General features: G+C 33.6%; 49 protein-coding genes and 1 tRNA gene (2 of these 50 running past the window's edge). 27 read left to right on the top strand and 23 right to left on the bottom strand.

Annotated elements, in window-relative coordinates:
- The 7 genes from K1X16_RS13385 to K1X16_RS13355 all read right to left on the bottom strand — a co-directional run.
- Positions 1-290: the 5' portion of a hypothetical protein gene (locus tag K1X16_RS13385; RefSeq protein ID WP_195871157.1), read on the bottom strand. It extends 148 nt beyond the left edge of the window; the window shows 290 of its 438 coding nt (coding positions 1-290); its start codon is at positions 288-290; its stop codon lies off the left edge, out of view.
- 9 nt (positions 291-299) lie between these two features.
- Positions 300-1,064, bottom strand: a complete 765-nt coding sequence (locus K1X16_RS13380) for a MotA/TolQ/ExbB proton channel family protein (RefSeq protein ID WP_225036762.1) — start codon at positions 1,062-1,064, stop codon at positions 300-302.
- 77 nt (positions 1,065-1,141) lie between these two features.
- A tRNA-Ser gene (locus tag K1X16_RS13375) sits at positions 1,142-1,229 on the bottom strand.
- A gap of 83 nt (positions 1,230-1,312) precedes the next feature.
- The gene (locus K1X16_RS13370; RefSeq protein ID WP_225036761.1) at positions 1,313-2,341 is read right to left on the bottom strand and encodes an asparaginase; all 1,029 of its coding nucleotides are present in this window, start codon (positions 2,339-2,341) and stop codon (positions 1,313-1,315) included.
- Positions 2,342-3,109: a TatD family hydrolase gene (locus K1X16_RS13365; protein ID WP_225036760.1), complete on the bottom strand. Its 768-nt coding sequence runs from the start codon at positions 3,107-3,109 to the stop codon at positions 2,342-2,344.
- Positions 3,110-3,208: 99 nt separating this feature from the next.
- Positions 3,209-3,955, bottom strand: coding sequence for a hypothetical protein (locus tag K1X16_RS13360; protein WP_225036759.1), 747 nt, complete (start codon positions 3,953-3,955; stop codon positions 3,209-3,211).
- 4 nt (positions 3,956-3,959) lie between these two features.
- A complete protein-coding gene (locus K1X16_RS13355; RefSeq protein ID WP_195871152.1) occupies positions 3,960-4,541 on the bottom strand; it encodes an RNA polymerase sigma factor in 582 nt (193 codons plus the stop codon).
- A gap of 123 nt (positions 4,542-4,664) precedes the next feature.
- Here K1X16_RS13355 and K1X16_RS13350 point away from each other — a divergent pair, with 123 nt between their 5' ends.
- From K1X16_RS13350 to K1X16_RS13315, 8 genes are all read left to right on the top strand, one after another.
- Positions 4,665-6,548, top strand: coding sequence for a T9SS type A sorting domain-containing protein (locus K1X16_RS13350; RefSeq protein ID WP_225036758.1), 1,884 nt, complete (start codon positions 4,665-4,667; stop codon positions 6,546-6,548).
- Positions 6,549-6,708: 160 nt separating this feature from the next.
- A complete protein-coding gene (locus tag K1X16_RS13345; protein WP_225036757.1) occupies positions 6,709-7,146 on the top strand; it encodes a hypothetical protein in 438 nt (145 codons plus the stop codon).
- Positions 7,147-7,222: 76 nt separating this feature from the next.
- A complete protein-coding gene (locus tag K1X16_RS13340) occupies positions 7,223-8,254 on the top strand; it encodes a hypothetical protein (RefSeq protein ID WP_225036756.1) in 1,032 nt (343 codons plus the stop codon).
- Between the two features lie 187 nt (positions 8,255-8,441).
- On the top strand, positions 8,442-10,391 hold the full coding sequence (locus K1X16_RS13335) for a PKD domain-containing protein (protein WP_225036755.1): 1,950 nt from the start codon (positions 8,442-8,444) through the stop codon (positions 10,389-10,391).
- Positions 10,392-10,407: 16 nt separating this feature from the next.
- A complete protein-coding gene (locus K1X16_RS13330; protein WP_225036754.1) occupies positions 10,408-10,935 on the top strand; it encodes a DMP19 family protein in 528 nt (175 codons plus the stop codon).
- Positions 10,936-10,950: 15 nt separating this feature from the next.
- Positions 10,951-13,536: a CHAT domain-containing protein gene (locus K1X16_RS13325; protein ID WP_225036753.1), complete on the top strand. Its 2,586-nt coding sequence runs from the start codon at positions 10,951-10,953 to the stop codon at positions 13,534-13,536.
- Positions 13,524-13,964: a retropepsin-like aspartic protease gene (locus K1X16_RS13320; RefSeq protein WP_195871145.1), complete on the top strand. Its 441-nt coding sequence runs from the start codon at positions 13,524-13,526 to the stop codon at positions 13,962-13,964. Before K1X16_RS13325 ends, K1X16_RS13320 begins: the two co-directional genes overlap by 13 nt.
- 81 nt (positions 13,965-14,045) lie before the next feature.
- Complete coding sequence (locus tag K1X16_RS13315) at positions 14,046-14,675, top strand: response regulator (protein WP_225036752.1); 630 nt, start codon at positions 14,046-14,048, stop codon at positions 14,673-14,675.
- A 535-nt stretch (positions 14,676-15,210) separates the two neighbouring features.
- Here the strand turns inward: K1X16_RS13315 and odhB are convergent.
- Both odhB and K1X16_RS13305 read right to left on the bottom strand, forming a co-directional pair.
- Positions 15,211-16,470, bottom strand: coding sequence for a 2-oxoglutarate dehydrogenase complex dihydrolipoyllysine-residue succinyltransferase (gene odhB / locus K1X16_RS13310; protein ID WP_225036751.1), 1,260 nt, complete (start codon positions 16,468-16,470; stop codon positions 15,211-15,213).
- A gap of 70 nt (positions 16,471-16,540) precedes the next feature.
- Positions 16,541-19,318, bottom strand: a complete 2,778-nt coding sequence (locus tag K1X16_RS13305; RefSeq protein WP_225036750.1) for a 2-oxoglutarate dehydrogenase E1 component — start codon at positions 19,316-19,318, stop codon at positions 16,541-16,543.
- Positions 19,319-19,432: 114 nt separating this feature from the next.
- On the opposite strand from K1X16_RS13305, the gene K1X16_RS13300 reads away from it, so the two are divergent.
- From K1X16_RS13300 to K1X16_RS13280, 5 genes are all read left to right on the top strand, one after another.
- Positions 19,433-19,978 (top strand): alpha-ketoglutarate decarboxylase, encoded by a 546-nt coding sequence (locus K1X16_RS13300; RefSeq protein WP_225036749.1) that lies wholly within the window; start codon positions 19,433-19,435, stop codon positions 19,976-19,978.
- Between the two features lie 132 nt (positions 19,979-20,110).
- Positions 20,111-21,550, top strand: coding sequence for a copper-containing nitrite reductase (nirK, locus tag K1X16_RS13295; RefSeq protein WP_225036748.1), 1,440 nt, complete (start codon positions 20,111-20,113; stop codon positions 21,548-21,550).
- A gap of 10 nt (positions 21,551-21,560) precedes the next feature.
- Positions 21,561-22,343 (top strand): formylglycine-generating enzyme family protein, encoded by a 783-nt coding sequence (locus K1X16_RS13290; RefSeq protein ID WP_225036747.1) that lies wholly within the window; start codon positions 21,561-21,563, stop codon positions 22,341-22,343.
- A 140-nt stretch (positions 22,344-22,483) separates the two neighbouring features.
- Complete coding sequence (locus tag K1X16_RS13285) at positions 22,484-23,107, top strand: SCO family protein (protein ID WP_262902580.1); 624 nt, start codon at positions 22,484-22,486, stop codon at positions 23,105-23,107.
- A gap of 74 nt (positions 23,108-23,181) precedes the next feature.
- Positions 23,182-24,441: an alginate export family protein gene (locus tag K1X16_RS13280; protein ID WP_225036746.1), complete on the top strand. Its 1,260-nt coding sequence runs from the start codon at positions 23,182-23,184 to the stop codon at positions 24,439-24,441.
- Between the two features lie 39 nt (positions 24,442-24,480).
- Here the strand turns inward: K1X16_RS13280 and K1X16_RS13275 are convergent, their stop codons facing one another.
- The 8 genes from K1X16_RS13275 to K1X16_RS13240 all read right to left on the bottom strand — a co-directional run bounded on the left by K1X16_RS13275 (position 24,481) and on the right by K1X16_RS13240 (position 30,470).
- Positions 24,481-24,936 (bottom strand): pyridoxamine 5'-phosphate oxidase family protein, encoded by a 456-nt coding sequence (locus tag K1X16_RS13275; protein ID WP_195871127.1) that lies wholly within the window; start codon positions 24,934-24,936, stop codon positions 24,481-24,483.
- Between the two features lie 38 nt (positions 24,937-24,974).
- A complete protein-coding gene (locus K1X16_RS13270; protein ID WP_225036745.1) occupies positions 24,975-25,799 on the bottom strand; it encodes a universal stress protein in 825 nt (274 codons plus the stop codon).
- Between the two features lie 74 nt (positions 25,800-25,873).
- Entirely contained in the window at positions 25,874-26,338 is a 465-nt protein-coding gene (locus K1X16_RS13265) for a hemerythrin domain-containing protein (protein ID WP_225036744.1), read from the bottom strand.
- A complete protein-coding gene (locus tag K1X16_RS13260; RefSeq protein WP_225036743.1) occupies positions 26,310-27,521 on the bottom strand; it encodes a hypothetical protein in 1,212 nt (403 codons plus the stop codon). Before K1X16_RS13260 ends, K1X16_RS13265 begins: the two co-directional genes overlap by 29 nt.
- Positions 27,522-27,847: 326 nt before the next feature.
- Positions 27,848-28,579: an iron-sulfur cluster repair di-iron protein gene (ric, locus tag K1X16_RS13255; protein WP_225036742.1), complete on the bottom strand. Its 732-nt coding sequence runs from the start codon at positions 28,577-28,579 to the stop codon at positions 27,848-27,850.
- Positions 28,580-28,629: 50 nt separating this feature from the next.
- Positions 28,630-29,064: an RrF2 family transcriptional regulator gene (locus tag K1X16_RS13250; RefSeq protein WP_225036741.1), complete on the bottom strand. Its 435-nt coding sequence runs from the start codon at positions 29,062-29,064 to the stop codon at positions 28,630-28,632.
- Positions 29,065-29,138: 74 nt separating this feature from the next.
- The gene (locus tag K1X16_RS13245; RefSeq protein WP_195871121.1) at positions 29,139-29,489 is read right to left on the bottom strand and encodes a hypothetical protein; all 351 of its coding nucleotides are present in this window, start codon (positions 29,487-29,489) and stop codon (positions 29,139-29,141) included.
- 6 nt (positions 29,490-29,495) lie between these two features.
- Positions 29,496-30,470 carry a polyprenyl synthetase family protein gene (locus K1X16_RS13240; RefSeq protein ID WP_225036740.1) on the bottom strand — a complete coding sequence of 325 codons (975 nt, stop codon included), beginning with the start codon at positions 30,468-30,470 and terminating at the stop codon, positions 29,496-29,498.
- 152 nt (positions 30,471-30,622) lie between these two features.
- Here K1X16_RS13240 and K1X16_RS13235 point away from each other — a divergent pair, with 152 nt between their 5' ends.
- The 9 genes from K1X16_RS13235 (at position 30,623) to K1X16_RS13195 (ending at position 43,514) form a co-directional block, all read left to right on the top strand.
- The gene (locus K1X16_RS13235; protein WP_225036739.1) at positions 30,623-31,225 is read left to right on the top strand and encodes a TetR/AcrR family transcriptional regulator; all 603 of its coding nucleotides are present in this window, start codon (positions 30,623-30,625) and stop codon (positions 31,223-31,225) included.
- Between the two features lie 3 nt (positions 31,226-31,228).
- On the top strand, positions 31,229-32,575 hold the full coding sequence (locus tag K1X16_RS13230; RefSeq protein ID WP_225036738.1) for a TolC family protein: 1,347 nt from the start codon (positions 31,229-31,231) through the stop codon (positions 32,573-32,575).
- A 16-nt stretch (positions 32,576-32,591) separates the two neighbouring features.
- A complete protein-coding gene (locus K1X16_RS13225) occupies positions 32,592-33,767 on the top strand; it encodes an efflux RND transporter periplasmic adaptor subunit (protein WP_225036737.1) in 1,176 nt (391 codons plus the stop codon).
- A gap of 85 nt (positions 33,768-33,852) precedes the next feature.
- Entirely contained in the window at positions 33,853-37,395 is a 3,543-nt protein-coding gene (locus tag K1X16_RS13220) for an efflux RND transporter permease subunit (RefSeq protein WP_225036736.1), read from the top strand.
- A 77-nt stretch (positions 37,396-37,472) separates the two neighbouring features.
- The gene (gene aspS / locus K1X16_RS13215) at positions 37,473-39,227 is read left to right on the top strand and encodes an aspartate--tRNA ligase (RefSeq protein ID WP_225036735.1); all 1,755 of its coding nucleotides are present in this window, start codon (positions 37,473-37,475) and stop codon (positions 39,225-39,227) included.
- Between the two features lie 45 nt (positions 39,228-39,272).
- Entirely contained in the window at positions 39,273-41,063 is a 1,791-nt protein-coding gene (locus K1X16_RS13210; RefSeq protein ID WP_225036734.1) for a chloride channel protein, read from the top strand.
- A 68-nt stretch (positions 41,064-41,131) separates the two neighbouring features.
- On the top strand, positions 41,132-42,934 hold the full coding sequence (locus tag K1X16_RS13205) for a chloride channel protein (RefSeq protein ID WP_225036733.1): 1,803 nt from the start codon (positions 41,132-41,134) through the stop codon (positions 42,932-42,934).
- A 31-nt stretch (positions 42,935-42,965) separates the two neighbouring features.
- On the top strand, positions 42,966-43,211 hold the full coding sequence (locus tag K1X16_RS13200) for a hypothetical protein (protein ID WP_225036732.1): 246 nt from the start codon (positions 42,966-42,968) through the stop codon (positions 43,209-43,211).
- A 111-nt stretch (positions 43,212-43,322) separates the two neighbouring features.
- A complete protein-coding gene (locus K1X16_RS13195; RefSeq protein ID WP_092446448.1) occupies positions 43,323-43,514 on the top strand; it encodes a cold-shock protein in 192 nt (63 codons plus the stop codon).
- A gap of 72 nt (positions 43,515-43,586) precedes the next feature.
- Here the strand turns inward: K1X16_RS13195 and K1X16_RS13190 are convergent, their stop codons facing one another.
- Genes K1X16_RS13190 through K1X16_RS13180 form a run of 3 tightly spaced genes read right to left on the bottom strand, consistent with a single transcriptional unit; the run spans position 43,587 to position 47,173 of the window.
- Complete coding sequence (locus K1X16_RS13190) at positions 43,587-44,051, bottom strand: protease complex subunit PrcB family protein (RefSeq protein ID WP_195871111.1); 465 nt, start codon at positions 44,049-44,051, stop codon at positions 43,587-43,589.
- 27 nt (positions 44,052-44,078) lie between these two features.
- Positions 44,079-44,528, bottom strand: coding sequence for a nucleoside deaminase (locus K1X16_RS13185; protein WP_195871110.1), 450 nt, complete (start codon positions 44,526-44,528; stop codon positions 44,079-44,081).
- Positions 44,529-44,545: 17 nt separating this feature from the next.
- Positions 44,546-47,173, bottom strand: coding sequence for a T9SS-dependent M36 family metallopeptidase (locus K1X16_RS13180; protein ID WP_225036731.1), 2,628 nt, complete (start codon positions 47,171-47,173; stop codon positions 44,546-44,548).
- A 161-nt stretch (positions 47,174-47,334) separates the two neighbouring features.
- Between K1X16_RS13180 and K1X16_RS13175 the strand changes: the two genes are divergently transcribed.
- Together K1X16_RS13175 and K1X16_RS13170 are read left to right on the top strand one after the other, a co-directional pair.
- The gene (locus tag K1X16_RS13175; RefSeq protein ID WP_225036730.1) at positions 47,335-48,270 is read left to right on the top strand and encodes an energy transducer TonB; all 936 of its coding nucleotides are present in this window, start codon (positions 47,335-47,337) and stop codon (positions 48,268-48,270) included.
- Positions 48,271-48,292: 22 nt separating this feature from the next.
- Entirely contained in the window at positions 48,293-50,077 is a 1,785-nt protein-coding gene (locus K1X16_RS13170) for a 1-deoxy-D-xylulose-5-phosphate synthase (protein ID WP_225036815.1), read from the top strand.
- On the opposite strand, the gene K1X16_RS13165 is transcribed toward K1X16_RS13170, so the two are convergent.
- Together K1X16_RS13165 and K1X16_RS13160 are read right to left on the bottom strand one after the other, a co-directional pair.
- Positions 50,051-50,221 carry a hypothetical protein gene (locus K1X16_RS13165; protein WP_195871107.1) on the bottom strand — a complete coding sequence of 57 codons (171 nt, stop codon included), beginning with the start codon at positions 50,219-50,221 and terminating at the stop codon, positions 50,051-50,053. The genes K1X16_RS13170 and K1X16_RS13165 overlap by 27 nt on opposite strands.
- Positions 50,222-50,308: 87 nt before the next feature.
- The gene (locus K1X16_RS13160; RefSeq protein WP_195871106.1) at positions 50,309-51,649 is read right to left on the bottom strand and encodes a deoxyguanosinetriphosphate triphosphohydrolase; all 1,341 of its coding nucleotides are present in this window, start codon (positions 51,647-51,649) and stop codon (positions 50,309-50,311) included.
- A 234-nt stretch (positions 51,650-51,883) separates the two neighbouring features.
- Between K1X16_RS13160 and K1X16_RS13155 the strand changes: the two genes are divergently transcribed.
- Positions 51,884-53,107: a hypothetical protein gene (locus tag K1X16_RS13155; protein WP_225036729.1), complete on the top strand. Its 1,224-nt coding sequence runs from the start codon at positions 51,884-51,886 to the stop codon at positions 53,105-53,107.
- Between the two features lie 81 nt (positions 53,108-53,188).
- A complete protein-coding gene (locus K1X16_RS13150) occupies positions 53,189-56,014 on the top strand; it encodes a TonB-dependent receptor (RefSeq protein ID WP_225036728.1) in 2,826 nt (941 codons plus the stop codon).
- Between the two features lie 74 nt (positions 56,015-56,088).
- Here K1X16_RS13150 and K1X16_RS13145 read toward each other — a convergent pair whose 3' ends face one another.
- Positions 56,089-56,445 (bottom strand): toxin-antitoxin system YwqK family antitoxin, encoded by a 357-nt coding sequence (locus K1X16_RS13145; RefSeq protein WP_225036727.1) that lies wholly within the window; start codon positions 56,443-56,445, stop codon positions 56,089-56,091.
- A gap of 391 nt (positions 56,446-56,836) precedes the next feature.
- On the opposite strand from K1X16_RS13145, the gene K1X16_RS13140 reads away from it, so the two are divergent.
- Positions 56,837-57,671: the start of an inorganic phosphate transporter gene (locus K1X16_RS13140; RefSeq protein ID WP_195871102.1), read on the top strand. The gene runs 1,469 nt beyond the window's last position; 835 of the gene's 2,304 nt are visible here — the first part of the coding sequence; its start codon is at positions 56,837-56,839; its stop codon lies off the right edge, out of view.

Genomic DNA, 57,671 nt, shown 5'->3' with positions numbered 1-57,671 from the left:
TCTCCTCCAGAAATTACGTACGCAATAATTAATACTGCTGCAAATGCACCAACACCAATTAAGGTACTTTTTAAGGACGCTGTATTTGTAAAGAGATTCTTTAAAACAAAAACCACTACAAACAGCACAACCAATCCTAATATAATGTAAGCTGTCCAAGCCATAGGCTCAAATAGACCTGCTTTTTCACCCGTTTCCATGGCTTCGTTTCCGGCAGCTAAAATTCTCACAAGAGAAATGATACCAAATAAAGCAAGGAGTGCGGCTACTATTTTAAATATTTTGTGCATAATTAATTTTTATTTTTTGTGTCTTACTAATAAGTCCATCAATGTGATTGATGCATCTTCCATATCATTTACAATACTATCAATTTTAGCAATGATGTAATTATAAAAGATTTGAAGTATAATCGCTACGATAAGTCCAAATACCGTTGTTAAAAGTGCTACTTTAATACCACCTGCTACTAAAGAAGGTTGCATATCACCAGCGGCTTCAATTTTATCAAAGGCTTGAATCATACCAATTACTGTACCCATGAAACCAAGCATTGGTGCCAGTGCGATAAATAATGAAATCCAAGATACATTCTTCTCTAATTGTCCCATTTGAACACCACCATAAGCTACTACAGCTTTTTCAGCAGCATCGATATCTTCATCGGCTCTGTCTAAACCTTGATAGAATATAGAAGCAACAGGTCCTTTTGTATTTCTACAAACTTCCTTTGCAGCTTCAACACCACCTGAGTTAAGTGCATCTTCTACATTTTGAGTTAATTTTTTAGTGTTTGTAGTCGATAGGTTTAAAAAGATAATTCTTTCAATAGCAATCGCTAATCCAAGAATTAAACATAATAGTACAATGCCCATAAAACCTGGACCACCTTCGATAAAACGTTTCTTTAATTCTTGATGGAAACTCAAATCTTCAGACGCAGCGTCATCTTGAGTTACAGTTGTTACAGTTGCTGTTGTGGTTGCGAATGTTGTTGCATTGGCGCTAACAGTTCCGATAGCCATTAAACATGTTATGGCAAGGATAGAAAATAGTCTTTTCATTTGTTCTAATTCTTAATTTTATTAGTTAAAGTGTTAAAGGTAAAAAAAAAATATGTAACTCTTGCGATAAATATCAGCAGAGAGGAAGGGATTCGAACCCTCGATACCCTTTTGAGGTATACACACTTTCCAGGCGTGCGCCTTCGACCACTCGGCCACCTCTCTCTAAATTTATTTCAAATTACATTGTGCCAAATAACAAAAAAATCTTCAAACACTAAAATTAAAAGTGTTATTTTCTTTTATTTTTAGGACATTTCCCCTCTTAGGGACGTTTCAAAAATAGTCTTGAATTTATTTTTTGCAACATTTTCTCCTAAAAGATACATTAATTTGGCAACTGCAGCTTCGGTAGTAATGTCTTTTCCAGAAATCACACCTATTAATTTTAATTGCGAACTCGTTTCGTATTGCCCCATGTTTACGCTGCCTCCAGCACATTGGGTAACATTAATCACATGCAATCCATTAGCTATAGCAGCTTTCAATAAGCTTATAAACCAAGGTTCGCTTGTGGCATTACCAGCACCATAAGTTTCTATAATAAGTCCTTTTATTAATTTACTCGTTAATATGGCTTCACAAATGGGTCTAGAAATTCCTGGAAATAATTTTAGCACTCCTATATTAGTATCCATTGCAGTGCGTAAAATCAATTCACTATTTGGAGTCGGTTCCCACAATTGCTTATAATTTACCTTTAAATGGACTCCAGATTCTGCCAAATGCGGATAATTGAGTGACTCAAAGGCTTCAAAATGTTCGGCATTTAGTTTTGTGGTTCTATTCCCTCTATATAATTTGTATTCAAAATAAAGACCTACTTCTCTTATTACTGGTACACCTTCAATTTGCAAGGATGCCATTTGTATAGACGTAATTAGATTTTCTTTCGCGTCTGTACGCAAATCTCCAATAGGTAATTGCGAGCCTGTGAAAATTACAGGTTTTGCCAAGTTTTCTAACATAAAACTAAGCGCAGATGCGGAATAACTCATAGTATCGCTACCGTGTAAAACCACAAAACCATCAAATTTAGAATAGTTATCACCTATAATAGTTGCAATATCACCCCAATATTTAGGATTCATGTTGGATGAATCTATAGGTTCTTCAAATGAAATGGTATCAATAGTACAGTCTAATAAACGTAATTCTGGAATTTTAACAAGTAAACTATTAAAATCGAATGCTTTTAACGCTCCACTATCCGCATCTTTTACCATACCAATAGTACCTCCTGTATAAATGAGTAAAATATGTGGTTGTTTTGTCATTTAAATTCCGAATATAGTTTTTGAATTTTCAGTAGTAATAGCTGCAATTTCTGCTTCACTCTTTCCGTAAAGTTGCGACATTTTTTCTAACACCTTATATATATAGGAACTTTCATTTCGTTTTCCTCTATATGGTTTTGGTGCTAAATAGGGCGAATCGGTTTCTAGAACAATGTGTTTCAGGTCTATTTGATTAATAAATTGATCTATTTTACCATTCTTAAAAGTAACCACTCCACCTATGCCTAATTTCATATTATAAGAAATGGCTTTATGGGCTTGTTCTAAAGTGCCTGTGAAACAATGAAAAACCCCAAATAAATCATCGGATTTTTCCGCTTCTAAAACCTCAAAAACTTCATCGAAAGCCTCTCTACAATGAATAACGATAGGCAACTGATATTGTTTTGCTAAATTTATTTGATGCCTGAAAGCTTCAATCTGAATTTCTAGTGTTGATGTGTCCCAGTATAAATCGATTCCTATTTCTCCAATGGCACAAAATTCTCGTTTTGCTAGTAAATCATCTACAAGACGTAACTCTTCTTTGTAATTATCTTTTACAGAGGTTGGATGCAAACCCATCATTAAAAAAACATGCTCTGGGAAATCTTTCTCGAGTTGAAGCATAGATTCAGTATGCGTAGAATCTATTGCAGGAATAAAAAATCGCGTCACATTAGCATCAATGGCACGTTGTATCATTTCTGCTCTGTCAACATCAAAAGCATCGCTATATAAATGGGTATGTGTATCTGTAATAATCATGTTGCAAAAGTAAAAAAGTCATCTTGGATTTGATGACTTTCAATTTAGTATTTATGTTAAAGTGAATAAGACTTTGGTATCGTTTTACATTTAAAAATTTTAATCCAACTTATCCAATAAGTCTTGAGCAGATGTATAATCTTCAGCATCCTCAGGAATCGTTTGAAGAACTTTTATACTCGCTGCTGTTTTATCTTGTTTTAAATAACTTAAAGCTAATATCCATTTGGCTTTATTTCTATACGCTGTATTGCCATTGGTTAGTTTGTTTAGTAACATATCTGCTTCTTGAAACTGATCTGTTTCCACCAAAGCCATACTTTTATAGAGTTGTATTTCTAAATTAGAAAAATCGTTTTCTAAAATGGTGTTGAATGCTTTGATGGCGTCTTCATAATTTTGAGCATTAAAACTTTGCTCTGCTGTACTAAAATTAGCATTTTCTGAGCTTCTCACCGTTAAACTTATAGGATCAAACGTATTGTAATCTTCATATTTAGGCTTGCCAAACTGGTTGAAAATAAAGAAGCCTAATAAAATAACCACAGATGCAGCCATAGCATATTTGTAAAAACTCGACTTTTGTGAGGTCTCAATCGTGTTGTCACTGTTTTCTGTTGTGTTGAAATGCTTGTTAGATATAACATCTAAATTAGCTTTAAAGTCAGATATTTCTTGTTCATTCATAATTTCATGCTCTAAATGAGCAGACATATCTTTATAAACCTCAAAGGCTTTTTTAAATTGAGAATCGGATTGCAATCGCTCGTTAAAAACAAGCAGATCGTCCTGAGATAAATCTCCTGTGAGATAAGCTTCAAACTGTAAATAATCTTGTTCTTCCATAACTTTAATAATTAAGTTGGTTAAATTTTGGCGAGGCTTGTACTAATTTGGTCAACTGTCCTATGCATAAGGATTTTTTCTTTCGTGCATAAGCATAGGAAATGTTTAGACTTTTAGCGACTTCTTCCATCGATTTAATTTTAAAGGTCGCTTTTAACAAATCTTTACAAGCATCTCCTAAGTGTTGAAACATCTCATTAAATAGGGCTTGTTTGTGTTCAAAAATTGAGGTTTCAAAAGATAATACTTGCGCATCGTCATCTTTAGATAACACCTCTTCATTAATTGTTACCTCTTTTCGACTACTTTTCTTTAGTTGATTAAACCATTTTCGTTTACAGAGCAAGAAAAAATAGGCCTCAAACGGACAGGTTAATTGCAGCTTTTTTTGTTTAGCTTGGTTATATATGGTAATAATAGTTTCTTGAATAACATCTTGCGCATCATAAGCATCTCCACTATTCTGTTTTATATAATTAATCACCTTAGGTGCAAACTTATCATAGATAGCCTGAATAATAAAGGTATTGTTTTCGGCTAAGCCATCAATGTACTTCTGATCTTCGTGTAATTTTTTTTCGCTCATGAACCCTTTATTTTCAACGAATTTAAAAAAAACTTTGCAACAATAAGGTAACAAATTTCAAAAGCTTTTGATGTATTAATAGATGGGTAAGGTATCCATTTATTAACAACTAAATCTTTTATTATGAAAAATTCTATTCAAAGAATCATCGTGCTAATGCTCATATCCTTTTTTGGGTTTGCAAATGCACAAGGAGAGCTAACTCCAGGAGTACAAACTAGTTCTGTGGCTGCTTCAATAAGCAATTGGGTAAGTTCTACCTCTGACAAAAACAAAGCCTTTTATGCTTCTGCCTATTGGTTAAGTGGTGAAGATTGCGCCAATTATTTAAAAATTTATAACGGCAATACCTTTGCATCCACATCTCCACAAGTACTTATTTCAACTTATCATGGATTCACAAGGGTAAGGTTAGATCACAACAACAATGTTTACGTTTTATATGTAGACCGAACATCTCCAGGAAGCACCACCTTTAGAACTTATCTAAAAAAATACAACACAGCAGGTGCCTTAATAGGATCGCGAATTGAAGTTGCTAATAATACTAACGTAACAGATATTGAAGTTGCACCAAATGGAGATGTCCTAATTGGATGTGTTGAAGGTACACTTGCAAAAGTTAAGATTTTTAGAAATATGATTTATAAAGGGTATTTGCCAATAAGCAATGTTCCAAAAATTTCTAATTCAAGTCCATTTAGTATACAAATGGATATGAAAGATTCAAAATTTGTAGTAGGATATTCATTAGGTAGTATTACCTCATCAGAATTACATATTAAACGCTATACTTACAATCCTACTTTTAGCCCGTTTAGTAGTTTTAATTTATCTTCTCAATATTCTCATTATACAGAATATGGAAGTCGATTTGAAAGAGACAATAATCAAATTGCCTTACGATCTAATTGGGAGGTGTTTTACAATGCTAACACGTCTACCTCTTATCCATTCGTAGACTTTAGAGTTAAATATTTAAACTCTGGAGGAAGTAGTATTTTTCAATATTCAAAAGGCTTTGTAGATATAGATATTAATAATAGATTACTAATTAGTAAAAACCATGGAAGTATTAATTATCCAGATTATAAGATAAATCTATATAACTCGAGTAATAGTTTAATACATGAGTTTAGTGTTAGTAATAAAATTAAGAATCATTTAGAAAGTCTAGCTATATATGATTGTGAATTCGTAATTACTGGAATTGACAGAAAACTTGGAGCAAATCCGTTATCGCACACCTACCAAAGTTACCATCAATTATTTAATTGTCAAGATTGTAGACCAAACATGGGAGCTACTGCAGTTGCAAAATTTAGATATCCAAATGCTGTAAACCAATACCCTTCGAAATATGGTCCATTAGATGTAACGGAATTATGCTTGGTAGATAATTTATTAGTAGATGGATCGCTAAGTAGCTGTGAAGATCGTTATTATGTAGAATTAACTGAATTCAACCCTGTATCTTGGACTGATACCTTAGTATTACATTCTGCATGGGTAACGCCAATAACCCAAGCACCAAACAATATAAATATTGTCGACTTTTTACCACCTGGATATCATTTAAGACCTGGAAAAATCTATAAATTTAAATTAGCTGTAGGTTCACCATGGGACTCAACAGAAATCTTTTTTGAGGTCACTTGCTGTAAACGCGATATCGTTGTTATAGGCAATCCTCAAGAGGTCGATGAAGTTTACAAATACAGTTTAACGTTTGGAGATGATCAGATGGACATCAGAGAGGAAGCACCAGTTAACTTTTCAACGTTTCCGAATCCTGCAAAAGAAGAATTAACTCTAGATTTTAGTAATTTTAGTTCAACGGCAACAAAAGCAGTTAGCATAAAAAATGTTAAAGGCATTGAGGTTTATTCTAATAAAATATCATCAGAAAAAGAAACTGTTACTGTAAAAAAATGGCCTACTGGCATATATATTACCACGGTTATAATTGATGGAAAAACCTATCAAAAGAAAATAATTAAACAATAATTACACAATATAAACCCTTATAAATAGGCTACTTCCTAATCGAAGTAGCTTTTTTTTATAAAAAATATAAAAATAAGGGTAACAATTTAAAAGGTCTTTTGATATAAGGGTGTAACAGTGCAACAAAACTGAACAAAACAGTAATTAAAATCCCTCAATTATGAAACGTACAATTTTAATTTTCGCAACCGTAGTATTAGGATTTACAACTTTAAACGCTACAACAAAAAACACAATCCCAACTAATGACACATCATTAGAAATTACAACAGACAACATCATAGAAGTTTATGATTGGAAAGTTATTACTAAAAACGGAACAAGTAAAGGTACATCATTAAACGTAGAAGCTGCAAAACGCATGATTAGTTTATTCAGCGCTGGCGATATTATTGTAGAAAAGCAAATTAAAAGCTATAAGGTTTTACGATCTGAAGCAAAAGACACATCAAAACGACTTTACTTCTGGAAAGTTCAAAGCAATTTTGGTAAATCAGAAGGCTTTGCATCATCTCAATCTGCTGCTAAAAGAATGATTTCTTTAGCTGCCAAAGGAGACATTATAACTTATAAAGTTATTGCAAGCAAAAATTTATAAAAGAAAAATTTAAAAACAGGGTAACACTTTTATACCCCTGTTTATATAACGATAGATAACCATAAATTTTAAAATTATGAAAACAAGTAAAACCATTTACATTAAAACAAGTACGAAACGTATTTTAAGTAAAAACGTATTCAGCCTTTTTGCCCTATTATTAATGACCTCAATACTCACCACTAGTTGCAACCCTGATGATGCAGATGATGGATTTCAAAATGATGTGCCACCTACAGCCCAAGAATTTGCCGACATCAGAGACATTGCCATGGGTAACCATACTCAAATGTTTAATTTTGATGCAGACAATGGTTATATTTCTTTAACCTCAGAAAATGGTGTTGAAATTAACATTAATACCAACTGCCTAACAGCCAATGGCAACCCAGTTACTGGAGACGTCACATTAGAATATGTTGAAATTTTTGAAAAAGGCAGCATGTTAACCACCAACAAACCTACTATGGGAAAATTACCAAATGGTGATAAGACCTTAATAATTACAGGTGGAGAATTCTTTGTAGAAGCAACACAAAATGGAACAATTTTAGACACCAATTGTGGTTTCCAATTAATGATTCCTACGGATTTAACAGGTGGACCAGATCCAGATATGACGCTTTGGACAGGTGAAATAGATGCTGACGGTAACTTAGCTTGGGATGAAAATGAAGAAAACGCGAATGGAGATGGAGGCTTATTTTTAGAAGGCGAAAACTATTATGGAATTATTGACGGTTTTGGTTGGACAAATGTAGATAAGTTCTATAACGATCCACGACCAAAAACAACAATCCAAGTGCAACCACCTGCAGGTTACGACAATCAAAACAGTGCTATTTATTTGTCTTACGATGGTGAATTACCAGCCTTAGCACAATTAGATACTTACGATGCCTCTTTAAATATTTTCAGTGAACATTACGGACAAATCCCTATTGGTTTAGAGTGTCATGTCATATTTGTATCTGAATCTGAAGGCGAATGGGTATACGCTATAAAACCAGTAACTATAGAAGAAAACGATATTATAACTTTTTATTTAGGGGAGACTACAGTAGGCTCGGAAGCTTCGTTGACAGCATTGATGAATGGTTTACCATAAGTCAAATTGACCTACTTAGTTAAAAAAAGTCAGAAATTAATTTTTCTGACTTTTTGTGCTATCTGTAAATGAGCTTAATTTTTAATGCTTAAATTTAATGCTATCAAACAGGCCTGTTTTAAAATTATATCATCCAAAAAAATGATTGAACGTTAACCTCGCCACCTTTGAAAAATTTATACACTACATGAAACCTACAATCCTATTTTATATCACTTTTAGCGTTTCCGTTTTTGGTTTTGCCCAAAACAACGTTGCGACGGATACCATACGGAGAACTGCTAACATTGAGCACAAAAGTCTTGGAAATGAAATTGAATTTAAGGCAGACGCCCCAGAACTCAATCAAATTGCTGGCGCACCAAAAGCGTTTTACACCAATTTTTGGGAATTTGGAGATGGCACGTTTAGCAAAGAGGCAGCACCTAAAAAAACGTATAAAAACAACGGAGATTATACCGTAAGATTATGGGCTACCAATAATTACGATACCGGAAAACCACCAACAACACGACCTAAAAAAATAAAGGTTAATAATGCCAACGAAGATTATAAAGATGAAGCTTCAATGGATAGCGCCTTAAACCTTCAGCGAAATAGAGAACCTATACCAAATGAAGATATTGTAGTGGTTTTCAGTTATAAAAACACTAAATCTTATACAACCAACGGAAAATTCTTCCTGTTTTATAACGAAGCGAAATTCAAAGCAGATAACTTCAACCTTATAGAAACGCGAGCCTATCACAATGAGCGCGAAATAAATGAGGATCTTGTATTTTCTTCAAAGTTTGATTCTGATGTGTATTATGCCTCAGCCGAAGATGATCTACTAACACTAAAAACCCAACAGCAAGACACAACAGTTCGAAAGAATTTACCAAAGACTTTAGATGATGCTAAGTTTGCCTATCGAAATTCGAGCCAACTCAGTTTTGACAACATGAAACCCAATGAAGAACGGCATGTCTTTTACAGTTTAAAAACTACCAAAGAAATGCTAAAAGATACCTCAGCTATTATTTCTGTAAGAGGTGTTTATGTACCAGATGATAGTTATGATAATCACCATGTAAAAGACATGGAAATGGAAATTGTAACCTCTCACGACCCTAATAAAATGTCGTCGAATGCGTCGTTTTTGAATTATAGATTGGTACGTTATAAGCGTCCAAAATTCAAAATTAGATTCCAGAATAATGGCGAAGGACCAGCACGTACTATTCGTTTAGAAACGGATATTCCAGATATGTTTGACAAATCATCTATTGAGGTTTTAGATATGTATCCTAAAGTAAAAATCTGCCCCAAATACGACGTTCAATACAGTTGCCTCGACACTACTTATACTGAAAAACAAGCCATTTTCACCTTTAAAAACATCTATTTACCAGGAAGTGAGCAGAAGAATGTAAAAGTTTATGATTCTACCAAAGGCTTTGTAAAATATCGCATTAAGTTTTCTGATGATTTTCATAAAAAGAAAACCAAATCTAGAACCGCTATTATTTTCGATAAAAACGATCCTATAATTACAAACTATTCCACTACCCGATTTTTACCAGGTATTTCCATTGGAGCAAAAGCAGGATACAACTCGTTTGCAGACCTTAGAAATTCTGAAAGCTACTTTTTAGGTGCTACAATTTCACCTTATAAATCGTATCGCTGGTATTGGCAAGTTGAGTTATTAAATAGTTTGCATTCTTATGATGGCAATACCACTATTGAAGAAGGCTTTGTAGAAGGAGCTGCAGGATTTGAATTTTATCAACGTACTACAACAAATAGTAGTTATAGTAATATTGATTGGGAAATTCCAGTATTACTACGATACAACGTAAATAATTACATTGGATTAGGAGCCGGAATTGTTGGTACCATTTCAGTTAATGAGAAACAAGAACAATCTGTTTTTATAGAACAGTTTGAAGGCCAAGGACCAGATGCACCTGTTTTTAATACCATAAATACCAATGAAGAACTTACTGAATCGTTTACCAATTTTAGAAAAGGCTTTTTAGTTGAAGCCACTGCTGGCTTTGCGCGAATTGGCCCAAGTCTTGGAGCCCGTTATATTTTTAATATTGAAGACAATTACAACTATTTACAACTCTATGCGATTTGGAAATTTTAACACTAATAATCATAACTTGAAAAAACTGCTATTTTACATATCATCCTTATGCATTGCCAATACAAATGCACAAGTAAATTTTGATTTAGAAAAAATCTTGACATATAAAAATCGAGATTTAATTGTTATGGAAATTGACACCTATCTAAATAAAAAGTCTGAGCATGGAGAAAAAATTGAAAAGCTGAATGCATCACAAAAGACTTTCTTTTTAGTAGAAAATTTAGAACGGGAAATAAACAATGGTGGATTTGGTCAGTTCTATTTTAACTCAAGTGGAGATTTTAGTCAAGAAACTGTGAATGTTCTTTTGGAAATTGGAGCGAAAAAAACAGCGGAAATTATAAAAAGAGCTAATGCAGAGTTTAAAAACGGGATTATTCCTCAAAATAGATATGAAAGACAAAACGAGTTAGAACTGATTGAAGAAAAAGCTGAAGAAGTATGGAATAAATGCAATTTAGAATTTTATGAATACCATGAAGATTTAACCGAACTATTGATAGCCTATGTTATTAACCATAAAGCTGATTTTAAACAATAACACGTTTATTAATAAATGAAAAAAGGCATCATATTAATAGTCATGTTGATCGCAGGAATTGGTTTTGCTCAAGATTTGGAAGAATCTATTTATGTGGCCACAGAAACGTTTAATAAAAACCAAACTAAGGGAGGTTTAGATGAACTGAATAAAAGCAGTCTTCAATTTGAAACACAACTCACTACCAAAAATGAGTATTACGCCTTTATAAATTTACTCGTTAATAAAGCCTATTACCTCAACAAAATAAACCATAAAAAGGAGGCGATTAACAGTTATGAAAAAGCGCATCAGCTTTATAATACGCATAAAATTTATTCTTATGATATTGTAGACTATTGCCTTATTCCTCTTGGGGTTCTTTATCACAAAACCAATGCCTATATAAAAGCAGAACAGATTATAAGCTATTACCTTCAACTTGCGGAAAAGCAAAATAATAAGGAACAGCAAATTTCTGGTTATATTAATTTAGCGAAACTCTACCAATCTTTAAGCAAACACCAACAAGTCATTGCTATCGTGAATAAAGGCTTACAAATTGAAGCCTTAAAAAAACAGCAACAACGCAACCTAAATTATATAAAACGAAAAAGTGAATTGCTTTTAGAAACGGATCAAAAACGTTTGTTATTAGAAAACGATCTTATCATTAACGGATTTAATACTAGGACCATTGAAGAACTTCAACTTACGTACGAAACTGCATTACAAAATGAAGATTACGAATTAGCCTACCGCTGTCTTAACCAGATAAAACCTTTAAAAATAAACAAGCTCACCTCAGCACGAAACCGAGCACAATTCAGTTTTCAAGAGGCTCAATTACATTTTAAACGTAACGAAAATGATAAAGCTGTTGCAAAGCTAAAAAATTGCTTGGCGATTTTATTACCTAATTTTAATGGTATTGATCTACCAAAAACTTCCGATTTATATCCAGAAAACACTTTTATAGATATTTTTGATTTGTATGCAGCATTACAAACCGAACCCGAAAACGCATTACAATATTACGATTTAAGTTTTTATGTATCTCAATTACTAACGCAAGACCAAACAAGTCAAGAAAGTTATATTCTCAGTGCAAGCATTAACAAAGACCGAAGTGAAAAATGTATTGCTTTATTATATGACATGTATCAAGAAAAGGGAGATCCAATATATGCAGTTCGTGCTTTTAACTATGCCGAACGTCATAAAGCTTTGGCCTTAAAATGGTACACAAACAAAAGAACACTTTTAGAACAACAGCCTACAGACAGTCTGCTTTTAAAAGAACAGCGCTTACTAAAACAGCAACAACAATTTACTAACAGACTACTTAATAGACCTGTAAACAAAGCTCAATTATTAGAACGCGATAGTTTACAATTACGACTTATTACCACAAGTACAGCGCTAAAACAACTGCAAGATTCCATCAGCAAAAGGTTTCCTTCTAACTATTCGAAACCTATCAATATTAAAAACCTAAAATCGAAATTAAAAACAGATGAAGCGAGTTTAGTCACTTATTTTTATGGTAAAAATGCATTATTTCAATTTATACTCTCACCAGAGCATATAGATTTTAATCGTATAGATTTATCAACTTCAAAACAAGAAAGTATATCAACATTTATAGATTATTTTGAAAATGCTTCGGTCATTAATAATAACATTTCTCAGTTTACACATAATGCTTTTAGACTTTATGAATTATTAAAATTGAATGCCATTAGCGACTACCAAAACCTAATAATTGTAGCTGATGGTATTTTAAACTTTATTCCTTTTGAAAGTTTACTAACGCAAGAAACAACAACTTCAAATTATTCAGAAATGCCATTTCTGGTGAAGCAACATCGAATAGCTTATCATACAAGTACTGCATTTTATTTGGAAACAAAACCCTATCAATTTAGCAACTCTGCGTTGGGTGTTTTTCCTGTTTTTGATAATAGTCCGTTAAAACTTACATATTCCTTAAACGAAGCAGAACAAATTGATAGTGAAATTAATACTGCGTTTTTAATGTATAATGATGCAACCAAGCAAGATGTTCTAGCACAAATTAATAAGTATAGTATTTTACATCTTTCTACGCATGCCCATAGTGGCAATTTTACAACACCTGCTAATATCGATTTTATAGATTCAAAACTACAAGTACAAGAATTATACACACTCGATTTAACCAACGATTTAGTTGTTTTAAGTGGGTGTGAAACAGGAGTTGGAATTCTTCAAAAAGGCGAAGGCAGTATGAATTTAGCTCGTGGTTTTAAATATGCAGGTGTTTCTAATTTGCTGGTTTCGCTTTGGAAAATAAATGACTTATCCACATCTCAATTAATGTCTAGTTTTTATAGCGACCTTAAAAAGACGGAATCTGCCTTTGCAGCTAATCAAGACTCTAAATTAACGTATTTAAAAAATCCTGATATTTCTAACATAAAAAAATCGCCTTATTATTGGAGTGCTTTTGTCTATTTTGGTGACTTAACAGAACCGAAAGCTTCAAACAGTGATTATCTCATACTCTATATCATCTTAGGCTTGATAATTGCATTCTTAAGTTGGTTATTAATATTTAAACGAAAAACATGGAAACGTTAAAGGACTTCCTTATAGAAAAAGGCTATTCTAAGGTGAAATTAAAGCTTACAAAAACCAATCATTTTGAAATAAAAGCCACTATTAACGGTGTCAAAGGGCGTTTTATTTTAGACACAGGAGCATCGAGCAGCTGTGTTGGTTTTGAAGCTATTGAACGTTTTAACCTCAACGTAAAAGATTCTGAAATAAAAGCCGTTGGCGCAGGAGCATCTGACATGTTGACGCAAATCTCTACATCTAATGCTATTAAAGTTGGAAAATGGAAAAGAAAACGTGTGGCATTAATCCTTTTTAATTTATCACACGTTAATACAGGTTTAGTTAATCATAATGCAGATCCTGTTGATGGCATTATTGGAGCAGATATCTTAAAAAAAGGTAAAGGCATCATAGATTATGAGAAAAAATACTTGTATTTAAAACTATAATATGACATTACAGTTAAATAAGTATAAGAAATTTCATATGATAAAGATTCTTAGTACCTTTAAAATCATTAATAGCAAAAAATGAATCCTACTATCATTATAGCAGATGACCATCCCTTGGTCCTAAAAGGTCTGCACGATTTTTTAATTGAAAAAAAATATAATGTTTTAGCGTGTGCAAAAAATGGAAAAGAAGCTTTAACACTTATAAAAGCTCATACACCAGACATTGCCATCCTAGATATAAAAATGCCTTTTCTTTCAGGTTTACAAATTGCTGAAAAATGCAAAAATGAAAAACTACCAACCAAAATAGTTCTTATTACGTTTGAAAAAGATGAAAAGACATATTATGATGCAAAAACAATGGATATTTATGGTTATGTCTTAAAAGAATTTGCACTTGAAGAAATTGAAAACTGCATTGCTGCTGTTATAAAAGACAATTCTTACTTTAGTCCAGAATTATTAAAGTATTTAGAATTAAATGAGTTACCTGAGAATTTTGACGCATTAACAAATCACGAAAAAGGAATTATTAAGCTCATCTCACAAAACAAAACTGGAGTAGAAATCGCGGAACTACTTTTAATCTCACCAAGAACAGTAGAAAAACATAAGAGCAACATCATAAAAAAACTAAAACTAGAGCGGAAACAAAATAGTCTATTAATATGGGCTAAAGAGAATTCAGCGTTTTTTGATACATAATTCAAAATATTTTTCAAAATATACGTAAAGTTACGTATAGTTTTATATTATATTTTTTCAGACCTTTACTCCATGTTACAAATGTAGGGGTTGTAACATATAAATTTGCTATTAGTTAATTCTAAAAAATTAGGATTGATTAATTCTTAGGGATTAATTGGCCTTGAACTTTTGTTCAAGGCCTTTTTCTTTTAAAGAAATTTAAAAAATACGTAAAGTCACGTATTGTATTGTGTTATAATTATTTGCAACTTTACATCAGCTATTAATCAATACAAATAAATCTTATAAACTCTGGATTATTAATTAATTCAGAGTTTATATAAAACACAATAAGAATATGGAAGCAATGAAAAATGAACCTACCTCAAAAAGTGACAAAGTGTTTATGATCTTATTAATTGTTAGTTCAATAATTGTTATCTCAGCCAATATTGCTGTTAATTTCTTTAGTTAATTTAGTTAGGTGCTCTATTAGGAGCAAAAAAAAGCGCAATCTCAATGAGATTGCGCTTTTTTTTATAGTGTTCTAGATTTACATCTCTAGAGCTTTCTTTACATTATTATCCATCAATAATTCCTCTGGATTTTCTAATGCTTCTTTTACGGCTACTAAGAATCCTACTGACTCTTTACCATCAATAATTCTATGGTCATAAGACAAAGCAACGTACATCATAGGATGTATTTCTACTTTACCATTTACTGCAATTGGACGTTCAATAATATTATGCATTCCTAAAATTCCACTTTGTGGTGGATTGATAATTGGCGTCGATAACATACTACCAAAAACACCACCATTAGTAATGGTAAACGTACCACCTGTCATTTCATCTACAGTAATTTCACCATCTCTAGCTCTAAGTGCTAAACGTTTAACTTCAGATTCTATTCCTCTAAATGTTAAGTTTTCAGCATTTCTAATGACCGGTACCATTAATCCTTTTGGTCCAGAAACGGCTATACTAATATCTACAAAATCGTAAGTTAACATTTGCTTACCATCTATCATTGAGTTTACTGCAGGATACATTTCTAGTGCTCTTACTACAGCTAAAGAAAAGAAACTCATAAACCCAAGACTTACGCCATGTTTTGCCTTAAAATCTTCTTTGTATTGTTTACGCAATTCAAATATTGGTGTCATATTAACCTCATTAAATGTGGTTAACATCGCTGTTGTATTTTTAGCTTCAACTAAACGTTCAGCAACTTTACGACGCAACATTGACATTTTACTATGTGTAGAACTTCTGTTTCCTCCTGTTGGAGTTCCCATAGATGGTACTGCTTTTACAGCATCATCTTTAGTGATTCTGCCGTCTTTTCCTGAACCAGAAACTGCACTAGCATCAATGCCTTTTTCGGCTAATACTTTCTTCGCTGCAGGACTTGCTGTACCTGATGCATATGTTTTTTGCGCAGGATTTTCAGCTTTTTCACCAGTATTAGGTGTTTGCTCTTGTTCTTTCTTTAAATCATCTGCAACATTCTTGTCATCACCACCTTCATCACCACCTTCGTAGGTTGAAGGAGCATCGCCTTCAGGCTTTTCAGCACTTGTATCGATTAAACACACAACGGCTCCTACAGCAACAGCGTCACCTTCTTCGGCTTTGAGTGTGATTGTTCCACTAGCTTCTGCTGGCAACTCTAAAGTTGCTTTGTCGCTATCTACCTCAGCAATGGCTTGGTCTTTTTCTACATAGTCACCATCTTGCACTAACCATTCTGCAATTTCTACCTCAGTAATTGATTCGCCTGGCGAAGGCACTTTCATTTCTAAAATCATATCGTTTTATTTATAACCTATGGTTTTACGTTGTTTTTATTTTTATCGCACCTTGTGTGATACTCTAATTTTACTTTCTTTTATTATCTTTTGTTTTATCAAAAACATAATCAATAACTTCTTTATGTCGTTTTTTAGAACGTACAGAACTACCTGCTGCAGGAGCACCATAAGGTCTTCTACTTACAACTCTAAACTGTTTAGCTTCATCAAAATGCATTAACATATGCCCATAAGCTCCCATATTTCTTGGCTCTTCTTGAGCCCAAACTATTTCTTCTGCATTTTTATATTTTTCAATTATAGCTCGCATACCATCGGCTGGCAAAGGGAATAATTGTTCAATTCTCACTAAAGCAACATCATCTCTTTCTAGGTTTTCACGCTCTTCTAATAAATCGTAATAAAACTTACCTGTTACAAAGACTAAAGACTTTATTTTATCTGCCTTTGCAGTGGCATCGTCAATAAGCATTTGGAAACTTCCATTTACAAATTCATCTACAGTAGAAACCACTTTTGGATGACGTAATAAACTCTTTGGAGTAAATACTATCAAAGGCTTTCTGTAGTCAGCTTTTACCTGTCTTCGTAATAAATGGAACATGTTTGCTGGTGTTGTACAATCTGCTACAAACATATTGTCCTTAGCACATAATTGTAAATAGCGTTCCATACGTCCTGATGAATGTTCTGCACCTTGGCCTTCATAACCATGAGGTAATAACATCACCAATCCGTTTTGTAATTTCCACTTATCTTCTGCTGCAGAAATATACTGATCTAACATTATTTGTGCGCCATTACTAAAGTCGCCAAATTGTGCTTCCCAAATAGTTAATGTATTAGGGCTTGCCATAGCATAACCATAATCAAAACCAACCACTCCATATTCGGATAACAATGAGTTATAGATATAGAATTTCCCTTGATTATCGCTAATTTTATTATGAAGAACTATTTCTTCTTCACTATCTTCTACTTTTACTACTGCATGACGGTGTGAAAACGTACCACGCTCCACATCTTGTCCTGAAATTCTAACATCATTACCATCTAATAAAATAGAACCATAAGCTAAATGCTCTGCCATAGCCCAATCTAAACGATCTTCATCGAACATCGTTTGTCTTGATTCTACTAAACGCTGAATTTTTCTAATAAATTTCTTGTCGTCAGGTAAATTAGAGATCGTTTGTGCAATTTTCTTAAGCGACGCTTTAGGATATGCTGTATCTACAGGCTGCATCATCTTATCTTCTTGAGCTGTTGTAAAGTTGTTCCATTCGTTTTGCATGAATGGTGTAATCTCTGTTTTCTTTACTTTACGTGAATCTTCAAGCTTTTCTTCTAATCTATCTTTGTACTCTTTTTCAATTTTGGAAACATAATCCTTGTCAATAACACCTTCTTTCAACAAACGTTCTGCATAAATATCTCTCGGATTTTTATGTTTAGCAATCGCTTTATATAATAATGGTTGTGTAAACTTAGGCTCATCACCTTCATTATGCCCATATTTTCTATAACCAAGCATATCAATAAAGACATCGCGCTTAAATTTCATTCTAAAATGTAAAGCAAATAATGCGGCGTGCACTACAGCTTCAGCGTCATCTGCATTAACATGTAATACAGGAGATAGTGTTACTTTTCCAACATCTGTACAATACGTACTAGAACGTGCATCTAAATAGTTAGTCGTAAATCCTATTTGATTATTAACAACTATATGAATTGTGCCGTTGGTTTTATACCCCTCCAATTGTGCCATTTGCACTAGTTCATAGACTAAACCTTGTCCTGCAATGGCAGCATCACCATGAACAATGATTGGTAATACTTGAGAGGGATTATCTGAATATTTATCATCTTGTTTAGCTCTAACAATACCTTCAACAACAGCTCCAACGGTTTCTAAGTGCGAAGGGTTTGGTGCTATATTTAAATTTATTTTTTTGCCAGAATCCGTTACACGATCGCTCGTCCAACCTAAATGGTATTTTACATCACCATCAAAAACTTCTTGTTCGTAATCTTTACCATCAAACTCACTAAAAATGTCTTTTGCAGATTTACCAAAGATATTTGTTAAGGTACTTAAACGGCCACGATGTGCCATTCCCATTACAAATTCTTTTACATCATAGCCAGAAGCACTCTCAATTAAAGCATCTAAAGCAGGTATTAAAGCTTCACCTCCTTCTAAAGAAAAACGTTTCTGACCTACATATTTAGTATGCAAAAAGTTTTCGAAAGAAACAGCTTCATTCAATTTCTTTAAAATAACTTTTCTCTGATCTGCAGAGAGTTGCGGATGATTGTTATTAATATTGAGCTTTTTCTGAATCCACTGAATCTCTTCAGGTTGTCTAATATACATATACTCAATACCAATAGACTCACAATAAATAGTTTCTAAATGGTCTATTATATCTTGTAAAGTAGCAGATCCTAAACCTAAAACCTCACCTGCTGAGAAATTGGTTTGTAAATCGTCTTGTGATAATCCGAAGTTTTCAACCTCGAGTGTAGGCGCATATTTGCGTCGTGCTCTAACCGGATTTGTTTTAGTAAACAAATGGCCTCGACTTCTATAGCCATCAATAAGTTTTAATACTTTAAACTCATTTTGAAGTTGTTCTGGTACTTCAGGTGGAATACAAACCTGTCCAGGTTCTATTTCATAAACCTCATTATCTGAGCCATAGCGTTCTGATCCGAAGTCGTAACCTTGAAAAAAGGCGCGCCAACTAGGCTCTACAGAATCTGGGTTTTTTAAGTATTGGTCGTATAAATCAGCAAAATATGCTGTATGTGCCGCGTTGAGAAAGGAATATTTATCCATTTTACTTTTTGAGACGTTGTCGTTTCAACATAATTTAGTCAAAAATACAACTTTTACTAAATATAGATAAGGATTTATTATATTTATAACATATTGAATAGAACAAATAAAGCTATGACAAATTTGAAGGATTTTCGCAGAATTAAATTATCACTATGTACATTTTTAATATGTTTTTCTGCATTATTATCATTCGCTCAAGAACATACTGCAAATAAGAATAGTTTTTGGAGCCACGTAGAATATGGAGGAGGTATTGGTTTAAATTTTGGCGATGGCTTTTTTAGCGGATCTTTAGCACCAAATGCACTTTACAGATTTAACCCTTACGTCGCCACTGGTATTGGTCTTAACTTCTCATATAGCAGCCAAAAAGATGTGTTTAAATCTACTGTTTTAGGCGGAAGTCTTATTGGTCTATTCAATCCGTATCGCGAAGTTCAGATTTCAACAGAATTTGAACAACTACATGTGAGCCGCAAATTTGACGATGGATATACTTCTTTTGGTGATGAAGAATACTGGTATCCTGCCCTATTTATAGGAGCAGGTTATTCGAGTGGCAATGTCACTATTGGTATTAGGTATGATGTCCTTTACGACAAAGATAAAAGTATATATTCCGAAGCTTGGATGCCTTTTGTCCGTTTTAGGTTTTAAAAAATAATTTGTATTTTATAATTTATAGTTTAGATGCACGTTATTTTTAATTAGGACAATTTTATCCTAAATATGATAATTATCATCTTTTATACATTAAATCTCAATTATTTTTGTAAAAAATTAAAACCAATGAAGACACTAAAACCAATTATTTTACTCTTAGCATTAGCAATGCTCAGCTGTAAGAGCGACGACAAAACAGACAACACCTCTAATACCGCAGAAATTCCTGTAAGTAGAGAAATGATCGCAGAATTAACAAGTCCTCCTAATGTACCAACACCAGTAGGAAGACGAAAAGCCAAAAAGCTCATTGTTAATATGGAAATTCTTGAACAAGAGGGCGAATTAACAGGAGGTGTAAAATACATGTATTGGACTTTTGGTGGTTCTGTACCTGGAAGCTTTATAAGAACACGCGTTGGTGACGAAGTGGAATTTACATTATCTAACCATCCAGATAATAAATTACCTCACAACATCGATTTACATGCGGTTACAGGGCCAGGTGGTGGAGCAGAATCTTCATTTGTAGCACCAGGACACGAAAAAACATTTTCATTTAAAACCTTAAATCCTGGACTTTACGTTTACCATTGTGCTACAGCACCAGTTGGTATGCACATTGCCAACGGTATGTACGGATTAATTCTTGTTGAGCCAGAAGGCGGATTACCACCAGTAGATAAAGAATATTACGTGATGCAAGGTGATTTTTACACCAAAGGCAAAAATGGTGAACGTGGATTACAACCTTTTGATATGCAGAAAGCAGTTGACGAAAAAGCCGATTACGTTGTGTTTAATGGAAGCGTCGATGGATTAACTGGAGATAATGCATTAACCGCTAAAGTTGGTGAAACTGTTAGACTTTATGTGGGTAATGGAGGTCCTAACTTAGTCTCTTCTTTCCATGTAATTGGTGAGATATTTGATAAAGTACATGTAGAAGGTGGTGAATTAATAAATGAAAACATTCAAACTACATTGATACCTGCAGGTGGAGCTTCTATTGTAGAGTTTCGTGTAGATGTACCAGGTTCATTAGTTTTAGTAGATCATTCCATTTTTAGAGCCTTTAATAAAGGAGCTTTAGGCATCTTAAATGTTGAAGGTGAAGAGGACAAGAAAATTTATTCTGGTGAAATACGAGAAGGAATTTATTTGCCTGAAGGTCCCGGTATACAAAACATGCCAACAACTGACGAAATTGTAGAATCTGAAATTCCGGCAAAATCATTTGATGAACAAATGAAATTTGGTAAACAAGTATATATGCAAACCTGCTTTGCATGTCACCAATCAGAAGGTCAAGGTATTCCTAATGCATTTCCACCGTTGGCAAACTCAGATTATTTAAACGCTGATGTTAATCGTGCAATTGGTGTTGTAGTCAATGGATTAAGTGGTGAAATTACAGTTAATGGAGACACATATAACAGTGTTATGACCAAACAAATGATTTCTTCAGACGATGTAGCTAACGTTTTAACTTACGTCTATAACAGTTGGGGAAATTCTAAAGAAGTAGTCACCAAAGAAATGGTTGAAAAAGTAAAAAACCAATAAACTCAAAATTATGACAACCAAAATCTTTAGTTTGTTCTTAGTAAGCTTGGCGATACAATCCTTTATGTTTGGGCAAGCTGAAGATATGGCTGTCATTGAAGGTAGCCGATACATTCCTTTATACGGTCGTGACTCTACAGTTGTGGAAGTCCAGGATTTTAAAATGGATATCTATCCTGTAACTATTGAAGCATATCAGCAATTTCTTAAAGAGAATCCAAAGTGGACAAAATCTAAAGTTGTAAAGCTTTTTGCAGACAAAAGTTATTTAACTAATTGGAAAAACGATTTAGAACCCAACGACGCTATCAATCCTAAAAGTCCGGTCAATTATGTATCATGGTTTGCCGCCAAAGCTTACTGCGAATGCCAAGACAAACGTTTACCAACAGTAGATGAATGGGAATATGTGGCGATGGCAGATGAAACCACCAAAGATGCACGTATAAAACCATCTTATAATGAAAAAATATTAGCCTGGTACGAAGCGCCAAGAACCAAAGAAAATACCGTTGGTGAAACCCCTAAGAATGCTTGGGGAGTTTACGATTTACACGGTTTGGTTTGGGAGTGGACGCTAGATTTTAATTCGGTTTTAATCACAGGTGAGTCTCGTAAAGACATGGATAATGACAACAACCTATTTTGTGGAAGTGCAGCTATAAACGCAACCGATTTAATGAATTATGCAGCCTTTATGCGCTATGCCACAAGAGGCAGTTTAAAAGCTAAATACGCCATGAAAAACTTAGGCTTTCGCTGTGTTCAAGATATTAAAGAAGAAACGAAATGATAATTGTAAATAAAAATCACGAAAAGGTAATTACTATGAAAAACGTGAGTAAACATATAAGACTAATACTATCAACGTTTTTACTACTGGTCGTTGTAACATCTTGTAAATCTGACCACTCTAAAAACACCGAACACGAATTGGCCGCTTACCAATGCCCTATGCAATGTGAAGGCGACAAAACTTATGATGAAATAGGCACTTGTCCTGTGTGTAAAATGGATTTAAAACAACTTGAAAACGATTCAAAAGAATTAGAAACCAATGAAATTTCAGAGGAATCAATTTTCAACTTAACCAGTAAATGGCATACCGAAGAAGGTAATGAAATTGTACTCGAAGATTTAAAAGGAAAAACTTTAGTCATGGTAATGATTTACACGTCTTGTAAAGCGGCTTGCCCAAGATTAGTAGCCGACATGCGAAATATTGAAGCTCAAATTCCAGCTGAAAATATTAAAAATGTACAATTTGCATTAGTATCTATTGATCCGGAAACAGACACACCAGAACGCTTAAAAGCTTTTGCTATTGAAAACGCAATGGATGGTGAACAGTGGACATTTTTACAAGGTACAGATAGTGGTGTTCGCGAATTTGCTAATGTCCTTTCTGTAAAATACAAGGAGATTTCTCCCATAGATTTTTCACATTCAAATATTATTAGTGTGTTTAATTCTGGAGGCGAACTAAAACACCAACAAGAAGGATTAGGTGTTAATAACAAAGAAACTATCGAAACCATTCTGGAGCTAACCAAATAAGCATCCTATGAGGTTTTATGGCGGCTAAGCGTAGTCGAAGTCAAAACCTTGTAGATATAACAACCAAAATTATTATGAAAACCATTCTAACAATCCTATGTCTGGGAGTTGTAATGACCTCCTACACCCAAGAATTTGAAATGTCTACAGAACTAAGACCTCGTTTTGAATATAGACATGGTTACAAAACCTTAATCCCAAATGACATTGATGCAGCATCATTTATATCACAACGTACGCGATTAAATTTTAATTACAAAAGCGATAAATTAAACGCATACGTAGCATTTCAGAATGTGCGTGTTTGGGGAGATGTAACAACAACATCGCTGACAGACAAAAACGGAATTACAGTACATGAAGCCTGGGCGCAATTGCTATTCAATTCAAAATTATCACTAAAATTAGGACGGCAAGAAATTAATTATGACGACCAAAGATTATTTGGTAGTGTTGGTTGGGCACAACAAGCTAGAAGTCATGATGCTTTAATTGTAACTTATAAACCCAACGCTAATAATCGTTTAGATTTAGGTTTGGCAATGAATGAAACGGCAGAAACACTATTTGAAACAAACTACACTGTAAATAATTATAAAGCGTTTCAATATGTATGGTATCACACATCTATAGATGCCGTAGGATTAAGTTTTTTACTATTGAATAATGGCTTAGCCTATGAGGATACTAATAATGAACAGCAGGTGGATTATAATCAAACCATTGGTTCTCGGTTTACCTTTGAAAAAGACAAATTTAATGCCGATGCTTCAGTCTATTTTCAAACAGGGAAAATTGCGGATACAGAACTCAGTGCTTTTAATGTTGCAGCCAATGCATCTTACAAAATTAACGCTAAATTTAAAATAGGTTTAGGTGCAGAGTATCTTTCTGGAACAGATATGAACGCAACAGAAAACACATTAAAATCATTCAATCCTTGGTTTGGCACCAACCACAAGTTTAATGGCTTAATGGATTATTTTTATGTTGGAAATCATACTAATTCCGTTGGTCTATTAGATATAAATGCCACATTTGGCTATCAGAAAAATAAGTTTTCTGCAACATTAGTACCTCATCTATTTTCTTCTGCTGCTACGGTTATTGATAATACAAATAATGAAATGAGTAATGAGCTAGGAACCGAATTGGATTTAATTTTAGGCTATAAATGGACAAAAGACATCAATTTTAATGCCGGCTATTCGCAGATGTTTGCAACAGAAACCATGGAGGTTTTAAAAGCGGGCAATAAAGACAATACCAACAATTGGGCTTGGGTAATGATCACTATTAAACCAAGTCTATTTAAAACGACGTTTGATGATTAAAAAGTAGTGGCTTTAGTTTTTTAACTTAGGAAAAACCACTTAATCATGTTTCAATTTCCCTGTGAGTTCTTTAATTTCGATAACAAAAACAATAGGTGTTTCGTCAGATTCTATTTTCGCTGAAAACTCACTAATAAAATCTAAATCGCGTAATTCTTTTCGCATTACAACATCTTTTACACCCAAAGAAAACTCGTGTAATAAGGCTTTGGCACTACTGCGTTCAAGTTCTATATACTGACCATGAGCAACAACAGATTTCCAATTGGTTATGGTTGTTATTTCTGTTACCTCTAATGCTACTGCCTTTTGTTGACGTAATGCATTAATTTTATGACCATCACCAGAATAACAAATAATCCTATTGTCCTTTTCTGAATAAAAATAGGTTATTGGCACAACAAAAGGTCTATTTTGATATATATATGCCAAATGACCTATGTAACTTCGGCCTAACACCAACTCACATTCTTCTCTATTTAAGGACTTTATCATAATTTTATTAGGTGTTATTATTTAACCTCAATACTAAACTAATGACAGTGTAGTACTAATAACGGCAAATTCATTCGAGACGTTAATTCTTTACTTGGTGAATCATTAAATAAACGATTTAAAAAGGATTTATCTTTTTTTATAAAAGCAGTTATATCAATGGTATTGGTTTGCAGATAGCTAGACACTGCGTAATCTACCGGAACATGTTCAATAAGGTGATACTTAGAATCTAAAAGTGCTAGTCTTTCTTTATCTTTCAAAGCGAGATTAGGTTGTTCACTTTCTGAAGTTATTCTCAGGACATGAAGTTTCAATTTGAAATCCTCTATAAAATCTATTATATTTTCTAGTAAATCAGTGTCTATAACATCGTCTGCATTTAGAGAAACCAAAAACTCATTAACAGGTAAAAAGCTAAAATTATTTGGAATGACTAAAGTTTTGCAGTTCACTTTTTTGATGACGTTAATCGTATTACTGCCAAAAATAACCTCTTTAACATTAGATGCACCATTACTTCCCATAACCACAAAATCTATTGCATATTTAGTCACAGCTTGATTAATGGCATCTGTAAACACGTCATAATCTATAACATATTCAAACTGATAATCTTTGGTTTTATTATCAGTTTTCAACGCTTCGATTAAAGCTTTTAATTTCGTTTTTGGTTTTTCTGTTATAGAATCATGAATAGAATTTTTTGGAGACATTAACAAATCGTCCGACACATAACCACCTACTTTATGCACGTACATAATGTAAAATGTACATGTTTTGGAGGCAAAAAACTGCATCGCATAAGAAATTGCATTTGTAGCATTCTTAGAAAAATCCGTAAGTAAAAGTACCTTTTTCATAATAATTGAACTTGTCTCTAAAGTTACCGAATCTTATTATTAAGAAAAATGATATTAATCATATATTAAAATTACTACTTCCAAAAGACATCCTTTTCGTTATCTGTAAATTGTTCTGGCTGATGGATTTTTTCAATTTGAAGAAACTCTTCTTCTGTTGCTACGTTTTGAATTTCAGGAAACAAAACACGTTCTTCAAACCGAATATGTTTATCTAATTCTTCTTCAATTTTACTTAAAGTCTTGATGTCATCTTCGCGTTCTTCAAACAAACGTTTTAACCGTCTATGATCTGCTAAAGCACGTTTCACTAAGTCGTTTTCATCATTGGTTAGAATAGGAAAAATGTGCATTTCTTCTAGTTCAAAATGTGGAATCAAATGATGTTCAAAAAACCAATCTGCATAAGCTCTAATGCGTTTTGGATTGACGTCTTTACTAAATCCTGCTCTAATTTTCCAAGATAACAATAAGCCGTGATGATGTTCTCTACTCAAGGGCTGCAATGCTTTATGTCGTTTTTGTGGTTTTTGATGCATAATTTTTATGTTTACTAATATTAATTAATAAGAAGCTGATGCCTAAAGGCAGTAAGATACTAAATAGAAAAAGTAAGCTGTAATAATTTGGAATAATACCGCGTCCTAAATAAAACATAACACCTTGAATTAACAACAATAATTCAGTTAAAACAAAGCCTAAAAGGAAACTATAAATACCAAAATCTAAGGTTTTAGACGTACTGAATAAATTACTTTTTAACATAAAAGCAAATAGAAATCCAGAAATTACCCCCAACATAAGCAAGTGTATAAAACCAATTACAAAATTGTGATGATTAAAAACAACTTGCGAAAATTCTGGCAAAATGGATAAGGATTGAAATACAACTTTAAGAATAAAACAAACCAGTGCAAAACAACACATATAAAACACGAACATGTTTTTAGGTTTATCCAATACGTTTAGCTTCTGTTTTATAAGTTGAAAGAATTTTAAAAGTGCTAAAACTTGAAGTATAATCCCCAAACCATTAATCCAAATTAAGCTCGTATGAGGTGCAAACCACTGCACTGGTAAGGCAAATGTCAACACCGTTGAAGTCATTAACAAGGCAAAAAATTGCCGAAACGTTTTAGAGTCTTCAATGTTTAAAATATGAAAAAACACCGCTATAACTCCAATTAAAAACCAACCATTAAACTGAAAATGTAAAAAGAACTGAATTGCAATTTGGTAAAATGCAGAAGCTGATCCTAGTATTGAAACTGCTGGTCCTAGACACCAAACACCTAATGTAGAAATACTCATAAACACAAGTGCCGATTTCAGTAGTTTTTGAGTTACTGTAGTGTTTGCCTTTTGGTGTTTCCAAATGAGATATACAAAATAGTAACTGCAAAAAATGTGTAGTGTTGAAAATGCTATAGATATCGCCCCATAACCCTGAATAGGAAAACTAATCATCATCCCAACAACAGCAAACTCGGTTAGCCAAAACAAACGTGTAAAGCTTTTTTGTTTATCTGGAATAAAATAATGAACAAAGAGCGTAAATAACATTAAATATACCCAACCTAACATGGCAACATGAGAATGCGCATGCGTTAAAAACCTATAATTTAAACCAATAGATTCTAAAAACGAGAAACGCAAAGCCAAACCCATTAAGGCTGCAATTAGAAAATTGATTAAACATACGAGGACTAACTTTTTTGGCATCGCTTGCGCTTATGATTATAAGACTATGATGTTAGATTTTTAACTTAAATGTGGGAAAGTTCTAAACTAACATTTTTAAAAGATTATTACACCCCTAAGAGCTACGCTCGGTAGCTACAAAACAAAATATATTTTATTTCTTACTAATCCTCAAGGGGACAATTTACAGATTAAGAATTGAGTAATTTAGAGAATATAAAGTTGACAATAAAACATTATTTTAATCATAAATTAATAAGGTTTCTTTGAACGACTGTCCCCTTGAGGGGACTTTAGGGGTGTTTTTCAATACAGCTCATCACACACTAAAAATAACAAATTCACTGTTAATTAAACTGCTCTTCTAACTTTATGGCCTCAGGAAATAAAATATTATTCTCTAAATGAATGTGTAAATGCAAATCCTTTTCAAACTCTTCTAGCATTGCAAACGTCACTTTATACGTATTACAAGCATCTGCAGGTGGATTGTAATTATTAGTAAGTGCATCAATCTCTCTAAAACGAGCACCTTCGTTATCGTGTTCTTCCATCATCATGGCTATTGGATTTTCAACCGTACCAAATTGAGGTGATTGTACCGCTCCATTTTCTATTTTAGCTTTTACCATCTTTTTTATGAATGGAAAAAGAATGAGTTCTTCTTTTTTCATGTGCGATGCTAATTCGCCAGCAGACGCCACAAACAGTTCATTAATTTTAAATAATTCTGGATGACGGCTTCCATGTACTTTACATAATTTATCTAAAAACTGACGCAACACTGGTATTTTTTCTTCTACGTATCTATGGTGTTTTTTCTCAATATACTCGGCTAACAAATCTAACGGCCAAGATTTATAATCAATAGTTTCTCCTCCTTTAGAATTTAAAACGCGATTTAACTCCTCGATTAACTGATTGCTATCAATACCTTTTTTATCACAAGCCTCCTCTACTGTTCTATTGCCTTGGCAACAAAAATCAATTTTGTGTTTAGAGAAAATTGCTGCGGTTCTAAAATCTTCGGCAACATATTGGCCTATTTCCTTTTTTGTGTTTTTTTCTAGTACTTCCATATCGTTTTTTTTATTTCGGATAATTTTATCCTATTTATAATTAAATTTTTTTACACCTTTAAAAATGAGACTCCAGATTTTATATCTAATGCCAACTGCTCTAAACTTGTGTTTTCTAACATATCTTTAAGTTCACCTCTAACAACTTTAAACTTATCGTGTACAGGACACGGATGGTTTTCATCGCAAGTATGTAATCCAAGGCCACAACCATTATAAATCTTGTCACCATCAATAGCATAAACAATTTGAGATAGTTTGGTGGTTGCAATTTTGTCTTTATCGATTTCAAAACCACCTTGTGCGCCTCTAACCGATTTTATCATATTATGTCTAACTAAGGCTTGTAGTATTTTAGCCGTAAAAGCTTGTGGAGAATCAATCTCTTCTGCAATTTCTTTAGGACTTACACGTCTGTTTTCAGAAGAATTAATAGCAATAAATATTGCCGCTTTTATACCGTATTCACATGCTTTAGAAAACATCTTTTAATATTATTTAGATGACAAAGGTACAATTATTATTTTATATAGGATAATTTTATCCGATATAAATTATTCTAAGAATATTTAGATTTATACCATACTTTTTGCCATTCACGTTGCAAAATAATAAACGTCACGTCTTCAGAGAGTTTTAAAACATCACTGCCATCTAATGCTTTAATTTTTGCTTCGGGCACATCTACAATATAAAGTAAGTTTAGGTAGTCCGAAAATTTAGAATTTATAAGATAAAAAACCGTTTCCTGAAACACGAGTTTTAAACTTGTTGGCAATGTTTCTTCATCAAACTCTAAATCGATATTAGCATACAATAAATCTTTATTGAGCTGTATGATGAGTTTTTTATAAAGTTGTAAGCCTTCTGCTTCAACAATTAAATCTTCAAAGTTTGATGGTAAATTCATTAGAAATTAAACACGTCTATTCATTAATTGCTCTCCAAATAATCTAAGGGATTGCTTTTTAGCATCAGAAATATGTAAGGTTTCTAAAACTTCAAAAGCTTTATTAGTGTAGTCCTTAACAGCATTTTGAGTGGCTTCGGCAGCACCAGTTTTATGGAATAAGGCTTTTACTTTTTCAACTTTATTACTGTTAGGAAGCTCTAAATTAGACATAAAAGTCTTTAAATTTAAAACGTCGTCATTAGAACCAAGTTCTATAGTTTTTAGGTACAAATACGTCTTTTTGTTTTCAATAATATCGCCTCCTACTTGTTTACCAAAGGTTTCAGGGTTTCCAAACGCATCTAAATAATCGTCTTGTAATTGAAAAGCAATTCCTAAGAACCTACCAAATTCATAAATAGAATTTTGATCTGCTTCTGATGCTTTTGCAACAATGGCACCCATTTTCATGGCAGCTCCCACTAAAACCGCTGTTTTATATTCAATCATTTTAAGGTATTCGGGAATGGTAACATCATCTCGTGTTTCAAAATCGATATCATATTGTTGTCCTTCACAAACCTCTAATGCTGTTTTACTAAATAATTTTGCTAAATCTCGAAATGTTTCAGCGTCATAATTCTCAAACAATTGGTACGCCAAAATTAACATGGCATCACCAGAAAGGATTCCTGTATTTAAGTTCCATTTTTCATGAACCGTTTGCTGTCCTCTTCTTAAAGGTGCATCATCCATAATATCATCATGGACTAAAGAGAAATTATGAAACACCTCAATAGACAAAGCGGCATCCATAGCTTTTTCAGCATGTTCATCAAATACTTCAGCTGTCATTAAGGTTAAAATTGGTCGTAAGCGCTTACCACCTAGTTCCAATATATAATTAATAGGACTGTATAAATTCTTTGGCTCTCGCTCTACTGTAAAACGTTCTAAATACTTTAGAAATGGCTTTTGATACTGTTCGATATGTTGCATAAGGCAAAAATAATGTTTTAAACATATTTTAAGCTAATGTTAAGCCTGTTAAAAAACCTATAAAACTTCGGAAACTTTTTTGGTTTTTAAAGTTTCCTGGCGTAATTTTGCGCGATCATAATATAGATTACCATATTGCGAAATACCAAAAAATGAAAGACAAAATCATAATAAAATCATCTGACATGTTCTTAAACTTAGGGTTCAAGAGCGTTACCATGGATGATATTGCTAATGAAATGGGTATTTCTAAAAAAACCATTTATCAGCATTTTAAGAATAAAACTAAACTCGTTGAGGCTACTGTAATGCGTGTTTTTGAACGTATTTCTTATGGCATTGATTGTATTTGCGAGTTAGACAAAAACCCAATTGAGGAGATTTATGAAATCAAAAAGTTTGTATTAATCCATTTAAAAGATGAAAAATCATCACCTCAATATCAGCTTCAAAAATATTACCCAAAAATTTACAGTACATTAAAACGTATGCAATTTGACAAAATGATAGGTTGTGTAACTCAAAATTTAGAACGCGGAGTTGCAAAAAACCTTTATAGAAGCTCTATTGACATCGATTTTATAGCACGACTCTATTTTAATAGTATGGTCTCCTTAAAAGATCAGGATGTTTTTCCGCTTGAAAATTTCTCAATGTCCATGTTAATGAATAATTATATAGAATACCATTTAAGAGGCATCTGTTCTTCAGAAGGGCTAAAAACACTTAAACAACTTAATACCAATCTAAAATAACCTATGAAAAAAGCAATTCCATTATTAATAGGTTTTATTATTTTTCAAATAGGCTTTTCACAAGAACAACCTATAAGTCTTTCGCTAGAAGAAGCTATTGACTATGCTTTGGAACACAATAGAACTGCCATAAATGCTACTCGCGATATTGAAGCTGCTGAACAGCAAAAATGGGAAACAACAGCGACCGGATTACCTCAAATTAGTGCTAGTTTAGATTACCAGAACAACTTAAAACAACAGGTTCAAGTGGTTCCTGCTGAGTTTTTTGGTGGTCAACCTGGCGAATTTTCAGAAATTATTTTTGGAACTAAACAAAGCATGACTGGCTTTGCGACCCTAAATCAAAAGATATTCGACGGCTCTTATATTGTAGGTTTACAATCTGCTAAAGTATTTTTAGAAATCTCGAAAAACGCGAAAGTAAAAACCGACTTAGAAATCAGAAAAGCAGTAATTGAAGCTTACGGGAATGTTCTATTAGCAGAAGAAAGTATTAAAATCTTTGAACGAAACATTGAAGTACTTGACAAAAACCTCTTTGAAACTCAAAAAATTTACGAAAATGGGTTAGGTGAAGAAGAAAGTGTTGAGCAACTACAAATTACGTTATCTGGAGTAAAAAGTAATTTAAATAATGTTCAAAGACTAAAAACGTTGGCTTATCAAATGCTGAATATCACTTTAGGTTTAGATATTTACAATGCTATAGTGTTAAAGGATAATTTAGAAACATTGACAGATCAAAACATCACTTTATCCATGTTAGAATCTGAAAATAATCCAGAAAGCACCATAGATTACTTAATCGCTAAAAACGATAAAACCTCTAAAGAATTATTGTTAAAACTTGAAAAAAGCAAAGCATTACCAACCTTAAACGCATTTATAAATGGTGGCTATTCTGCATATGCAGATGAATTTACGTTTACAAAGAAAAGTCAAGACTGGTTTGGGTCCTCTGTGTTTGGCATTAGCCTAAATATTCCAATTTTTAGCTCAGGCATGCGAAATGCATCCACACAGCGTGCTAAGATTAATTTAGAAAAAGCTAAAACGGAATTAACAGAAACAGAACAGCGCATAAAACTAGAAATCGCTTCTGCTAAAAATGACTATCAGTTTGCCATTGAGGATTACGAAAATAAAAAACAAAACCTTGCCTTAGCCGAACGTATTGAAACTAAAAACCAAACCAAATTTTTTGAAGGTATTGGCTCTAGTTTTGAACTCAGACAAGCACAAACACAATTATATACCGCACAACAAGAGTTATTACAAGCCATGTTAGATGTCGTCAACTCTAAAGCTGCATTAGAAACCGTTTTAAATACACCAATCAATAATTAATAAATCACTATTAAAAATGAAATATATATTTCCACTCTTAATCATAGCAATTTTTACGGTTTCGTGCTCAGGCGAAAAGAAGAATTCTGTAGAAAGCGTCATAGAAAATGGCAACCTTGAAACCATAAGAGTAAAACGAGGAGAACTTGTTGCAGAACAACAAGCCATTAACGACAAAATAAAGCGCTTAGATGAAAAAATACAAACCTTAGATACCGTAAAACATGTACCATTGATTACATCTTTTAAAGCTAAAACTGAAGTTTTTAATCACGTATTAGAACTACAAGGAAATGTTACAACTAAAGATCTTTTAACCATTACACCAGAATACAACGGCATTTTAACCCAAGTATTTGTTAAGGAAGGCCAGAAAGTTTCTAAAGGGCAAACACTCGCCAAGATTGATGATGGTGGCTTAAGTCAACAATTGGCACAATTAAAAATTCAGGCAGAATTAGCTAAAACCACATACGAGCGTCAACAACGTCTTTGGGAACAGAATATTGGTAGTGAAATTCAATTTTTACAATCAAAATCTACTTATGAGTCGCAAGAAGAAGCCGTCAACCAATTACAGCAACAAATTGCTAAAACCACAGTAAAAGCACCTTTTTCTGGAACTATCGACGATATTATTACAGAACAAGGAAGTGTTGTTGCTGCAGGTCAATCACCATTAATGCGTATTGTAAATTTAGACAATATGTATATTGAAACAGAAGTACCAGAGCGTTACGTTTCCGATGTTACCAAAGGAAAACATGTAAGTGTAAATATTCCTGTTTTAGGAAAAACATTAGAAACTAAAATTCGTCAGGCTGGAGATTTTATAAATCCAGCAAACCGAACTTTTAAAGTTGAAGTTGGCATTCCAAATGCAGACAAAACCATTAAACCAAACTTATCTGCGCGTTTAAAAATCAATGATTACACAAGCGAAAGTGCCATATTAATTCCGCAAAGTGTCGTTTCAGAAAATTCAGAAGGCGAACAATATGTCTATGTTGTCGTAGAAAGAAACAATAACAATATAGGAACAGCAAAGCGTATTATTATTGAAACGGGAAAAACCCAAGATGATATTATTGAAGTCTTAAAAGGACTTGAAGATGGAGCCGAAATAATCAAAGAAGGAGCAAGAAGTGTAAGAGACGGACAATCTGTTGAAGTTTTACAGATAGACGAATAATGCTTCTAGTATATAAAATAGCAACCAACAATTCTAAAGATTAAAGCGAAACAACTTTTATCTAACGACTAAAGACTAACATCTAATGACTGATACTAACAAAAAAAATACCGAAAAGGAATTTGCATGGTCATCATGGGCAATTAACAATAAAACCACCATGTATGTCCTTATTGCTGTCTTTTTCTATTTGGGAATTTCTGCATTTTTCGACATGCCTAGAGAATCTTTTCCAGAGGTCAATGAGACTAAAATATACGTCAGCACTATCTACCCTGGGAACACAGCTGAAGATATTGAAAAACTTATCACAGATCCTGTTGAAGACAAACTAAAAACCGTTAGTAATGTTGTAGAAATCACCTCAACGTCTCAAGAAGATTATTCTATGGTTATCATAGAATTTGATGAAAATATTTCCGTAGAACAAGCCAAGCAAAAGGTTAAAGACGAAATTGATTCTGAAACAGCTGGCGAAGATTGGCCAACATTTAACGGAGCTAAAGTAGAGCCAGATGTTTTTGAGTTGAGCCTTTCTGAAGAAATGCCAATCTTAAACATTAATATCTCTGGTGATTATCCTATTGAAAAACTAAAGGACTATGCTGAGTATCTTCAGGATGAAATAGAAGATTTACAAGAAATTAAAAAAGCAGACATTCGTGGTGCTCAAGAAAAAGAAGTAGAAGTTGCAGTAGACATCTATAAAATGATGGCAGCAAAGGTGACATTTAATGATATTCTTGGTGCTATTAGTAATGGAAATGTTACACAATCTGCCGGAAACTTAAAAGCAAGTGGACAACGACGTACGATAAGAATTATAGGAGAAATTGAAAAACCATCTGAACTCGAAAATTTCGTTGTTAAATCGGATAACAACAATCCTATATATTTAAGAGATGTTGCTTCGGTGTCTTTTAAAGAAGAGGATCACACAACATTTGCAAGAAAATCTGGTAAACCTGTAGTGATGCTAGACGTTAAGAAACGTGCTGGTAAAAACATGGTTGCTGCTTCTGAGCAAATACAAGTCATTGTTCAAGATGCCATTGAAAATGAGTTCCCTCAAGATTTAGAAGTAAGTATCACAAACGATCAATCATCAGTTACTATTGGACAGGTTGATGACTTAGTCAACAACATCATCTTTGGTGTTATTTTGGTTGTAACCGTTTTAATGTTCTTTTTAGGATTTAAAAACGCCCTATTTGTTGGGTTCGCTATCCCAATGTCTATGTTTATGTCGCTAATGATTTTAGGCATGATTGGATATAGTTTAAATACCATGGTGCTTTTTGGACTTATTATGGGACTTGGTATGTTGGTAGATAATGGAATTGTGGTGGTTGAAAACGTCTATCGTTTAATGGAAGATGAAGGCATGAGTCGCATTGAAGCGGCTAAAAAAGGAATTGGAGAAATCGCCTTTCCTATCATTATTTCTACAGCAACAACGGTTGCAGCCTTTATTCCTTTAGGACTTTGGCCAGGCATAATGGGAGAATTCATGAAAATTTTACCAATAACATTATCCATTGTATTAGGCTCATCTTTAGCGGTTGCTATATTTTTTAATTCAGTATTAGTATCGCGTTATATGACCACTGAAGATAAGGATATGCCTTTAAAACAAATTATTAAAGTCACTATCATTGTTGCCAGTTTCGGTATATTAATTCTCATTATTGGAGGACCTTACCGTGGTATGGGAACTATTATGGTTTTCACAGCAATTATGCTTTGGGCATACCGTTTTTTCATCAGAGGATGGGCCAACAGTTTTCAAACTAAAGCATTGGTTAGACTTGAAAACTGGTACGAACGTCAATTACGAAGAGCACTTTCAAAAAAACGACCATATTTTTTAAGTGGTGGAACATTTTTATTATTAATTGCTGCTTTTATAGCCTTTGGAATTTCATTAGCCACACAACGAACGAATGTAGAGTTTTTTCCAGATAATAAACCGAATCAAATTATTGTCTATATAGAATATCCACAAGGTACAGCGATTGAGAAAACCAATACCATAACTAAGCAAATTGAAAAACGCGTTTACGATGTTATTAACGCTAATAAGTATATGGATAATGGTAGAAACTTTCTGGTAGAAAGTGCCGTTTCTCAAGTTGGTGAAGGTGCAGGAAACCCTCAAACTGATATGGGTTCTGGTGCAGAAATGCCACATAAAGCTAAAATTACAGCATCGATGCGCGAATATAAATTCCGTCGTGGAGAAGACAGCGAACTCTTGCGTCAAAAAGTACAAGAAGCATTAGTTGGTATTTATCCAGGTGTTTTAATTTCCGTTGAAAAAAATGCCGATGGACCACCTGCAGGTTCGCCAATAAATATTGAAATCGATGGAAATGATTATAATGAGTTAATTGCAACTGCCGAACAAATGCGTGCGTTTATCAATTCTAAAAATATTGCAGGAATTGATGAGCTCAAAATCGATGTCAATAAAGACAAACCAACCATGTTAGTTGAGATTGATCGTAAAAAAGCAGGAGAATTAGGTGTTTCTGCCAAACAAATTGGAGATCAGTTACGTAATTCAATATTTGGATCTAAAGCCGGAATTTATAAAGAAGACGGTGACGATTTTGATATATACGTTCGTTTTAATGAAGCCAATCGTTACGATAAAAGTGCGTTGTTTAATCAAAACATTACCTTTAGAGATAATACTGGTCAGATTAAGGAAATTCCCTTATCTACAGTTGCGAAACAGAAAAATAACTCTGGATTTAGTGCTATAAAACACAAGGACACTAAACGTGTCGTTACGGTGTATTCAGCATTATCACCTGGCTATACAGATGCAGGTGCTATTGTCGCTCAGATACAAAATGAGATGAAAAGTTATAAAGGTTTGTCCGATGATATTCATATCGATTATACAGGTCAGATTGAAGAGCAAAATAAACAAATGGCCTTTTTAATGGGAGCATTTTTCACGGGTCTTGGATTAATATTCTTCATTTTAATATTTCAATTTAACTCCATCTCGAAGCCAACCATTATTATGATTGCCATTTTCTTAAGTTTTATAGGAGTCTTTGGAGGTATTGTGATTTCAGGAAGTGCATTCGTAATTATGATGACTATGGTCGGTATTATTTCATTAGCCGGAATTGTAGTGAATAATGGTGTTGTACTTTTAGATTATGCACAACTATTAATTGACAGAAAGAAAAATGAATTAGATCTTGGTGAGAATGATTATTTAACAACCGAGGACCTTTTTGAAAGCATCGTTAAAGCCGGAAAAGCGCGTTTAAGACCTGTTCTATTAACAGCAATTACAACTATTTTAGGCTTAATTCCTTTAGCTATTGGTTTAAATATCAACTTCTTTACGCTCTTTGCAGATTTTGATGCCAATATTTATATGGGAGGTGATAATGTGGTATTTTGGGGACCATTAGCTTGGACTGTTATTTACGGGTTACTTGTAGCAACATTCTTAACGCTGATTGTAGTACCTATTTTATTCTTCTTAAGTGTAAAACTAAAAATGTGGGGAAGACGAAAATTCACCTCTGAACCCCTACGAATTTCTGAGGTTGAACAACATACGCAAATTGAAGGTTCATCTCAGCCTGCCATTGATAATTAACTGAAAATATTATTTAAATAGAAAAATCCGAAGTCTTTACTTCGGATTTTTTACTTTTGCAATTCTAATAAAAATCTATGTACAGAAGTCACAATTGTGGTGAGTTAAGAGCATCACACAGCAATACAGAAGTTACACTTTCCGGATGGGTTCAAGGTGTTCGCGATAAAGGGTTTATGATATACATAGATCTTCGCGATCGTTATGGTATTACACAGTTATATTTTGATGAAGAACGCACACCAAAAGCCATTATGGAAAAGGCTTCAAAATTGGGACGCGAATTTGTTATTCAAGTTAAAGGAAACGTTACAGAACGTGCTTCAAAAAACCCTAATATTCCAACAGGTGATATTGAAGTTGTCGTTTCAGAATTAACAATTTTAAACAGCTCGTTAGTACCACCTTTTACTATCGAAGATAAAACAGATGGTGGAGACGATTTACGTATGAAATATCGTTACATCGATATTCGTCGTAATCCAGTAAAAAACAGCTTAATTTTTAGATCAAAAGTTACGCAAGCTGTAAGAAACTATTTGTCTAACGATGGATTTATTGAAGTTGAAACACCTTACTTAATCAAATCTACTCCAGAAGGAGCCAGAGATTTTGTAGTGCCTTCTCGTATGAATGAAGGTCAGTTTTATGCCTTACCACAATCACCTCAAACCTTCAAGCAATTATTGATGGTTGGTGGCATGGATAAATATTTTCAGATTGTAAAGTGTTTTAGAGACGAAGATTTACGTGCAGACAGACAACCAGAATTCACACAAATAGATTGTGAAATGGCGTTTGTAGAACAAGAAGATATTCTTAATGTTTTTGAAGGCTTAACACGTCATTTACTGAAAGAAGTTAATGGTGTTGAGATTGAAAAATTCCCAAGAATGCTTTATGATGATGCCATGCGTTTGTACGGAAACGACAAACCAGACATTAGATTCGGAATGGAATTTGGTGAACTTAATGCCGTCACACAACACAAAGAATTCGGTGTTTTTAATAACGCTGAGTTAGTGGTTGGTATTGCAGTTCCTGGTGGAAACAGTTATACTAGAAAAGAAATAGACAAATTAATTGATTGGGTAAAGCGTCCGCAAGTTGGTGCTTTAGGCATGATTTATTCGCGTTGTAATGACGATGGCACTTTTAAATCGTCTGTAGATAAGTTTTACGATCAAGACGATTTAGCAAAATGGGCAGAAGTTACTGGAGCAAAACCTGGTGATTTAGTTTGTGTACTATCTGGAGAAACCAACAAAGTAAGAGCACAATTAAGTGCTTTACGTATGGAATTAGCAACACGATTGGGCTTAAGAGACCCAAAAGTATTTGCACCATTATGGGTTATTGATTTCCCATTATTAGAATTAGATGAGGAAACAGGTCATTATCATGCAATGCACCATCCATTCACCTCTCCAAAACCAGGACAGTTAGAATTGTTAGATACCAATCCTGGAGACGTAAAAGCCAATGCATACGATTTAGTATTAAATGGAAACGAAATTGGAGGTGGTTCTATTAGAATACATGATAAAGCAACACAAGCCATAATGTTGAAACATTTAGGATTCACTGATGAAGAAGCTAGAGCTCAATTCGGCTTCTTAATGGATGCTTTTGAATATGGCGCACCACCACACGGCGGATTAGCTTTTGGTTTAGACCGATTGGTAGCTATTTTGGGAGGCCAAGAAACCATTAGAGATTTTATTGCGTTTCCTAAAAACAATTCAGGTCGTGATGTTATGATTGATGCACCTGCACCAATTGATGATGAGCAACTAAAAGAGTTGAGTTTAAAACTGAATTTAAAATCATAAAATATTAAATCCTGCTTCTTGCAGGATTTTTTATAGATTAATTTTATGCAAAGTAAACGTCCTATATTTAAAAGATTATTGATATGGCGAGCTAAGCACATCTCACATAAGCAATTTGTATATCTATTAAGTATTTTAATTGGGTTTACATCTGGTATTGGTGCTGTTGTTCTTAAAAATTTAACGCATTATATTCAACTTTTATTAGAGGGTAGATTAGTTCAGTATTACCACCAAGCATTTTACTTTTTGTTTCCTATAATTGGATTGACTCTTGCGTATTTAATCATAAAATATGTGGTTAGAGAAAAGGTTAGCCATGGTATTCCTTCAACATTACACGCTATTTCTAAACGTAAAGGCATCATAAAACGCTATCAAATGTTTGGCTCTATTCTTACAGCTCCGATAACGGTAGGTTTTGGAGGTTCAGTAGGATTAGAAGGACCTGCTGTTGCAACAGGAGCTGCAATTGGCTCCAACATTGCTCGGCTTTTTAGGATGAACCAAAAAACGAAAACCTTGCTAATTTGTTGCGCAGCGGCAGGAGCATTATCTTCCATTTTTAAAGCACCAATTGCCGCGATCATTTTTGCAATTGAAGTCTTTAGCTTAGACTTAACAATTGCCTCTATGCTGCCTTTATTGTTAGCATCCCTTTCTGCAATTATTACATCCTATTTTTTTTCTGGAAATGATGTGTTATTGCCTTTTAGGATTGAAGATAAATTTATGATTTCTGATGTCCCATTTTATGCGTTTTTAGGAGTCTGTGCTGCTTTTATATCTATTTATTTTACAGAAGTCTACCAGAGAATTCAAAAACGTTTTGACCAACTAAACTCTCCAGTTAAAAAACTTCTGGTTGGTGGTATTGCAATTGGCATCCTAATTTATTTTATTCCACCGCTTTATGGTGAAGGCTTTGATGTTATGAATAGCCTTATTGTTGGGAATCCTGAAAAAGCACTAGTTAATAATTTTCTAAATTTAGATGTGTCGAATATATGGATTGTTATTGCTCTTTTAGCTGGACTCGTATTTTTCAAAATAATTGCTAGTGCTTTAACTTTTGGAGCAGGAGGTGTTGGTGGAATTTTTGGACCTACCCTTTTTATGGGAAGTATTATGGGTAATTGCATTGCTAAAATCATTAACAATTGTGGCTTATTTAGTACACCTGTTTCCGAAAGTAATTTTACGCTTGTTGGTATGGCAGGTTTATTAGCAGGAGTTTTACATGCTCCATTAACAGCTATCTTTTTAATTGCTGAACTTACAGGTGGTTATGATTTATTTATACCATTAATGATTACTGCTGCAATCGCATTTAGTATTACAAAACTCTATGTTCCACATTCTGTTTACACTATGGAATTAGCTCGTAAGGGTGAATTAATTACACACGATAAAGATCAAGCTGTTTTAATTTTAATGGATACAAAAAAAGTTATTGAAACTAATTTCATCCATGTAACCACAAATATGACATTAGGAGACATCATAAAAAAAGCGGTTATTAAATCTAATCGAAATATTTTTCCGGTTATAGACGAAGAAGACAATACTTTAAAAGGCGTTATTTTATTGGATGATATTAGACCAATTATGTTTGATCAAAAATTATACGATGACATATTTGCGATTGAAGTGATGCAAAAACCACCTGCAATCATTGACATTGAAAAAGATAATATGACTGTAATTATGAAAAAGTTTCAAGATAGTAGTGCTTGGAATTTACCTGTAGTAAGAAACGGTATCTATATTGGTTTTATTTCAAAATCAAAATTATTAACGGCTTACCGACAAGAATTAATTAATTTTACATCATAACCTTATATAATAAACAAGATTTTGCACCCTGAAAAGACACGGGCTAAACAGGTTTTTTTTTTAAAAATATGCCAACAAAAAACATTATCAGACAATTACTTCTCTTGCGATATAAATATATATCGCAAAAAAACTTTGTTTATTTATTAAGTGTTGCTGTTGGATTATTAACTGGTATTGCTGCTGTAACGTTAAAGAACTTTACCTATACAATTCAATCTATTTTAGAAAAAGGCATTGTTTTTTCTCATAACCAACTTTATTTTGTTTTACCTGTAATTGGCTTATTCTTGGTATTTGTTTTAACTAGGTATATGTTTAAAAAAGGAATGACTCCATCTATTCCGCCTTTTATAAAACGTGCCATACCTTCACTACTTTATTCTTTATTAAGGCAAAAAGGACTTTTATCTTATAAACTGATCTATCATCCGTTAATATTAGCACCATTAACTGTTGGTTTTGGTGGATCTGTTGGATTATTGGGCCCTGCAATAACCTCTGGTTCTTCATTAAGCTCCAATTTAAGTCGGATTTTACATGTCGATAAAAAAACACGCACATTACTTATTGCTTGTGCAACTGCAGCTGCTGTGGCTTCTATGTTTAAATCACCCATTGCAGCCATCGTTTTAGCTGTTGAAGTTTTTAGTTTAGACCTTACCTTTGCGTCTTTATTACCACTATTAATTGCTTCTATATCATCCGTTTTAACCTCATATTTCTTTTTAGGTGATGAATTGCTTTTTAATTTTAACCTTACTGAGAAATTTAACCCAAGAGACACAGCCTTCTACATGATATTAGGGTTAGGAACTGGTATTGCATCCATATATTTTACAAAAATGTATTTTGCTATCTATGGGTTTTTCGACCGATTTAAAACGCGGTTCATTAAACTTTTAGTTGGAGGTATCGCTATTGGTATCATGCTGTATTTTATTCCGCCTTTATATGGTGAAGGTTTAAGTTTTACCAAAGATTTATTTGAAGGAAACTATCTACATGCCCTAGGGTCTAATCCTTTTGATAAATACACCGATAATATTTGGGTGGTTATTTTGTTACTTATAGGTTTTACCATATTTAAAGCCATTGCAATGACCACAACTTTTGCAGCTGGTGGAGTTGGTGGAGTTATTGTACCAACTATGGTAATGGGAAGTGCACTAGGAAATGTTGTGGCCAAAATAATAAATAATATAGGTCTTGGACATCAGGTGTCAGAGGCTAATTTTACATTAATTGGAATGGCAGGATTAATTGCGGGAGTTATACATGCTCCGTTAACTGCGATATTTTTAATTGCCGAAATTACAGGAGGTTATATTCTGTTTTTACCATTAATGATAACCGTAGCGATTTCATATATGATTACTAAGAATTATATGGAACACACCATTTATACCAAAGAATTAGCAGAACGTGGAGATTTATTAACTCATGATAAAGATCAAAGTGTACTAACTATGATGCATTTGGATACGGTTATTGAAAACGATTTTATTCCGCTGCACCCAGAAATGTCTTTAGGGGACATGCTAAAACAAGGAGTCTCTAAATCGAGTCGGAATTTGTTTCCCGTTGTGGATGGTTATCATCGTTTAGTTGGAATTATTCTTCTAGACGACATTAGAACTATAATGTTTGATCAATCGCTATACGAATCTACTTCTGTTGAAACTTTTATGCACAATCCGCCAGATTTTATCTATTATGAAAAAGACACGATGAAAGTGGTGATGAAAAAGTTTCAAGATAGTGAAGCTTGGAATTTACCTGTTATAAAAAATGGTTGTTATTACGGATTTGTTTCAAAATCGAAATTATTAACCGCATATCGTACCGAATTAATTAATTTTACATCCTAATCAATTTCGAGTTTAAATAAATTCACTCAAAATGAAACCTATAAAAATCATTACTTTTATTGCCTTTTTAGCTTCAATTATTAGTATCGCATGTGGCCTAATTTTAGATTTAGAGTATTCTGAAAAACTAATAGGTTTCGGAGTTGTAGGTTTATTCTTAGTTGTTTTTCCATTGTTTTCTTACTACAGATGGAAAGACAAGGATGTTAAAGACTATATGCTTACAAAAGAAAATCTAGACAAAATGCGTAAAAATCAGAGCGACTCAAAGCAATAGGCTATTGATTAACATTCTAATAATAAAGGATTAAATCAAAAAAAAACAATTTCTTAACCTTAGGCTATAATTTTCTTTTATCTTTGTACTTTAATTTTTATTTATATTATAATGACTGGAACAGTTAAATTTTTTAATGATTCAAAAGGATTTGGATTTATTACCAACGAAGAAACAGGAAAAGACATCTTTGTACATGTATCAAACCTTAATGGCGTAGAATTACGCGAAGGTGACAATGTAGAGTACGATGAAGAAGAAGGAAGAAAAGGATTAGTAGCTGCAAACGTGCAGGTATTATAAGTATATATCTTACAAGTTTCAACGCTCAACCTATGGTTGGGCGTTTTTTTTGCTCAATTTTAAAGCTGCTCCTTATTTAAAAATTATTGGTAAATCTCTCTTTTCAATTTTTGTAATATAATACGGCTGCGTCATTACGCTAGTGGCATTACCAGATGGACTTGCAAACGTCACATTAACAACAGTGTTTGTAGATGTTGAAGTCACATCCACGTTGATACTATGACCTCCACTACCCTTTACAGCATTAAAAATGGCAATAATTGTATAGTTTGAAAAGTCAATTTTGGTTTCTGTAAAACGATCTGAAACCGTATTAACAGAATTCATTTGCGCTATTAAATTATCCCAATCACTTTGGTTATCTATAACCCTATTTTCCTTGGTAAACCCTTCCGAACCTGCACCATGAAGGTTACCCTTGGCAATTAAAACCGATTCTGTATTATCCATTTTTGAATTTTTTTGGTCAACTTTATTGCATTTACAACCCACAACAAATACAAATGCGAATAGGATTAAGACTTGTGTTTTCATAACAATTTCCGATTTTAATTATAACATTTAATTCAAATTACGCTTTTCAATAAAAAAGCGTTTCATTAGTGCTGAAGCTTCCTCAGCTAAAATTCCACCAACCACTTCCGTTTTAGGGTGTAATTGCGTTCCCATGGTTTTAAAACCTCGCTGTGCATCTGAAGCTCCAAAAACTATTTTAGAAATCTGACTCCAATACAAAGCTCCTGCACACATTTGGCAAGGCTCTAGAGTGACATATAATGTACATTTAGTCAAATATTTTCCACCTAAAAAATTTGCCGCTGATGTAATGGCTTGCATTTCTGCATGTGCTGTAACATCGTTTAATAGTTCTGTAAGATTGTGTGTCCTAGCTATGATTCTATTGTCTACTACAATAACTGCTCCAACAGGAATTTCTCCCTTTTCAAAAGCAATTTCGGCTTCTTGAAGGGCTTTTTTCATAAAATAGGTATCGTCGAATGGATTTATCATAAATAGTTTAAAATCTACTAGTTCTTAATTACTTTTTCGTTGTAGCTAAAATTGTCACCTTTGATTTTTAATATATATAATCCTGACTGCAATTGACTCGTATTTATAGTAATAGTGTTGAACAATTCTTTTCGTATGTCTAACACTACTCTACCATTAAGATCAACTAAAGTAATTGCAACATCTCCAAAATTCTTACGTGTTGAAATTGATAATTCTGTTTGTGTAGGGTTTGGAAAAACATTTAAGCTATCTTTAGAAAATTCATCAACACTTAAACTAGAACAATTGGCCAATGATGGGTCACTACTTGACGGCAATGAAAAATCCTCTACTTGATCTATTCTAGAGTCTGAATCTCCTTGTTGAGCACCAAAACCTAATCCACGAGCAGCAAACACCTCCCAAATCATACACTGATCTACTCCACCTGTTGTAGCTATATCAGCTGCTAAGATGGCATCTCTAGCTTCTACAAAACCAGGACTACATGGCTGTAACTTTAACCCATCAATTACCAATTTCATAACTCTATTGTTACCACCATTTCCGTTATACAAATCTGAATCAAAACCATATTTATCTATATATGCCCAAGTTAAGTCCCATAATACAGTTGCCCAGACAAAACCTATTCCGTGTGGTTGAGATAGCGTATTTGTAGCATCATATGTAAAACCATTCTCAGCAAAATCAGTAGTATAACGTGCTGGACGTATACCACCACCATTAACAGACTGGCTTACTGCAAATGTCCCTATTCCTCTGGCATCATCAGAAACATCTGTTGACTTCATAGTTACCATAAGTCCAAACCAATCAGACCAACCTTCTCCCATTTGTTCTTCATTAAAAAGACAGTTTGCTGCACTTGGACCTCCTGCTAATCGATTAGAAATACCGTGACCATATTCATGTGCTATAATTCCATTATCAAAATCGCTATCAATAAAATCTGTAATATCTGGTCCTAATAAACTCGCAGTAATATTTTCTCCATTAATAAGTGCAGTAATAAGTGATTCGCCAATCGCTTGTGGAAGCATTAGTGAAGGTATAGACACAAATTCTCCTTGATCTCCTGGCCCCATAACAATAGCAGCACCAGGCTCATTATTAACTACAATCGCAGCAATTGCGCCTGCATTTTCTGCGGCTAAAACTTTTACACCGAACGGACATGTTCCACGTCTTATAACCGCAATATTACCATTGAGTGTTGCCGAATTAGTAATTACTTCACAAGCATCATATATATCGTCAGCTCCATCGGTTGCTAAGATTACACTAGATGTCACAGGTACTACAGAAAAAAACTCTCCAAAACCTGCTCCGACACCTTCATATGTTCCTTCTAAACTTCCATCATCAATTACAACCCTTGGACTAACGCTAACTCCAGGAGGAGACCATAAGAACATTTGCATTTTGGGATTAAAACCATCACGCGGTGTTCCAAAATTAGCATTGTTAAAACTACTACCATCTTGCGCATCTGCGAAAACAGAATCATCCCCAACCCCAAAATTAGTGTAATTAGTAGATTGAAAATTTCCGGAACCTTCATCAAAACCATGCTGGTACCAAATATCGTGCATCATATTATTGACATAAAATAAATTTGTGATTGCAGCATCTTGATTATCTAATGGAGACAAATTAAAATCTAATGGAAAGTCAAAGTCCAGTGTCGCTGTTCCGTTTGGAGATACGCCAGATGCAGAGTTATCACCTCTAACATCATCTCTAGCCCAAACGTTATTGCCTCTAGTTATTGTATAATCAGCACCTAAAATGCCATTATCATCATGCCAACCAAATGGTGATGCCTCTGAACTAGCAGGCTCATTAACTATCTGTCTTGAGCCATGATTTGGACTCTCTAAAGGAAGTGCAAAAACATTATAATTAGAACCATCAACTAAAAACGAATTTGGAGATGTAACTAAATTATTAAAATCTAACTGACTTTGGTGATCAGAATGCTGATGGTTATTTTCAAACGTACATGTTAAAATTAAATCATTCTTCTCTATGATCTCATTGTTTAGAGCATTCACTCTAACACTCCACCAATGTTTGCTATCTTTTCCATAGATAGTAAAGTCCCATGCAAGCATTAAAATATCTTCCTGTTGTACGTAAACCAATTCAACCAAAATATCTTCTGTTGAAATACCAGCATCAGAGAATACATAATTGTTTCCATCATGCTCTAATTGCTGTATGTTTTGCAGATTGCCTAATTCTAATTGTGTTGCAGCTTTCTGAATTGCTGAAACAGGTGAGAAAGTAGGTGTATTAGAATTAACTTTATTGGAAATAGAGTTTAAAAATCTATTCGCATAATAAAAAACTTTACCGTCTTTAACTGCTACGCTAGAAATAGCATTGAAAATTCTAATACCTTCAAACGTTTGGTTAACATAAACTTGAGTTATATCTGTACTTTTAGAATAATGTGTATTGTTTACAACCAATCGTTCTAAATCTTGTTTTGCAAATTTAAAATCTGATTTTTTATCTTCTAAATAATTGATTATTAATGCTCCATGTTCTAAGGACTTAAGATCATTTTGGCCTAATAGGCTAGAAGTTGCTACTACACTTAAGAGTAAAAACAGAAATAAGCTATTGTTTTTCATAGTAATTAGGTGATAATTAACACTAAGTCTAGAAAATCAATATAGACTTGTAATTTCCTTTTTCTCAAAAGTAAGGAATCATTAAGGATATTAAAAACCCAACTCATCCTCACTCAAAAATTCGGCAAGAAATTTGATGCACGTATACAAAGCTGTTAGTTATGAAATCATACTATTCTATTTCAATTCCAAAACCATGCCATAAAGATTGGTCGCAAATGACTCCAAATGAAAAAGGTCGGTTTTGCCAATCTTGCTCAAAGTCTGTGATTGATTTCACTACAATGCCTCAACACGAAATTCAAGAGTATTTAGCGGCAAATGAGGGTAAAAAACTTTGTGGTCGTTTTAAAATATCGCAATTAGAGCACATTCGAATTAAAATCCCACAACAAACCATACAACAACAAACGAGTTTTCATAAGGTATTTCTTTTGGCTTTATTGATTGCAATGGGAACTACACTTTTAAGTTGTTCTGACCAAAACGGAAATAGCAAAAAAATAAATGCTGTCGAAATTGTAGATACCGTAAAAGCAGACACCACTCACATACCAGAAACAGAAACGCCTAAAACAGATATTGATTCTATAACTACCTTAAAGCCACCTAAAAAGCCAGATCTGATTAAAAAAATTCAAGCTCCAACACCTATAGTACAAGCTCCAACACCTATAGTAACAGGACTTATGGTTGAGATTATGGGAGATATTGAACCTCCTCAATTAAAAAATGATGAACCTATAGACTTTATTAATATTGATACTGCACCTGAGTTTTTAGACACACCAAACACCATCTCTACATCCGAAAAGAAAGCTTATTTTTCAAAACGAATAACACAATTTGTTACTGATAATTATGACTTAGGTCAAGGTGATTTGGGACTTAAAGGGAAACAACGAATTTTAACGCAATTTACTATTGATAAAAACGGTCTTATTTCAAATATTAAAATTAGAGGACCTCATTTGCAACTAGAGGAAGAGGCTAGGCGTGTTTTAAAATTGTTACCTAAGTTTAAGCCCGGAGAACAGTATAGTGGAAAAGTTTCGGTGGCTTACAATTTACCTATTACCATTTTAATTGAAGACTAATAAAATCTCGTATTTTTACGACGTGAAAAATGAGTTTTTAAAACATATTAATCTTCCAGAGGATTTACGTCAACTAAAACCAGAAGAATTACCGCAACTTGCCCAAGAATTGCGCAGCTTTATTATCAATATCGTTGCAACAAAAGAAGGGCATTTAGGGGCAAGTCTTGGCGTGGTAGAGTTAACTATTGCATTACATTATGTTTTTAACACTCCAGAAGATCAACTTATTTGGGATGTTGGTCACCAAGCTTATGGCCATAAAATACTAACAGGTCGTAAAGATATATTTGATTCCAATAGACAACTTAAGGGCATTAGTGGTTTTCCTAAACGCAGTGAAAGTCATTATGACGCCTTTGGAGTAGGACATTCATCGACCTCTATTTCTGCAGCTTTGGGTATGGCAATTGCATCGCAACTCAAAGGTGATAACAAACACCATATTGCTGTAATTGGTGATGCTTCTATAGCAAGCGGAATGGCCTTTGAAGGTTTAAACCATGCTGGTGTAACTAATGCTAATTTATTGGTCATTCTCAATGATAATGCCATAGGAATTGATCCAAGTGTTGGAGCCTTAAAACAATATTTAACCAACGTAAAAAAAGGCACAGAAAAACAAGACAATATTTTTGAAGCTCTAAATTTTAATTATTCAGGACCAATTGATGGTCATGATTTACCGTTATTACTGTCCGAATTAAAACGATTAAAAACGGTAAAAGGTCCAAAATTTTTACACATTATTACCACCAAAGGGAAAGGTTTAAAACAAGCTGAATTAGACCAGGTAAAATACCATGCACCTGGAAAATTTGATGCTAAAACAGGTGAATTACCATTAAAATCTAAAGAAAAAATCCCACCTAAATTTCAAGATGTATTTGGCGAAACCATCGTAGAATTAGCTTTAAAAAATGATACTATTATAGGCATTACTCCTGCCATGCCTACTGGAAGTTCATTAAAATATATGATGGAAACGATTCCAAATCGTGCTTTTGATGTTGGCATAGCAGAGCAGCATGCCGTAACACTGGCAGCAGGAATGGCAACACAAGGCCTTATTCCTTTTTGTAATATATATTCCACATTTCTACAACGAGCTTACGACCAAGTGATACACGATGTCGCTTTACAAAATTTACCTGTGATTTTTTGTTTGGATAGAGCAGGTTTAGTTGGAGAAGATGGAGCAACGCACCATGGTGTTTTTGATATTGCATACCTTAATTGTGTTCCTAATTTGGTGATTTTTGTACCAAGTAATGCCATTGCGCTTCGGAACATAATGTATACAGCCCAATTGGGCATTGATTTCCCATTGGCCATTCGTTACCCAAGAGGTCGTGGCCAACTATTAGATTGGAAAATGCCTTTTGAAACCATCGACATTGGAAAAGGACTTTGTATAAAACAAGGTACTGACATCGCTATACTTTCAATTGGAACACTCCTAAAAAACGTTGCCGATGCCATTGATTTATTAGACCAAAAAGAAGCTGTTGGTTATTATGATATGCAGTTTGTAAAACCTTTAGATGAGGTATTACTGCACGACATCTTTTCGACATACAAAGCTATTATAACTATTGAAGATGGCACTGTAGTAGGCGGATTTGCATCAGCTATCTTAGCATTTGCAAATGCCAACAATTACAAACAGTCCATAACAACTTTAGGTATCGAAGATAAGTTTATTGAGCATGGAACAGTAAACCAATTACAGCACTTACAACACTTAGATTCGTTTTCTATAAAAAAAAGTATTGAGGACTTACTCTTCGTCCTCAAGGATGGCTAAATCGGTTTGGTTTTTACGTTGATCAACCTGAACATTATCGTAAACGGTCTGCTGTTCGTATGGGTTTGTAATATCATCTAACAACAACAGGCATGTCACTACGACCATGAAAATGACTAAGCCGCCAAGTATATTATTTTTCATAAGTAGGTTTTTTACTGAGGGCTGATTATGAAGTAAATAAATAAAATATTCGGCTAAAAAACAAATTTATTCGACGAAATGCATATGTTATAAAATCTGACCGCGTAATTTTTTATGCAATAGCATCGCATTGGTATCTGACAATTTTGAAATATAAAGACAAACTGCTAACAGGTTTTGATATAACGAATCATTACCAAGTTTTACAGTTTCAGGCAAACTATTAAGCAACAATTTATCATAACTAGACATGTTACCTTCAAAATAGTTGTATGCCAGTTTACCATAGGATTTTAATAGCTGATTAAGAATCTCGTAACCTGCAATTTCCTTATTTAATACGTCTTTAGAGCGGTAAACATTCTTAACGCTTATATCAATAATATCTTTTATCTGTGCTTTATACTGACTCACCTCTAACAAAGCTGTTTCAAATTCACCAGCTAAAATAGCTTCTTCATGCTGCATAAATAGAGACGCAGCTTCATTTATTAATCGTCCTATCGCTAAGGCTCGTAAATAACTCACACGATCCTCAGTGGTTTTTAAGGCGTGGTAATTTTCTGTTTTTATACTGCCTCTCACCAAATTAATTAAATATTCTAAAGCATATTCTTCTTCAATCAATCCTAGGTTAATACCATCTTCAAAATCTATTATGGTATAACAAATGTCATCTGCAGCTTCAACTAAAAATGCTAAAGGGTGTCTTTCATAGCTTTGGTAAGCATCACTTCGTTTTATTAACCCTAATTCGGTAGCAACATCTTCAAACATCTGTTTTTCACTTTGAAAAAACCCATATTTTTTATCTACAACATGTTTCGAAGGTTTTTTGGGTAAGGATTCTTTTGGATATTTCGTAAAGGCTCCCAAAGTGGCATAACTCAATCTTAAACCTCCTTCTCTACCAGCTCTGCTTTCCGTTAAAATTTTAAAGCCGTTGGCATTGCCTTCAAAATCACATAAATCTTGGTATTCTGATTTGGTTAAGTACGTTTTAAATTCGGCACCATTGCCTTCTTTAAAATAAGCGCCAATAGCTTTTTCACCTGAATGTCCGAATGGTGGATTCCCAATATCATGAGCCAAAGCAGCAGCAGCAACAATAGCTCCAAAATCATTCATTCTATATCCATGAACATTTTCTAGATGTGGATGTTTTTTCAATAAGAGTTCACCTACTTTTCTTCCTAACGACCGACCAACAACGCTTACTTCTAAACTATGGGTTAAGCGTGTATGTACAAAATCGGTTTTAGATAAAGGCACCACTTGTGTTTTATCTTGAAGCCCTCTAAATTCTGAAGAAAATATAATACGGTCATAATCGACCTCAAAGCCCAATCGGGTTTCATCTTGTTCTTTTCGTAATCTTTTATTGGTGTCCCCAAATCGCTTTAAGGAGAGTAATTGTTCCCAGTTCATAGTTCTACTATTAGAAGATGCAAGATATATAAATTGCTATACAATTGATTATATAAAGTTTAGTTAGATATTAGAATTTTTCAATGTTATGTTATTGTTTCCTAAAAATAAATTGGGTTAATACTAAGCTAACAGTAAACTAACCTTTTCATTACAAACCTTTAATTTTAAGATAACCTGTCAAGAAGCAAATCATAGTTTCTTTGCAGCATAACATTTAATGAAAAAAACAAAATGAAAACAATTAAAAATTTACTTTTCTTACTTGCATTTTCTTTAGTTGCATTTAATTGCAGCAGCGATGATGATAATACTACTGATGATGGCGGTGGGGATGAAAACGAAAACATCGTAAAAACAGGTATTTTAACTGCAAACGAAACATGGACTTCTGACAACATTTACGAATTAGACGGAAAAGTTGTTGTAAATGAAGGTGTAACTTTAACAATTGAGCCAGGTACTATTATTAAAGGTGGTCAAGGTTTAGAATCATTAGCTTCTGCTTTAGTTGTAGATCAAGGTGGTAAAATAATCGCAAACGGAACAGCAAGCGCTCCAATTATAATGACTTCAGTTTTAGATAACATTGAAGTTGGACAAGCTGCAGGAACAAACTTAGATCAAAATGATACTGGATTATGGGGTGGTTTAATCATCTTAGGTCGTGCTCCTATCTCTGTAAGTGGTGATGTTGGTACTGCGCAAATTGAAGGTATCGCTGCAAATGAGCCTTACGGACAATATGGTGGTGACATCGCTGATGACAACTCTGGTTCTTATAAATATATTTCTGTGAGACATGGTGGAATTACTATCGGTTCTGACAATGAAATCAACGGCATCACTATGGGTGGTGTTGGTACTGGTACTGTAATGGAAAACCTTGAGGTAGTTGCTAACGCAGATGATGGTTTTGAATGGTTTGGTGGTACTGTAAATGGTAAAAACTTTATTACTTGGGCTCATGGTGATGATGGACTAGATGCTGACCAAGCTTGGTCTGGTACGATGGATAATGCTTTAGTGATTCAAACTAGCGAATCTGGTAGTGCGTTAGAATTAGATGGCCCTGAAGGAACCTCTACTAATGGTTACACTATGACAAATATTACTTTAATCGGTGATGCTGCAAATGAACATTTTACAGATTGTAGAGATGGTTTAATTGCCAACTTAAATAACGTATTAGCTTATGGCTTTGGTGAAAATACCACATTACGCTTTAAAGATGAAGATTCTGTTACTGAATTAGCTGCAGATGCATTAACATTTTCTGACTGGGAAATTGTTTTACCTGCTGGTGTTGCACTTGCTGACATCGTAGAAGGTGCAGAAGGAAACGATGCTAAATTCACAGATAACGTAACAACTATTGAAAGTGCATCTACTGCAACTGTTGGTGCAAATACATCTGTATTCGGTTGGACTTATACAGCATCTCAAAGTGCATTCTAAATTAATAAATAAAATATAATTATTTAAATGTCCGGAAATTACTTTTCGGGCATTTTTCTAGTTTTTAAAATAAACTAACAAATGCTTAAATCAGCAACTCTATTTTTAGCGCTTTTATTTTCCTTTTCATTTTTATCAGCACAACAAACTGGAACTGTCACAGGAAAATTACTCGATGGCGAATTTAATGACGTTCTTCCTTTTGCTAATGTTGTAGTTCAAAATACGTCAACGGGAACCACCACCGATTTTGATGGTGAATACTTATTAGAATTAGAAGAAGGCACCTATACCATTGTCTATTCCTTTGTTGGCTATGAAACTAAAGCCATCACAGATGTCATTATTGAAGCTAATAATGTTACCGAAGTCAATGTAACTTTAAACCCTTCGTCTTCTGCCTTAAGCGAAGTCGTAATTACAACCTCTACTAGACGAAACACAGAAGAATCTGTATTAAACATGCAACGTAACTCAACTGTATTACTAGATGGGCTTTCCATTGAAAGCATAAAAAAAGCAGGTGCTGGTGATATTGCTTCCGCGATAAAAAGCGTCCCAGGTGTGTCTGTACAAGGCGGAAAGTATGTATATGTAAGAGGTTTAGGTGATCGTTACACCAAATCTATTTTAAACCATATGGATATTCCTGGTCTTGACCCCGACAAGAACACCATTCAAATGGATGTTTTTCCTACGAATATTTTAGAAAACATTATAGTCATAAAATCAGGGTCAGCTGATTTACCTGCAGATTTCACAGGTGGTGTTGTTGATATTATTACTAAAGATTTCCCCTCTAAAAAAACCATGAGTTTTTCTGTCTCTGGAAGCTACAATCCAGATATGACATTTAACTCTAATTATTTAAGTTACGAAGGTAGTGGTACGGATTTCCTAGGTTTTGACGATGGTTCTAGAGCATTACCAATTTCATCTACAGCAACAATTCCAAATCCGGCTTCAGCAAATAATTCGAGCTTAGAAAGTATTACCCGTTCATTTAACAACACTTTAGCCACAGAACGTAATACAAGCTTACCAAACTTAAGTTTAGGATTTAATTACGGAAACCAATTTAAAGTAGGTGATAATCGTTTAGGTGTAATTGCCTCTATAAATTATAAAAACGAAACTAAATTTTATGAAGGTTTTGAAAATGGGGTGTATCAAAAAGATGAAGATCGTGATGTTAATGAATTAAGATTTGATAGACGACAAAGAGGTGATTTAGGAGAAAATAATGTCTTATTAAGTGGTCTTGCAGGATTGTCTTATAAAACAGATAACTCAAAATACAACTTTAATGTATTACACCTACAAAGTGGAGAAAGCAGAGCGGCCTTATTTGATCAAGTGACTGAAATTTCTAATGCAATTACAGTTGCTAAAGACAACTTAGAGTATACGCAACGTTCCTTAACTAATTTTTTAATTGGTGGTCAACACAATAGTGTGGATAGCGACTTTATAACAGAATGGAAATTATCACCAAGTTTTAGCCGTGTTTACGATAAAGATGTACGATTAACGACGTTTATTTTAAACTCAGATGGCTCTACTAATATTAGTTCTGATGCTGGTTTCCCTCAACGTTTATGGAGAGATTTAGAAGAAGTGAATCTCACAGGAAAATTAGACTTTACAAAAAAATACAATCTATTTAATAACCAAGCCGCTTTAAAGTTTGGTGCTTTAGCGAGCTATAAACAAAGAGATTATGGTATTTATAAATATGAAGTTGCTTTTAGAGATATCAGCACCTCTAGCTTTAATGGGGATGCAGATGCGATTTTAGACCCGAGTAATATTTGGACGCCTGAAACTAATTCTGGTTCGTACATTCGTGGTAATTTTGAGCCCGCTAACACCTACGACGCTTCTCAAAATACAGCCGCAGCTTATGTATCAAATGAATTTAAAATAATAGACAAGTTAAAAACTATCGTTGGTTTGCGTGCAGAGTACTTCACCACATTATTTACTGGTCAGAACAATTCTGGTTCTGAGATGTATGATAATGAACAAACCATTGAAGAACTCGATTTATTTCCTTCGGCTAACTTTATCTACGAAGTTAATGACCAGTCAAATATGCGTTTATCTTATTTCCGTACCGTTGCTAGACCTAGCTTTAAAGAATTATCTGTGGTACAGATTCCAGATTTATTAACAGGTCTTATCTTTTTAGGTAATATTGATTTACAGCCCTCTTATATCAATAACTTTGATTTACGCTATGAGTTTTTTGGAGAAAAAGCACAAATGTTTGCTGTTAGTGGATTTTACAAACGATTTAAAGACCCTATTGAATTAGTGGCCTATTCATTTGTAGCACCAAACCAATTTACACCTAGAAACTCACCGGAAGCACAAGTTTATGGTATTGAATTTGAAGGGCGTAAAAACTTTGGCTTCATCTCTGAAAGTTTAACTGATTTAAGCTTTAATGTAAATGTATCAGTAATTAAATCTGAAATTGAAATGGCAAAAGGTGAAGGTCAAGAATACGAATCGAGACAACAATTTGCTAGAGACGGAGAAACAATAGATGACACTCGTGAGTTACAAGGACAATCACCATATTTGGTAAATGTAGGCCTTAACTATAACAATACAGACTCTGGTTTTGAAACCGGATTGTTTTATAACGTACAAGGTAAAACTTTAGAGGTTGTAGGATTTGGTAAAAACCCAGATGTGTATACACAGCCTTTTAATAGTTTAAACTTTAATCTATCTAAAAGCTTTGGTGAAGATAACCGCTCAAAGATTAGCTTAAAGATAGATAACATACTTAACGATGACCGTTTAAGCCAATATGAATCTTATGGAGATATCAGCGCTGACTTTTCATCAAGAAATCCAGGAACTACTTTTAGCCTTGGTTATAGTATGAATCTGTAGATATCCTAATATTTTAGTATAAACAAAAAGAGGTCGTCTAAATGGACGACCTCTTTTTATTAAAACTTATAAGTCTAATTATTAGAAACTAACGCTCTATCATTAGACCACTCAACAACACTTACAATAGCATTGTTTTTATAATCTACTTCTTTTAAAGAATCACCTTCCCAAAAGAACCATTTACCAACTTTTTTTCCTGCGTTATACGTTGCAGAAGCTGTTTTATTTCCTTCAAAATCATAACTCGTCCATTCGCCTTGTAATTTACCATCGGCATTAAAAGTACCTTTTTGTGCTACTTCACCGTTATCATGATAATAGGTCGCTATAGTTACATCACCTTTCTTCTCTAATTTTGGTTGATTTTTATCTTGAGCGTAAGTAAACCCTACACACAATAGTACTAATATCATTGCTATCTTTTTCATATCTATTTGGGTTTTAATTTGTATTTGCCTTACGAATATAACATATAATTTACATTTAAACAACATTTACATAACATTTAGATAACATTAGAAATATATTTAACTGTTTTCTAACCCTTTACATATTTCAAAATAGTTAACATAGAAAAACCAGTCCGTACCATTTAAAATTAAGCCACTCATTTTCAGTTTAAATAAGGAGGCTTTAATGGTGTTAAAACTTTAGTGCATTTAGCGTTAATACATTTACACATTTTAATGCATTACCGTAAAAATTGTCTGAACTCATTTTCTACCTACTGCAACGTCCTCAGTTTAATAATAACATTAAGGTAACATTCACCTAAAAGCATATAAAGATATTTGCACGTTTCTTTTTAATTAAGAATTTATGGATAATATTTATTTATTAATGATCATTGCTTTAGTCATTTTAGCCGTTGCTGATTTGGTTGTAGGTGTAAGTAATGATGCAGTTAATTTCTTAAACTCAGCTATTGGGTCTAAGGCTATTTCCTTTAAAACAGTGGTAATCATCGCAAGTGTCGGTGTTGCTATTGGAGCTATTTTTTCTAGTGGAATGATGGAGGTCGCCCGAAAAGGGATATTCAATCCTGGGGAGTTTATGTTTAATGAAATCATGATTATTTTCATGGCAGTAATGATTACAGATATTTTACTCCTAGACTTTTTTAATACTATTGGATTACCGACTTCTACTACAGTTTCAATCGTTTTTGAGTTATTAGGAGCATCAGTCGCTATATCATTGATAAAAATTGGTCATGATGGTGGTGGTTTTTTTGAAATTACAAAATACATTAATACCTCTGAGGCCACTAAAATCATTTTAGGAATATTGCTCTCAGTCGTCGTTGCTTTCACTATAGGTGCTATTGTTCAATGGTTTTCAAGGCTTTTACTTTCATATAATTTTGAAGAAAAAGCGATTTGGGTTGGTGCCATTTTTGGTGGTATAGCATTAACAGCTTTAACCTATTTTATTTTTATAAAAGGTTTAAAAGGGACATCTTATGCAAGTACTAACTATGACCTTTTTGGTGGATTAACCATGAAGGAGTTCTTAGAAAACAATGTCTTATCTATATTGGCTGCAAGTTCGGTAATCTGGTCAGCACTATCTTATGTTTTAATTTTATTTTTTAAGATTAATATTTATAAATTAATAATTATCGTAGGAACCTTTGCTTTAGCATTAGCCTTTG

Source organism: Winogradskyella sp. SM1960 (assembly GCF_020179375.1).
In the GTDB taxonomy this organism is placed as follows: Bacteria; Bacteroidota; Bacteroidia; order Flavobacteriales; family Flavobacteriaceae; genus Winogradskyella; species Winogradskyella marina.
The sequence above is the reverse complement of the archived record's forward strand: the minus strand, read 5'-3'. Positions and strand labels throughout refer to the sequence as shown.

Excerpts from the sequence above, each read along its gene's own strand:
- K1X16_RS13270 (WP_225036745.1), bottom strand. The coding sequence starts at position 25,799 with ATGAAAAAGGTACTTTTACTTACGGATTTTTCTAAGAATGCTACAAAT.
- K1X16_RS13235 (WP_225036739.1), top strand. The coding sequence starts at position 30,623 with ATGAAAGACAAAATCATAATAAAATCATCTGACATGTTCTTAAACTTA.
- K1X16_RS13225 (WP_225036737.1), top strand. The coding sequence starts at position 32,592 with ATGAAATATATATTTCCACTCTTAATCATAGCAATTTTTACGGTTTCG.
- K1X16_RS13305 (WP_225036750.1), bottom strand. The coding sequence starts at position 19,318 with ATGGATAAATATTCCTTTCTCAACGCGGCACATACAGCATATTTTGCT.
- K1X16_RS13185 (WP_195871110.1), bottom strand. The coding sequence starts at position 44,528 with ATGATAAATCCATTCGACGATACCTATTTTATGAAAAAAGCCCTTCAA.
- K1X16_RS13335 (WP_225036755.1), top strand. The coding sequence starts at position 8,442 with ATGAAACCTACAATCCTATTTTATATCACTTTTAGCGTTTCCGTTTTT.
- K1X16_RS13350 (WP_225036758.1), top strand. The coding sequence starts at position 4,665 with ATGAAAAATTCTATTCAAAGAATCATCGTGCTAATGCTCATATCCTTT.
- K1X16_RS13200 (WP_225036732.1), top strand. The coding sequence starts at position 42,966 with ATGAAACCTATAAAAATCATTACTTTTATTGCCTTTTTAGCTTCAATT.
- K1X16_RS13275 (WP_195871127.1), bottom strand. The coding sequence starts at position 24,936 with ATGATAAAGTCCTTAAATAGAGAAGAATGTGAGTTGGTGTTAGGCCGA.
- K1X16_RS13315 (WP_225036752.1), top strand. The coding sequence starts at position 14,046 with ATGAATCCTACTATCATTATAGCAGATGACCATCCCTTGGTCCTAAAA.
- K1X16_RS13190 (WP_195871111.1), bottom strand. The coding sequence starts at position 44,051 with ATGAAAACACAAGTCTTAATCCTATTCGCATTTGTATTTGTTGTGGGT.
- K1X16_RS13180 (WP_225036731.1), bottom strand. The coding sequence starts at position 47,173 with ATGAAAAACAATAGCTTATTTCTGTTTTTACTCTTAAGTGTAGTAGCA.
- K1X16_RS13250 (WP_225036741.1), bottom strand. The coding sequence starts at position 29,064 with ATGTTTTCTAAAGCATGTGAATACGGTATAAAAGCGGCAATATTTATT.
- aspS (WP_225036735.1), top strand. The coding sequence starts at position 37,473 with ATGTACAGAAGTCACAATTGTGGTGAGTTAAGAGCATCACACAGCAAT.
- K1X16_RS13360 (WP_225036759.1), bottom strand. The coding sequence starts at position 3,955 with ATGGAAGAACAAGATTATTTACAGTTTGAAGCTTATCTCACAGGAGAT.
- K1X16_RS13165 (WP_195871107.1), bottom strand. The coding sequence starts at position 50,221 with ATGAAAAATAATATACTTGGCGGCTTAGTCATTTTCATGGTCGTAGTG.
- K1X16_RS13220 (WP_225036736.1), top strand. The coding sequence starts at position 33,853 with ATGACTGATACTAACAAAAAAAATACCGAAAAGGAATTTGCATGGTCA.
- K1X16_RS13230 (WP_225036738.1), top strand. The coding sequence starts at position 31,229 with ATGAAAAAAGCAATTCCATTATTAATAGGTTTTATTATTTTTCAAATA.
- K1X16_RS13160 (WP_195871106.1), bottom strand. The coding sequence starts at position 51,649 with ATGAACTGGGAACAATTACTCTCCTTAAAGCGATTTGGGGACACCAAT.
- K1X16_RS13370 (WP_225036761.1), bottom strand. The coding sequence starts at position 2,341 with ATGACAAAACAACCACATATTTTACTCATTTATACAGGAGGTACTATT.
- K1X16_RS13345 (WP_225036757.1), top strand. The coding sequence starts at position 6,709 with ATGAAACGTACAATTTTAATTTTCGCAACCGTAGTATTAGGATTTACA.
- K1X16_RS13155 (WP_225036729.1), top strand. The coding sequence starts at position 51,884 with ATGAAAACAATTAAAAATTTACTTTTCTTACTTGCATTTTCTTTAGTT.
- K1X16_RS13240 (WP_225036740.1), bottom strand. The coding sequence starts at position 30,470 with ATGCAACATATCGAACAGTATCAAAAGCCATTTCTAAAGTATTTAGAA.
- K1X16_RS13260 (WP_225036743.1), bottom strand. The coding sequence starts at position 27,521 with ATGCCAAAAAAGTTAGTCCTCGTATGTTTAATCAATTTTCTAATTGCA.
- K1X16_RS13355 (WP_195871152.1), bottom strand. The coding sequence starts at position 4,541 with ATGAGCGAAAAAAAATTACACGAAGATCAGAAGTACATTGATGGCTTA.
- K1X16_RS13205 (WP_225036733.1), top strand. The coding sequence starts at position 41,132 with ATGCCAACAAAAAACATTATCAGACAATTACTTCTCTTGCGATATAAA.
- K1X16_RS13145 (WP_225036727.1), bottom strand. The coding sequence starts at position 56,445 with ATGAAAAAGATAGCAATGATATTAGTACTATTGTGTGTAGGGTTTACT.
- K1X16_RS13340 (WP_225036756.1), top strand. The coding sequence starts at position 7,223 with ATGAAAACAAGTAAAACCATTTACATTAAAACAAGTACGAAACGTATT.
- K1X16_RS13195 (WP_092446448.1), top strand. The coding sequence starts at position 43,323 with ATGACTGGAACAGTTAAATTTTTTAATGATTCAAAAGGATTTGGATTT.
- K1X16_RS13245 (WP_195871121.1), bottom strand. The coding sequence starts at position 29,489 with ATGAATTTACCATCAAACTTTGAAGATTTAATTGTTGAAGCAGAAGGC.
- K1X16_RS13300 (WP_225036749.1), top strand. The coding sequence starts at position 19,433 with ATGACAAATTTGAAGGATTTTCGCAGAATTAAATTATCACTATGTACA.
- K1X16_RS13280 (WP_225036746.1), top strand. The coding sequence starts at position 23,182 with ATGAAAACCATTCTAACAATCCTATGTCTGGGAGTTGTAATGACCTCC.
- K1X16_RS13290 (WP_225036747.1), top strand. The coding sequence starts at position 21,561 with ATGACAACCAAAATCTTTAGTTTGTTCTTAGTAAGCTTGGCGATACAA.
- K1X16_RS13325 (WP_225036753.1), top strand. The coding sequence starts at position 10,951 with ATGAAAAAAGGCATCATATTAATAGTCATGTTGATCGCAGGAATTGGT.
- K1X16_RS13365 (WP_225036760.1), bottom strand. The coding sequence starts at position 3,109 with ATGATTATTACAGATACACATACCCATTTATATAGCGATGCTTTTGAT.
- ric (WP_225036742.1), bottom strand. The coding sequence starts at position 28,579 with ATGGAAGTACTAGAAAAAAACACAAAAAAGGAAATAGGCCAATATGTT.
- K1X16_RS13175 (WP_225036730.1), top strand. The coding sequence starts at position 47,335 with ATGAAATCATACTATTCTATTTCAATTCCAAAACCATGCCATAAAGAT.
- K1X16_RS13320 (WP_195871145.1), top strand. The coding sequence starts at position 13,524 with ATGGAAACGTTAAAGGACTTCCTTATAGAAAAAGGCTATTCTAAGGTG.
- odhB (WP_225036751.1), bottom strand. The coding sequence starts at position 16,470 with ATGATTTTAGAAATGAAAGTGCCTTCGCCAGGCGAATCAATTACTGAG.
- K1X16_RS13265 (WP_225036744.1), bottom strand. The coding sequence starts at position 26,338 with ATGCATCAAAAACCACAAAAACGACATAAAGCATTGCAGCCCTTGAGT.
- K1X16_RS13210 (WP_225036734.1), top strand. The coding sequence starts at position 39,273 with ATGCAAAGTAAACGTCCTATATTTAAAAGATTATTGATATGGCGAGCT.
- K1X16_RS13380 (WP_225036762.1), bottom strand. The coding sequence starts at position 1,064 with ATGAAAAGACTATTTTCTATCCTTGCCATAACATGTTTAATGGCTATC.
- nirK (WP_225036748.1), top strand. The coding sequence starts at position 20,111 with ATGAAGACACTAAAACCAATTATTTTACTCTTAGCATTAGCAATGCTC.
- K1X16_RS13150 (WP_225036728.1), top strand. The coding sequence starts at position 53,189 with ATGCTTAAATCAGCAACTCTATTTTTAGCGCTTTTATTTTCCTTTTCA.